Raw genomic sequence first — 56,572 nt, 5'->3', positions numbered from 1 at the left:
ACTTGGCACAACGCAGAATGTCGCGTCCGGCACGACGCTGAAGCCCTATCCGACCGAGATCGTCGCGGTGAAGGACCATCTCGCGGAGCTGATCGAGCGCTATGCCGAGACCGCCAAGACTGTTCGCACCGGGATCGACACTGCGGCTGAGGCCGGCGATGCCGACACGGCCGATATCCTGACCGGGTATTCTCGGGCGCTCGACAAGGCACTCTGGTTCCTGGAGTCGAGCGCGGCCTGAGGCATCCGCATTGTCGAAAGCGTTGACGGGACGCCCACGCATGGGCTCTTAAGACCAATAACCTTTTGGCCTGACCTCCGGCCGGGGCTTTCCCCCGGCCATTTTGCGTTCGAGCGAAGCAATGATGGACAAGACATTCGAGCCCGCCACCGTTGAGGCGCGCATCAGCAAGGCCTGGGAAGAGGCTGAGGCCTTTCGGGCGGGGCGGGGCGCGGAGCCCGGTGCAGAGCCCTATTGCATCGTCATCCCGCCGCCGAACGTCACCGGTTCGTTGCATATGGGCCATGCGCTCAACAACACGCTGCAGGACGTGCTCTGCCGCTTTGAGCGCATGCGCGGCAAGGACGTGCTCTGGCAGCCGGGCACCGACCATGCCGGCATCGCGACCCAGATGGTGGTCGAGCGCAAGCTTGCCGCCGAGAACAAGACCGATCGCCGGACGATGGGCCGAGAGGCCTTCCTCGAGGAGGTCTGGCGCTGGAAAGCCGAGTCCGGCGGCACCATCGTCAACCAGCTGAAGCGGCTCGGCGCCTCCTGCGACTGGTCGCGCGAACGCTTCACCATGGACGAGGGGCTGAGCGCGGCCGTGCTCAAGGTCTTCGTCTCACTCCACAAGCAGGGGCTGATCTACCGCGCCAAGCGGCTGGTGAACTGGGATCCGAAATTCCAGACGGCCATTTCGGATCTCGAGGTCCTGCAGGTCGAGAAGACCGGCTCGTACAAATGGCAGCGCGGCGGAGAGGAGGAGTTCGACTCCGCGAAGCTCGACAAGGCGCTGAACCGCGATCCGAGCGGGCATCTCTATTATTTCAACTATCCGCTCGAAGGCGCGGTCTACGATCCCGGAGATGCCTCGACATTCATCACCGTTGCGACGACCCGGCCGGAGACGATGCTGGGCGATACCGGTGTCGCCGTGCATCCCGAGAACGAGCGGCTGAAGGGCCTGATCGGCAGAAATGCGATTCTGCCGCTGGTTGCCCGTGTCATCCCGATCTTTGGCGACGACTATGCTGACCCCGAGAAGGGCACCGGCGCGGTCAAGATCACGCCGGCGCATGACTTCAACGATTTCGAGGTCGGCAAGCGCCACAAGCTCGCCGTCGTCAATATCCTCGACGGCGAAGCCCGCATGCTTCTCGAAGGGAACGAGGATTTCCTGGCTGGTGCCAAGCCTGAGCCGGCGGTGCAGGCATTGCACGGTCTCGACCGCTTCGCTGCCCGCCGCCTCGTCGTTGCGCTGATGGCCGAGCGCGGCTTGCTGGCGAAGATCGAGCCGCATGCGCATACGGTGCCGCATGGCGACCGCTCGGATGTCGTGATCGAGCCCTGGCTGACCGATCAGTGGTATGTCGACGTCAAGCCGCTGGCGGAACGCGCGCTCAAGGCCGTGAAGGACGGGCGCACGAAGATCACCCCCGACAGCTGGACCAGAACCTATAATGACTGGCTCGAGAACATCGAGCCCTGGTGCGTCTCGCGCCAGTTGTGGTGGGGACACCAGATTCCGGCCTGGTACGGGCCGGATGGCGAGTGCTTCGTCGCCGAATCCGAGACCGCCGCGCAGGCTCTGGCGGTCGGCCATTATGGCGGCCCGGTTACGCTGACGCGCGACGAGGACGTGCTCGATACCTGGTTCTCTTCAGCGCTCTGGCCGTTCTCGACGCTTGGCTGGCCGGAGGAGACGCCGGAGCTCAAGCGCTACTACCCGACGGCCACGCTCGTCACCGCCTTCGACATCATCTTCTTCTGGGTCGCCCGGATGATGATGATGGGGCTCAATTTCATGGATGAGGTGCCGTTCCGCGACGTTTATATCCACGCCATCGTTCGCGACGAGAAGGGCGCGAAGATGTCGAAGTCGAAGGGCAACGTCATCGATCCGCTGACGCTCGTCGACAAGTACGGTGCCGACGCCCTGCGCTTCACGCTCTCGGCGATGGCGGCGCAGGGGCGCGACATCAAGCTCGCGACCTCGCGCGTCGAGGGGTATCGCAACTTCGCGACCAAGATCTGGAATGCCTCGCGCTTTGCCGAGATGAATGGCTGCCAGCGCGTCGAGGGGTTTGATCCCGCCAAGGTCAAGCAGCAGCTCAATCGCTGGATCCTCAGCGAGGCGGCGCGGGCTGCCGACGAGATCGCGGTCGGCATTGCCAGCTTCAAGTTCAACGAAGCGGCAGGCGCCGCCTATCGCTTCGTCTGGAACGAGTTCTGCGACTGGTATCTCGAGCTGGCGAAGCCCGTACTGCAGGGGGATGGCGCGGCCGCCGAGGAGCGGGCAGAGGCACAGGCCACCGTTGCCCATGTCATCGACCTGATCTGCCAGCTTCTCCACCCCTTCATGCCCTTCCTCACCGAGGAACTCTGGGCTGTGAAGGCGGGCGAGGGGGCTCCGCGCAAGCTCGCCAAGGGCGATGCCGCGCTGGTCTGCCTGACGCGCTGGCCCGAGCTTGCCGGCCTCAAGAACGAGGCGGCCGAGGCCGAGATCGGCTTCGTCGTCGATCTGATCTCCGACATCCGCTCGGTCCGCTCCGAGACCAATGTGCCGGCCGGCGCGCAAGCGCCTCTGGTCCTGGTCAAGGCGAGCGCCGCAACCAAGGCGACGATCGAAGCCTGGGCACCGATGATCGAGCGGCTCGCGCGTGTCTCTGCGATCACCTTCGCCGAGATCGCCCCGCCGCAATCCGCCCAGATCATCGTGCGTGGCGAAGTCGCGGCTCTGCCGCTCGCCGGCATCATCGATCTCGACGCGGAGCGGGCGCGCCTGACCAAGGAACTCGCCAAGCTCGACCAGGACATTCTCGCGGTCGAGCGCAAGCTCGGCAATTCAGATTTCGTCGCTCGTGCGCCGGAAGAGGTCGTTGAGGAAAACCGCGAGCGCAAGGCGCAGGCCGAGGCGCGCAAGGTCAAGATCGGCGAAGCGCTGGTGCGGCTGCAATAGTCCGGTAGCGCGTCACTCCTGCGTTATGCAAAGACTGGTAGGGTTCCAAACACGCTTGCTGGGGCCCTGCCATGTTTCGCCGCAATGTCTTTGGTCGGTTTATTGTCGATGACTTTCTGACCGATGCGGGCACACCCTCGCGCCGGCGCTTCCTGCAGGGGCTTGCAGCTTCGGGTCTGCTGCTCACCGGCGGCGGTATGCTCGACCAGCGGGTCTGGGCCAATCCGGTCTTCGCCGCCTATCCTTTCGGGCTCGGTATCGCCTCGGGCGATCCGTCTGCCGATGGCTTCGTGATCTGGACAAAGCTCGCGCCCCTGCCGCTTGCGCGCAATGGCGGCATGCCCATGAAGGCTGTCGAGGTCACCTACGAGATCGGCTCCGAGGCGAATATGCGCCAGGTCGTGCAGCGCGGCTCGGCCCTGGCCCGGCCCGAGCTTGGCCACGCCGTCCATGTCGAGGTCTCCGGGCTGGAACCGAACCGCGACTATTTCTACCGCTTCACCTGCGGCGGCGAGCGCACCATGACGGGCCGCGCCCGCACCTTCCCGGCGGCAAATGCGTCGATCGAGCGAGCTCATTTCGGTGTGCTCGGCTGCCAGCGCTACGAGGACGGCTATTTCACCGCCTTTCGCCATGTGGCGGATGAGCACTTCGATTTCATCTATCACTATGGCGACTACATCTACGAGTACCGCATGGTACGGCCGAACGAGCGGCCGCTACCTGTCGCGCGCGTCATGCCCGGAGATCCCGACGAGATCTATTCGCTCGCCGATTACCGGCATCGTTATGCGATCTACAAATCCGATCCCGACCTGCAACTGGCCCATGCCTCGGCACCGTGGCTCGTCTCGTTCGACGATCATGAGGTCGACAATAATTTTGCCGGCTTGGTCTCGGAGCAGAATATTCCGCCGGAGATATTCGCGCTGCGTCGCGCTGCCGGCTTCCAGGCCTGGTATGAGCATATGCCATTGCGCCGGGCGTCGATCCCGAATGGCCCGTCGATCCAGGCCTATCGGCGCTTCCTTTATGGCGATCTGGCCCAGATCGATGTGCTCGACACCCGCCAGTCGCGCTCCGACCAGCCTTGCGGGGATGGCTCGCACGCGGCCTGCACTGACGCCCTGAAGCCGGATAACACCATGCTTGGCGAGAAACAGGAGGCTTGGCTCGCCGAAGGCCTGCGCAGTTCGGGAGCACGATGGAACGTGCTGGCGCAGCAGGTCATGGTGATGCGCCACGACCGCGATCCCGATCCGAAGAAGACCAGCTACAGCATGGACAAATGGGACGGTGCAGTGGCGGCACGCCAGCGACTGTTCGATACGCTGGACAGCGCCCGCACGGCCAACGCAGTGGTGCTGACCGGAGACATCCACCAGAACTGGGCGGGCGAGCTCAAGGCCAATTTCGACGATCCCAAGTCCAGGACCCTTGGTGTCGAGTTCGTCGCGACCTCGATCACCTCCGGCGGCGACGGAGCCGATATGACCAAGGCGGGGCAGGTGGTCCTGCAGAAGAACCCGCATATCGGCTTTTTCAACAATCAGCGCGGCTATATGCGCCATATCATGTCGCAAGGCGGCTGGCAGGCCGACTACCGTGTGCTGGACCGAGTTACCACCGCCGGAGGTGCGGTCTCGACGCGCGCCAGCTTCGTCGTCGAGGCGGGAAAGCCCGGGATGTCGCCGAAATGAGCCGATCTGCGCTGCCCGCATCAGGACATGAATCGGTCGCCAAATTGACCTTGAACTAAGAGACCTCTGGCATATTCCCGGGGACACGATTAGATGCGCGCGGGGTGCAAGTCTGCCATGCGCCGTTCGATCCACTGCACGAGACACTGAACCGACGCATGCTCAAGCGAGCTTATGACTGGTGCGTTTCCTACGCATCCCACCCCGCCGCGCCGTGGTTGCTCTTCGCCCTCACCTTCGTCGAGAGCTCGATCAGCCCGTTGCCTCCGATCCCGCTGCTGCTGCCGATGTGCATCGCGCGGCCGGACCGGGCCTGGTTCTATGCTGGAATCTGCTCGCTTGGCGCGGTCACGGGGGGCTATCTCGGCTATGCGATCGGCGCCTTCCTGTATGAATCCGTCGGCGTCTGGCTGATCAGCATCTACGGGCTTCAGGAGAAGGCCGCCCATCTGATCTCGAGCTCGCAGGATTTCTGGTTCTGGGTGCTCGTCACCAAGGGGCTGACGCCGATCCCGTTCAAGATCGTCACGATCATGTCGGGCTTCCTGCATTTCGACATCTGGAAGTTCACCATTGGCATGGTGATCTCGCGCGTCACCTTCTTCGCCATGATCGCGCTCGCCCTGCGCTTCTACGGCGACAACATCCGTATTTTCATCGAGAAGCACCTGCCGCTCAGCGTGACGATTCTGCTGGTGGTGGTCGTTGGCGGGTTCTTCGTCCTGCCCATGGTTCTCTGAGCTGCGGCTCCTCGAATTGTGACATCGTGGCAACACCGCCGAGGCATCGCATGCGCGCTGTCCTGAGCTGGAATAGATGCCGCGATGCCGCCACAAAGCGCGCCCAGCAAAGAGGGACGTTAAGTCACTGAGATTTTGATGATTTAAAGTCGGGTTTGTCCGGTTGGAAGAATATGTCCTTCCCGAGCCTGCAAAGACACTGAACGTTGCGCCTGGCGCGGGCTGCGTGGCACATCTGCCGCGCGCTGCAAGCGCAGGGTGGAACGAGGACAGGTAGAATGGACGCGCGCGTTTTCGATAAGTCGAAGCTACCCAGCCGGCATGTCAGCGTCGGGCCGGCGCGCGCTCCGCATCGTTCCTACTACTACGCGATGGGGATGACCTCGAAGCAGATCGCGCAGCCCTTCGTCGGCGTGGCGTCCTGCTGGAATGAGGCGGCTCCCTGCAACATCTCGCTGATGCGCCAGGCCCAGGCCGTGAAGAAGGGCGTCGCTTCGGCCGCGGGCACGCCGCGCGAGTTCTGCACCATCACGGTCACCGACGGCATCGCCATGGGCCACCAAGGCATGAAATCGTCGCTGGCGTCGCGCGAGTGCATCGCCGACTCGGTCGAGCTCACCATGCGCGGCCATTGCTATGACGCACTGGTCGGCCTTGCCGGCTGCGACAAGTCCCTTCCGGGCATGATGATGGCGATGGTTCGCCTCAATGTACCGTCGATCTTCATCTATGGCGGCTCGATCCTGCCCGGCACCTTCAAGGGCAAGCCGGTCACCGTCCAAGACGTATTCGAAGCTGTCGGCAAACACTCCGTCGGCGCCATGTCGGACGAGGACCTGAAGGAACTGGAGGAGGCGGCCTGCCCGTCCGCGGGCTCCTGCGGCGCCCAGTTCACCGCCAACACCATGGCGACGGTTGCCGAGGCGATCGGCCTTGCGCTGCCCTATTCCTGCGGCGCACCTGCGCCCTACGATGTACGCGACACCTTCTGCTACACCGCCGGCGAGATGGTGATGGAGCTGATCTCCAGGAACATTCGCCCGCGCGACATCGTCACCCGCAAGGCGCTGGAGAACGCGGCCATGGTCGTGGCAGCCTCTGGCGGCTCGACCAATGGCGCGCTGCATCTGCCGGCGATCGCGCATGAATGCGGCATCGATTTCGATCTCTTCGCTGTCGCCGAGATCTTCAAGAAGACCCCCTACATCGCCGACCTGAAGCCAGGTGGGAAATACGTCGCCAAGGACATGTTCGAGGTCGGCGGCATCCCCTTGCTGATGAAGACCCTGCTCGACCATGGCTACCTGCATGGCGACTGCATGACCGTGACGGGCCGCACCATTGCCGAAAACCTCGCTTCGGTGAAATGGAATGACGAGCAGGACGTGATCCGTCCCGCCAACAAGCCGCTATCCGACAATGGCGGTGTCGTCGGTCTGCAGGGCAATCTCGCGCCGGAGGGCGCGATCGTGAAGATCGCGGGCATGCCGACCGAGAGCCTGGTCTTCACCGGGCCGGCCCGCTGCTTCGATTGCGAGGAGGACGCCTTCAAGGCCGTCACCAATCGCGAATACAAGGTCGGCGATGTGCTGGTCATCCGCTACGAGGGCCCCAGGGGCGGCCCCGGCATGCGCGAGATGCTGTCGACGACCGCGGCCCTTTACGGTCAGGGCATGGGCGACAAGGTCGCGCTGATCACGGACGGGCGATTCTCCGGCGCGACGCGTGGCTTCTGCGTCGGTCATGTCGGCCCCGAAGCCGCCGTTGGCGGGCCGATCGGCCTCATCCGGGATGGGGACATCATCGAGCTCGATGCCATCACAGGAAAGCTCGCGTGCCGCCTTTCTGATGCCGAACTTGAGGAGCGTCGTAAGGCCTGGAAACCGCGCAAGACCGACTACAATTCGGGTGCGCTGTGGAAATATGCACAGACGGTCGGTTCCGCCAAAGGTGGGGCCGTGACCCACCCAGGAGGGGCGGCAGAAACCCATTGCTATGCGGATATCTGAGACCATCATAGCTGGAACATTTCTGATCCTGGGCTGCCAGTCGGCAGCCTGGTCGCAGGATGTCATGGGCCGGGCGCCGATCCCGCCGCGCTCCATTCCGGGCGCTCCGCTGCCGGAGCCCGAGGGGCCGCCTCCCGCGGGCCTGCAGGCTTTACCCAATGGCCGCGTGCTGGCGCCCGCACCGAATGCCCCTGCTGCGCATGCTGCGCTGCCGCTCGCGCCTTTCGCCAGCGCGCGCGATGCGCTCAAAGCCTGGATGCGTGATTCGACGGCTGGAGATCAGGCCGGCGCCGTGCGCGCGCTCGAATATGCAGCAGCTCACGGTCACCTCACGGCCCAGTACAAGCTCGGCCGGATGTATGCCGGTGGCGAAGGCGTTCCAAGCAACGATCTCAAGGCTTTCGAGTACTTCTCGAAGATCGCGGATGAGAATGCCGATGCGATTCCGGGTACAGCTGACGGGCGCATCGTCGGCAGCGCCTTCGTCGCGCTCGGCAGTTATTTCACGGACGGTATCAAGGGCTCCTATGTGAAGCCCAATATCGACCGGGCCTTCGATATGTTCCACTACGCCGCATCCTATTTTGGCGATCCCGACGGGCAGTACAATCTCGCCCGGCTCTACATGAATGGGCAAGGCACCGGCCGCGACCAGCGGCAGGCGGCGCGCTGGATGAAGCTTGCCGCCGAGAAGGGGCATGTGCCGGCGCGTGCCGTTTTCGGCGACATGCTGGTTCGTGGCAGCGATGGTGTTCCGCGTCAGGTCTCACAGGGGCTGATGTGGCTTGCTCTGGCGCGCGATGCCGCCGATCCGACGCGTGAGACCTGGATCTTCGAGCGCTACGACGCGGCCTTCGCTGCAGCCTCCGTGAGTGACCGCAACGCGGCGTTATCGTTGTTTGAACGCCAGGTTGCAGGCCGCTCCAGCGGGCGCTGAGGGCGCCGCACGCCAGGCATCCGACCTCACGAGGCGGCGCTACGGAAAAGTCTCCGCGCGACGTGAGACGACGCTCGATGCCATCAACAGCCGCGTGAGCACGCGGTTGTTGATTACGCCGCCTTCAACTCCACGATGACCGGCACATGGTCCGACGGCTTGTCCCAGCCGCGGACATGCTTGGCGATCGAGACAGCTGCAAGCCTGTCTGCAGCGTGCGGCGAGAGCAGGAGATGGTCGATCCGGATGCCGTTGTTCCGCTGCCAGGCGCCTGCCTGATAGTCCCAGAAGGTGTAGAGTCCGCCGGAATCCGTGGTCGAGCGCAGCGCTTCGGTGAAGCCGAGATTGACGAGGCCACGGAAGGCAGCCCGCGTCTGCGGCAGGAATAGTGCATCATCGACCCAGGCTGCTGGTTCGCGCGCATCACGGGGCTCGGGGATGGCGTTGTAGTCGCCGGCCAGAACCAACGGCTCTTCATGGGCGAGCAGCATTTGCGCATGGGCAGTCAGGCGGCGCATCCAGCCGAGCTTATAGGAATATTTTTCGGTATTGGGCGGATTGCCGTTCGGCAGGTAGATCGAGGCGATGCGGACCACGCCGCCGGCATAGGGCAGCACACCTTCGAGATAGCGCGCCTGCTCGTCGGCATCGTCGCCGGGCAGGCCACGGCGGACGTCCTCGAGCCTGGCGCGGCTGAGAATCGCGACGCCGTTGAAGGTCTTCTGGCCATGGGTCTCGACCTGCCAGCCAGCGTCCTCGATCTCGCGCCGCGGGAAATCGCCGTTGACGCATTTCAGCTCCTGCAGGCACAGCGCGTCGGGCTCGGATTCCCTCAGGAAATCGAGCAAATGGCCGAGCCGCTGGCGGACCGAATTGACGTTCCAGGTGGCAATGCGCAACGGGCTGGCTCCGAGTCAGGTCGAGCGGAGAATAAGCGTCAGAGATCGCCCGCTGACAACCCTGCTGTGGGGCTGGTCATGTCAAACGACGTCAGCATGAATGCCCGAGCGGCACATCTCCCCATCAAAAAGCCTCCCCATGTCACCACGGAGAGGCTTGATATCGTGCCGCTGAATTCGCGTCAGCGCTCAGGGGCAGGCGCGAACCACGCCGCCCGCGCCGATATAGGTACCGGTCTCGGGGTCGTAGCTGCGGAACCGGCGCGCGCAATAGGCCACCGCATCGGCATCCGGAGAGGCGTAGACCGGCCCACCATAGACGGGTCCACCGTAGACCGGGGCCGGGGCAGCATAGACCGGGCCAGGCGCGAGCAGCGCGCCAGCTGCCAATGCGCCGAGGGCGCCCGCCGCAATCCCGGCACCGACAGCCGCACCGCGTCCGCCGCGATAATAGCCGCCACGGTAGCCGTAGCCTGGGCCGTAATATCTCCGATACTGCACGCTCTGAACCAGATCCTTGCCGGATTCGGCGACAGCCGCGGCTGAGCCAGTCGTCGCGCTCAGCGGCGCGGCACTCGCGGGGGCGGCGAGAACGGCGCCTCCTAGCAGCGCTGTGGCGATGGCGAGGGTCTTGATCATGACGAAACTTTCTCCTTTCCTCTCGAATGTGAGAGGAACGCGAGTGTTCCTCCAATCCGTGGCAATTTTATAGTGCAAGGCGACGGCATGAAAGCCGCGGCCGCCAAGATCCGCGAAATTTCATCCTTACGGCGCTTCGTCACCGCATTTCAGCATTTCGATGCAAAGCTCCGCTCAGGATTAGCGCTTGTCTCGCAGGCGCTCCCGCACCATCTAGCGACGGCGTGATGTTGCTTCGCAACACGATCCCTTCCCGCATCCGGAACCACTCCATGCCGCATCAGAATTCGACGCTGCCTCCTGCCGAGACAATGAAGCTCTTGCCGAGGATCATTTTCGGTTCGCGCTGGCTGCAGGTACCGCTCTATCTCGGCCTTATCGTCGCCCAATGCGTCTACGTCTTCCTGTTCCTGAAGGAACTGGTCCACCTCGTCACACACGCGACGGAGTTCGGCGAGCAGCAGATCATGCTGGTCGTGCTCGGGCTGATCGACGTAGTGATGATCTCCAACCTGCTGATCATGGTCATTGTCGGCGGCTACGAGACATTCGTTTCGCGCCTGAAGCTCCATGGTCACCCCGATCAGCCGGAATGGCTGAGCCATGTCAATGCGAGCGTCCTGAAGATCAAGCTTGCGATGGCGATCATCGGGATCTCGTCGATCCACCTGCTCAGGACCTTCATCGAGGCCGGGAACATCGGCAATACGGGGCGGGTGACGAACTACACCGAGACCGGGGTCATCCTGCAGACGGTGATCCACGTCGTCTTCATCTTCTCGGCCATGGGCATCGCCTGGGTCGACAAGATCACGCTGCCAGCCGGCAAGGGGCACTGAGCCACCGGTCAGGCCCTGAGACCGCGCGGCATCCCCTTGGTGCTGCGCGGCTGCGCCATGCCCGGCGCAGTCTCGATGCCGATCGTCGGCAATGCCAGCGTGCGCTGGCCGCGAAAATCGACATGGCAGACGAGGAGCCCGCGCTCCTCGATATAACCCAAAACACGGCGGGCACGGCCCGGCGAATGGCTGCCATAGACCTCGGCGAGCTCGGCATCTGTCGGGGCGGGTGCGCCCTCGATTGCGGTGCGGGCAATGTAGAGAAACAGGCTCTGGAGGTCGTCCGGCAGGGTGGCTGCGGCGTCGAGCGAGACCTGCCAGGCATGGGATGCCGTGATGTCCTCGCTCGCCCCTGCGCGCGCTACGGCGAGCCGTCGGCGGAAGTCGTCGAGACTGAGCGATGATTGACCGACGCGGCGCATGCGGCAGCGTACCGTAAAGTCCTGATAGACCACGGCAACCTGGCGGGTTCGCGTTTCCGGATCCTCCATCAGGTCGCGCAGGATCTCGGTCATGATCGCCTCGCGCTCTTCCGGCTCCATCGGAATCTCGGACTCCGGCTCGACGATGGGCGCAGGGCGATAGCTCTCGATCTGGCGGAGCACTTCATTCGCTGCCGGGCGCGGTCGCGGTGTGGGACGCGGGACCCAGGAGGTGACTGGAGGTTCGTTCTCGCCTGCCTCGAAGATCAGCTTGCTCGCATCCTCCGGGGCCTGCTCGGGCAGGGGCATCAGGCCAGGCGCACTGCCGCGATCGACCGAGGACACGGCGCCGATCCTGAGCGGCAAGGGGCGTTTCGACAATGCGGGGCCCAAAGCGACGAACTGGCCACGCTCGAGGTCGCGGAACATTTCGGCCTGGCGCCGGTCCATGCCGAGCAGGTCGGAGGCGCGCTGCATGTCGATATCGAGGAAGGTACGACCCATCAGGAAGTTCGAGGCCTCGGCCGCGACGTTCTTGGCAAGCTTGGCGAGGCGCTGCGTCGCGATCACCCCGGCGAGGCCGCGTTTGCGGCCGCGGCACATCAGATTGGTCATGGCGCCGAGCGAAAGGCGACGGGCCTCGTCTGACGCTTCGCCGGCCATCACCGGGGCGAAGAGTTGCGCTTCGTCGACGACGACCAGTATCGGGAACCACATGCTGCGATCGACATCGAACAGCCCGCCGAGGAAAGCGGCCGTCGCGCGCAGCTGCTCGTCGGCATCGAGATTTTCGAGATTGAGCACGATCGAGACGCGATGCTGGCGGACGCGCACGGCGATGCGCTGCAACTCGGCCTCGCCGCACGCGGCATCGACCACGACATGACCGAATTGGCCAGCCAGCGAGACGAAATCGCCCTCCGGGTCGATCACGGCCTGCTGGACCAGTGGTGCGCTCTGCTCCAGCAGCCGGCGCAGCAGATGCGACTTTCCGGAGCCGGAATTGCCTTGGACCAGCAGGCGCGTCGCCAACAATTCGGCGAGATCAAGCAGCGCGGGTTGTCCTCCCTGGGTCAAGCCCATGTCGATGCCCGTCGTCATGCTCTGGTCTTGCCGCTCCGTCTGCCGCCCTGTTCCCGGACCGGCGCTTCTAACACACTGAAACTGGCCGATGGCCGGATACGGGCCGGCCTTCCACAGCTATCGGTCCCGGCAAATCAGCGCGGGCAGCGCCGCGCGCGTTCTTCACGCTGGATGTCGGCGATCATGCGACGCTGCGTGTTCGACAGCGGCAGATCCTCGGCATTGTCGTGTTGGCACCCGGCATTGCCAAAGGCCGCAATGCCGCGCTGGGTGCGGAAGCAATAGCCCTGCGCCTTGTAGATCTCGTTGCGGGCGTACCACAGCTCATCGCAGGTTTGCTGGGCGAGAGCCGGCGCAGGCATTCCTGTCAAAGTCAGGAATGCCATGATCATCAATGTCTTGTGCGGCATGGCTTATCTCTTGAATCGAGTCGGCTCGATGCAAGATTGGGCCGTCGGACAAGCCCGGGCAAGCGGGTCTACTTCAACTCGCTCTTGCGCAGCATGGCGGCGCTCATGCTGACTCCGAAATGCTCGCTCATCTCGCCTGCACTCATATGGCGGATTGCCTCGATGTTTGGAATCAACAAGGCGGCGGCGTAGCGCCGGGCCTGATACTCCATCGCCCGGACTTTGGCCGAGAGGCGCTCGGCCTGTGAGCCGGAGGGAGCGCGATGCAAGATTCCTTCATGGCCGAGCAGGGCGTGCCCGACCTCGTGGGCGATCGTCATCAGCGACCGGCCTTCGCCGCGCAGGGCCGCGAGGAACACGGATTCCGGAATCCGCAGGCGTTTGGTCTCGGAATCCCATTGCGCCTCGGCGTCGGCGAGCTGGCCGTCCGGTACGCGTTCATAAGCAAAATTGGGATAGCGGGCCTTCAGCCGCGCCATCAGGATCATGAAATCAATGCCTTGCTCGTCGCGGAAGCCGAGTTCGCGGCGGTGACTCAAAGCGCGGGCATCGATCTGGGCATCGGTCAGGAATGCGGGCTTCATGACAGCCTCCCGTGACGGAGCGGGAGCAGCCTAGCGCGCTATTTGCCAATGCTCAATCCAGGATAATCAGGTCTGCGTAGCTAGCGCGGGGCCATCTCGAGGCAGGTCAGAACCTGGACATAGCTGGGCGGGCCGCCGAGTTGTGCGCTCTCGACGCAGGTGTGGCGGCTCGGCGACGGATAAGCCGACCAGCGTTGTTCCAACGTCGCGCGCGCCTGGTTCTCATCGTCCTGGCAGGCCTGGGGGGTACGCCCGACTCCCATGCTGGAGCGGCCGACGTCGCGGCACGTGTTGACGACATCGAAGCGCGGCGGCCCATCGGCAACGGGAACGAAGAGACCGGTTGATAAGGAAAGTGAGAGAAGGGCTGCGCTGATCATGGCGAACCTCCGCAGGGTCGCCCGCGCGTCCCGCGCGTTCAAACCGAGCCTGTTCCAACATAGCGCGTCGCCTCTACTGCCGCTAGCCAAGCGTAAACCGGTTTCGGCCCTTGGCCTTGCTCTCGTAGAGCTGCCCGTCGGCGCGCCTGTAGATCTGCTCCAGCGGTTCCAGGCCGTCGAAAAGGGCCGCGCCGACGCTGACTGTCAGGTGTGGCCGTGTCCGATGCGTCGTGCGGAATCCTGAGCCCGGAGACCGCGCGGACGAGATTTTCGAGCATGCGGCGTGCGGTATCCGGCCGGGCACCATAGAAGATCAGGCCAAACTCCTCACCTCCCAGACGCCCGACCATGTCCATCGGCCGCCCGCCCTGCGTTACAACCGCTGCCGGTGTGCGCGGGGACGGTTTCGGAAGCCTTGCGCTGGTGATGAGAATGCGAGGGAAGCGGGGAGGCGCCCCGCTGCTGCAACGCCACTCCTACTGGTGCTGGCTGGTCAGAATGGCCTCGACGATCTCCTGAACGTTCAAGGCTTCCGGCAGGGTTGCGAGATGATGCGGCTCGCCCTGGGTGAGGCGGACAACACCTTCGAGCTGGCGTCTGAGCGCGACGGGGCGTGCATCGGCCTGCGACAATGCGTCGGCGGCGCGCTCCCAGCTGCCATCGGGCAGGCGGCGTTCGGCGATCGACCAGTCACAGAGCCGGACCGCGCCCTTGTCGCCTTCCAGCAGCCAGATATTGTGGTCGTCCTTACCAGTGGTACCGACACTGCCCTTGAGCTCGACGGGGATGTCTCCAGCCAGCAGCTTGGCTTCGATCCTGCGCTCCGATTTGCCGGCCTCCGGGAACGCAACGCTTGCCGTGAGCTCATGCAGGGGGCCGACCAGCCTGCGGCTCAGGAAGAGGAAATGCGACACGACCTCGCGGGTGAAGCCGCCCTGTTGTGTTCTGTCGAGCCAGGCCGCGGCATCGGCCTGCCAGGGGCGCGGCCAGGTCGCGAAGGCGACTTCGATCGAGACGCGGGACACTGTGCCGACCGCGCCCTGCGCGACCCAGTCCATCAGTGTCGCCACGGCAAGCGAGGAAGCGAAGGGAAAATTGACCGCGCCTCTGCCTCCGGCTTCCGCAACAAAGGCGCGTGCATCGGCGACATCGACCGCCAGCGGTTTCTCGCAAAAGACGCTCTTGCCCGCGCTGATAGCGGCGCGGGCGTGCGCGAGATGGGAGGCTGGCGGCGAGGCGATATAGACGCAGTCGCTGGCGGCGACGATTGCAGCGGCATCGGCCAGTCGCGGAACCTGCGGGAAGGTTGCGGCCATGCGCTCCATTGCCGAGGGGGCCGGATCCCAGATGCCGCTGACCTTCACCAGTTCCGATGACTGGTCGAGAATGGCGCGCAGCAGCCGCTCGCCCATGATGCCTGCGCCAATGATCCCGATCGAGAGAGTGCCGTTCCGCATCACCTGAGAATCCCTGCTCTGAGCCGAGGATCGCGATAGCAGGATTCCGCAAGCCCCACGAGCGCGCGAGCGGCCGTAATCACTCTTCGCTACCAGGTGGCGCGCAGCCCGGCGGTGAACGCATGAGGGGTGGCGTCGGTATCGAGCCGGACGTCATAGTCGGCAAACAGCGTGGCATAGCGGCCGCTTGCTTCACTGGGCTCACGCGCCGCGGGCCGAATGCTGCTGGCGCATATCGCCAAACGGCTCGTTCCGAGAGCCCGGATCCTGGGCCGCAATCCAGTCAGAAAATGCTCGCATCGCAGCCGTCGGCTTCCTCGATTTGAGTTTGGTCAGCCAATAGCTTCCGAGCGAAATCGAGGCCGGGAACGGTCTCCGGATCGAACCGTTGCGCAATTGGCGCGAGAACATGAGGGCTGGGGCCAAGGCTACTCCGACCCCTTGTTCGGCGGCCTCCATCATCGCAAGCGACGAGTCGAATACGATGGCACCTGCAATGTTGGGCGGCACGTCTGCGCCAGTGGCAGCAAACCAGCGGCTCCACTCGTCCACGCGGTAGCTGCGCAACAGGGTGAGTGCGCCCAGATCCTGCGGCGTGTCGAGTGCGGCGGCCAGTTCGGGCGTACAGAGCGGCGTCAGGGGCGCCTCAAACAACTCCGTCGCATCGAGTCCATGCCAGGCACCATTGCCGAAGCGGACGGAGAAATCCAATCCTTCCGCCGCCAGATCGACGCGGTTGTTGTTGGTGGAGAGCCTCAGTTCGACGAACGGGTGAGCGCGCCTGAAGTCCTCCAGTCGGGGCAGCAGCCAGCCGACCGCGAAGGTGCCAACCGCCCCCACCACGAGCAACTCGCGGACCTTGCCCGACCCAACCCTGTCGAGCGTCGTGGCCAGGCGATCGAAGGCATCACTCACGACAGGGAGGAGGGCTTCGCCTTCCGCGGTGATCCTGAGGCCGCGCGGGAGCCTGCGGAACAGCTGCACGCCCAACCTCTGCTCGAGAGATCGAACCTGCTGGCTCACGGCGGCTTGCGTCACGGCGAGTTCGATTCCGGCGCGCGTGAAGCTGAGATGCCTGGCCGACGCTTCGAACGCCCGCAACGCGTTGAGTGGCAGAAAAGGTCGAACCATCGATGCCCAAATTTATCTTATGGCTGATCCGACTTATCATCGTTTGTAGGGAGTTCGAAGGGGGCATAAACGGCGCTCATTCCGAGCTGGAAGGAGATGCCCATGCCCAAACGACTCTATGCAGGTCTGGCAGCCAGCGTTCTCGCCGGCACGCTGGGCAGCCTGTCCAGCGCCCACGGCGCAGGCCCCGACCAGGATGCCCGGGTGCGCCAGGCTGTCGACGAATCGGTGAAGCCGGTGATGGAGCAGCACGGGATCCCCGGCCTGGCCGTCGCCGTGACGATCGACGGAAAGCGCTATTTCATCGAGTACGGCCTGGCCTCGAAGGAACCCAGGGTTTCCGTCACGCGTGACACGCTCTTCGAGCTCGGGTCGATCAGCAAGACCTTTACAGCGACGCTTGCAACCTATGCCGAGGTCGAGGGCAAGCTGTCTCTGAGCGACAGCGTCAGCCAACACATGCCCGAGTTGAGGGGCAGTGCCCTGGACGATGTGCGACTGCTGGATCTCGGCACGCATACGGCCGGCGGCTTTCCGCTTCAGGTCCCCGATGACGTCAAGGATCAGAAGCAGCTCATGGCTTACTACCGCGCGTGGAAGCCGCGGTTCACTCCCGGCACATATCGCAATTACGCCAACCCAAGTATTGGCCTTCTCGGCGTGGTCACCGCGAAGGCCATGGGAGCAAGCTTCGAGACGCTGATGGAGCGGCGATTGTTCCCGGATCTCGGGCTACGCCGAACCTATATCACTGTCCCTGCGGCGGAGATGAAGAGCTACGCCTGGGGATACAGCCGGGACGACAAGCCGACCCGGGTCTCCCCGGGCCTGCTCGCGACCGAAGCCTACGGGATCAAATCCAACGCGGTCGACATGATCCGCTTCCTGGAGGTGAACATGGGCATCGGCACTGTACCGGGAAAGGTCGCTGTCGCTGCAAGTGCGACCCATACCGGGTACTTCCGCGCGGGCGAGCTCATCCAGGATCTGATCTGGGAGCAATATCCCTATCCGGTCGAGCTGGACAGGATCGTTGCCGGCAACTCGGCCAAGATGATCATGAACGGCACCCCGGCGGTTGCAATCGAGCCGCCGATGGCGCCGCGGAGCGACGTGATCCTCAACAAGACCGGTTCGACCAACGGCTTTGGCGGCTATGTCGCCTATGTCCCGGCGAAGAAGATCGGGATCGTCATGCTCGCGAACAAGAACTACCCCAACGATGCACGGGTGAAGGCCGCCCATCAGGTGTTGTCGCGGCTTGCCGAGTAGCGGCGGATCCGATTCCGCCTGACGAAGGACGATCGGAGCAGGCCGCCTGGCATGTGACACGCGCCCTGCTGCCACGGCTTCGGTTGGGCGCGACACCGTCACGTGCGAATCCGGCTCCGAGCGGCCGCGTCAGACCAGCCGCACGGCCTTGCCCGGATTCATAAGGTTCGAGGGGTCGAACTGGCGCTTGACGCCCCGCATCAGTTCCAGGTCGATTGGTGGCTTGTAGATTTCGATGAGGTCGCGCTTCAGCTCGCCCAGGCCGTGCTCGGCGCTAATGCTGCCGTCAAAGGTATCGACGAGATCATAGAGTGCCGTCTCGACCTGCTTGTGCAGGCTCTGGCGTTCGGTGGCATCGGCACCGGGCGGTGCCAACAGATTGAAATGCAGATTGCCGTCGCCGATATGGCCGAAGACGATCGGGCGCAGGCGTGCGTCGATCGCATACAGCGCGGCCAGGCAGCGATCGACAAAGACCGGGATGGCGCTGATTGGTGTGGAAACGTCGTGGCTGAAGCTGGGGCCTGCGCGCTTCTGCGCTTCGGTGATGTTCTCGCGCAGTGCCCAGAGCTGCTCAGCCTGTGCCAGGGAACGGGCAATGACGGCGTCGTCGACGATCTCCTGTTCGAAACCTTCGGAGAGAACTCCCTCCAGGATTGCCTCGAGAGGAATTTCTGGCGTCGCCGCATCGAGCTGGAGCAGCACATAGACGCCACCGCGCAATGTCGGCTGGGGGACATGCGGAGCGTGGGTTTCGACGAGGGCGCGGCAGTCTTCGGTAAAGCACTCGCAGCCGGACAACACATCGGCGGCGCGGGCCCGGGCGAGTTGGAACAGGCGCAGGGCAGCCGCGAAATCCCGGACGCTGGCCAGCGCGGTCGCGCGCGCCTGCGGCGCTGCGTGCAGTTTCAGCACGGCGGCGGTGACGATGCCGAGGGTTCCTTCCGAACCGATGAAGAGATGCTTCAGATCGTAGCCGGTGTTGTCCTTGCGCAGCGCACGCAGGCCGTTCCACACCCGCCCGTCGGAGAGCACCACTTCCAGCCCAAGCACCTGGTCGCGCATGTTGCCGTAGCGCAGAACCGCCGTTCCGCCAGCATTGGTGGCAATCGTGCCGCCGATCTGGCAACTGCCCTCGGCCGCGAGGCTGACGGGAAAGAACAGGCCGGCATCGTGGGCACGCTGCTGCAAGGTCTGCAGAACCACGCCTGATTCCACGATGGCGACGGCGTTGACCGTGTCGATCTCGCGGATACGGTTCATGCGCCCGAGCTGGACCACGATCGCCTGTCCGCTGTCATCGGGAATGCCGCCGAAGACGAGGCCGGTATTCCCACCCTGCGGGACCAGCGGAACCCGGTGGCGCTGGCTCCAGGCTGCAATCTCTGAGACTTGCTGGACGTTGGCCGGTCGGACCACGGCGCAGGCAAGACCGTGCCTCCGGCCGCGCCAGTCCTCGCAGAACGGCGCGATGGCGTCAGCGTCGGTCAGGACATGGCCGGCTCCAACGATCTGCTCGAGCTCGTTCAGGGGGGGCGTGGACATTGCGTTCTCCTGGAAAGCCGCGGGCGTGAACGTGAACACCAAACCGCCGCCCGTATGAAGCAGGCGGCGGTTCAATCATGTTCGCCGCGCCTAGTCGATCCTCGTCCCGGATTCCTTGTCCAGTTGGGCCAGCCTGCCAGCTCGCAGGAGACTGGGAACGAGGGCTTTCACATGACCAGTCATGCCACCGGATCTTGGATCCGTCGCCGGACGAGGGACACGAGGCGGATTTCCCTTCCCGGGCCTGGGATTGATGGCGGCCTTCGGCCGATGTCCACTATTGGTGCAGGTCGGCTTGGACTATAAGAATCCGATCTGAACGGAGGGATTTCGCATGCATAGGCGGACTTTCGTTTTGTCGCTGCTGAGCGTCGCTATCGGGGCCGACGGTGCCAGGTCCGCGCCGGACGAACGGGCCGCGCCTGTGGTTGTCGAACCGGGCGCAGTTCGTGCTCCGCCCGCTGCCACGGAAGTCCAGGCGCCGATTTTGGTGGAGACTCCAAGCGACTGGGTCCGGCATCGCCCCCGGCACCGCCGGGTCTGCCGTACCGTTCGCGACCGCTGGGGGCGGCGAGTCCGTCGCTGCCGTTGGGTTTGGGTCTAGGGCAACAGGGCTACCATGATTGCCGGTGAAGGCCGGACGGGCTGCAACCCGTCCGGCTTGACTTGTCAGGGCTCCTGCAACTGACCGAGTTCGTGCAGGAGCGCCGCGCCGGTGCGAAGTCCGCTGTAGAAGCAGTCGAGTGTCAGGTTTTCATTCGGCGCATGGTTCGCCTCGTCGGGGTTCGCGTAGGGGGTGACGAAGGCGGGAATGCCGAGGATCTTGGTGAAGACATAGCCCGGCAGGCTGCCGAACCCCGCGGGGATCAGCAGCGGCTCCTCGCCTTGGGCCTTGACGAAGGCCTGGCGCAACGGCGCCGTAAAGGGTGATGCGATGGGCGTCTTCGAGGGCTGCATGCCCCTATCCTGGGCGATGAACTCGACTTCCGGCGCATGCTTGGCCACATGGTCCGCGACCTTGCGCAAAATGTCCTCCGGGTCCTGTGCCTCGACCAGGCGGATGTCGCATTTCACGAAGGCTTCGTTCGGCAGCACGGTCTTGGTGCCAGGCCCGCCATAGCCTCCGTGGAAGCCGTTGATGGTCAGAGTCGGGCGAAAGCAGAGGCGTTCGTAGAAGGGCCGCTCGGCCGGCGCGTCCAGGCGGTTCAGCCCAAGGCTCTGTTTCACTGCCTCGGCGGCGCGGGGAAGGCGCTCGATTGCGGCAAGCTCCTCCATAGTCGGCGGTTCAATATCGTCGTGAAGGCCCGCGATGGTGATTTCGCCCTCAGCATTCTTCATGGTGCCGAGCAGGTGCACGAGCGTCCAGATCGGATTGGGCACCACGCCACCGAAATTGCCGGAATGGACATCCCGATTGGCGTGGCGACAGCGCAGATCGAAGGAGATCACGCCGCGTGAACCGAACTTGATTGCGGCCGCACCGCTGGCATGACGGGGACCATCGGCCGTGACGGCGAGATCGGCCTTCAGCTTGTCCTTGTTGACCCGCACGAAGTCGGCGATGTGCGGGCTGCCGATCTCTTCCTCGCCTTCCAGCAGCAGAATGACATTGCAGGGAAGCGTGCCGTGCACCTTGAGATGCGATTCGATCGCCATCATCTGCGCGAAATGCTGGCCCTTGTTGTCGCCGACCCCGCGCGCATAGAGCCGGCCGTCACGGATCGTCGGCTCGAAGGGCGGCGAAAGCCATTTGTCGAGCGGATCAGGCGGTTGCACGTCGTAATGGCCGTAGAGCAGCACGGTGGGCTTGCCTGGCGCCTTTTCCCAGCGCCCGATGACCATGGGGTGCCCTTCGGTGGGCACCAGTTCGGTCTCGAGCCCGATATCCGTCAGCATCTTGACCAGCAGTTCGCCGACTTCGGCGATGCCGATATTCTCCGCGCTGATGCTCGGGTGGCGCAGATAATCGATCAGACGATCAAGAAAAGGGGCGCGGTTCGCCTCGATATGCTCGAAAACCGCGGCCAACGAGTCGGAGGAAGCCATAAGTCTTGCACCTGCCAGAGATAGAGGAGCCAAAGTCGCCCCGGTTCTGGTTACGATGTCCGCGGCAAATCCGTCCATGCGTGACATGAATACGCGCCATCTCCGGATGCCGGTGCCGCCGCTGTTGTCGCCAACAGCACCGTGGCCGAGCCAATGGCATCCAGTGGATCAGGTAATCAGTTGATTTTGAAAGGCAAAGTCGAGGCAGCCCTGGATGTGCTGTTCCAGAATGACCTGAGCCTCCGCCGCGTCCCGCCTCAGCGCGCAATCGAGCAGCGCCTTGTGCTCTTCGGCTGCGACAGAGCCGCGGAAGATCACGAACACCATCTGGTACCGAAGGTAGCGGTCATAGACGCCGGAATGGACATTCAGCAGGGCCTTTGAGCCGCAGGCCGAGACCAGGGCCTGGTGGAACTCCCAGTCATAGCGCTTCCACCGCTCCGCCTGCGTGCGGTCCCCCGCGAGCAGGCTCGCCTCCATCCGCGCCAGCTTGTGATGGGCGGCGACGACGCGGCCTTCCCATTCCATGTCGCCGGAATGGAATGACTGCGCCAGTGCGCTCTTCTCGATCAGCAGCCGAAGTGCCGCGATCTCCTTCAGATCCTCGGCCGAGCACGAAGCAACCTGGAAGCCGCGCTGCCCCTCCGCCGTGACCAGGCCTTCCGGGGTGAGCCGGCTGAAGATTTCGCGCAAGGTGCCGATGCCGACGCCATAGGCTGTCCGCAGTTTCTCCAAAGGCAGGCGTTGGCCGGGGCGGAGACGCCCAAAAACGATGTCCGAGCGGATGCGCTCGTAGGCTTGTTCGCCGGTCGAGATGGGCGCGACCTCGTCGCCTGCAAAATCCGTCACGATGTCCGCCATTACCCTGCGCGCACCTGTTTCGAGAGGGCCGTCCTACGACGCGTGCAGCCTCCGCGCCAGAACCAATGAGTGACGGTTGAAATCAATATCATCGGATGATCATTATATTATCAGTTGATGACAGCTTCGCTAGATGTAATGTGCTCGTGAGGTCGCCAGAGAGGCGCCTAAAGAACGGCAGAGCCGCAACGGCCATCCCGGGGAGGAACGAGAATGATCAAGTCGAAATTGAACCGCCGTCAGGTTCTGTTGGCCGGCGCGGTCGGCCTTGCGGCGCCGAGCCTGCTGCTGCGGCCTGCGCTGGCGGTGACGCCGGCGGAGATCAAGGCGAAGGGCAAGCTGGTGGTGGGCATCCAGGGCGACAATCCGCCCTGGGGCTTCGTCACCAGCGCCGGCAAGCAGGATGGGCTGGATGCCGATATCGCCGCGCTCTTCGGCCAGGAGCTCGGCGTCCCCGTCGAGTTCGTCCCGCTCGAGGTCAACAACCGTATTCCCGCCCTGACCACGGGGCGCGTCGATGTGCTGTTTGCGACCATGGCGATGCTGCCGGAGCGGGCCAAGGTCGTGCAGTTCAGCAAGCCCTATGTCGCCAACACGATCGTGCTGATCGGGCCGAAATCGGCGGTGATCAAGACCAATGAAGACATGGCGAAGTTCTCGATCGGCGTGGCCAAGGGCGCAGCCCAGGACACCCAGGTGACCAAGAACGCGCCGGCCAGCACGACGATCCGGCGCTATGACGGCGATGCCCCCAGCATCCAGGCGCTGGTCTCAGGCCAGGTCCAGGCGCTCGGCGGCAACATCTTCTACATCCAGCGCATCGAGCAGGCCCGGCCGGGTGAATTCGAGAACAAGCTCGAATTCCAGAACCTCTACAACGGTGCCTGCACCCGGCAGGGCGAGAAGGAGATCAATGCCGCGATCAACGCCTTCATCGACAAGATCAGGGCCAATGGCGAGCTCCAGAAGATCTACGACAAGTGGATGAAGGTCCCCGTCCACAAGTTCCCCGACAGCCTCGAAGGCATCTCCTTCACCGCAAGCTGAGCGCGCTGCTCGCCAGTGCCTTCAGATTTTGCCTGTGGGCCGGCCGCGTTGAACCCGGCCCGCACGCTCCCTGCCACGCTTGTGTGGCGGGGTGCCAAGGATATCGACATGAGCAATCGCATCTACGTCCTCAATGGCCCCAATCTCAATCTGCTCGGCCAGCGCGAACCCGCGATCTACGGAACGACCACGCTCAAGGAGGTTCGACTGCGCTGTATCGAGAAGGCCGGGCCTCTGGGGTTCGAGATCGACTTCCGCCAGACGAACTTCGAGGGCGAGTTGGTGGAGAACGTGCACCAGGCCCGCATCGAGGCGTGCGGGATCATCATCAATCCGGCCGGCTACACCTTCACCTCAGTCGCGCTGCTCGACGCCCTCAAGATGTTCGATGGGCCCAAGATCGAGCTGCACATTTCCAACGTGCATGCCCGCGAGAGCATCTACCACAATTCGCTGATCTCCCGGACTGCGACCGGCATCCTGATCGGCTTCGGCGCGGCCGGGTACGAACTTGCGATCCAGGCCATGGCCGGTCTCGTCGGGCGCAACTGATCCCGGTGCGCCATGCGGTCAGCGGCAGAGCATGCGAAGCACGGTCTCGATAGCGCTGAGCCGTCGGCGCGCGCGGGCTTCCGGCGCGCCCATGTCGTGCCCGAAGACCTGCAGGATGCTGGCCCGGTTGGAGACATTGTAAAAGCTCAGCGCGCTGATCGTCAGATGGATGTCGATCGGGTCGAGGCCCTCCCGGAAGACCCCCTCGCGCAGCCCGCGCTGATAGACCTCGCCGATCATGTCGATGACCGAGAGGTTGAGATCGGCAATCTTGGCAGAGCTCTGAAGATGCCGGGCATGGTGGATGTTCTCGACCATGACGAGGCGGACGAAATCCGGATTATCGGCGTGATAGTCGAAGGTGAACCCCGTCAGCGACACGATCGCATCACGCGGGGGCAGGGCAGCCAGATCGAGGCTGCGCTCGAAATTGCGGATCCGGGCATAGGCCTCCTCGAGCACGGCCCGGTAGAGACCCTCCTTGTCACCGAAATAGTAGTAGATCATCCGCTTGCTGGTGGAGGTCTTCGCCGCGATCTCGTCGACCCTCGCTCCACTCAGTCCGTTCTCGACGAATTCGTCACGCGCGACCGCCAGGATATTGCGGCGGACGCCGTCGGGGTCCTGGGTCCAGCTTGCGGATTTGCGGGCGCCAGCCGGCCGCGCTGGCGCGGCCGGCTTCTCATTCGTCTTGCGGCTTCCAAGCATGGACCGACCCCGGTGCCGACTGTGCGGCAGTAAATGAACCGTTCAGTTCAATTGACTTGACCAATTGAACCGCTTCGTACATTTAACATCAGGAGGCGATCGCGCAAGTCAAACGATCGCTCACACTCAAGGCGCCCACATCGCTCACACTCAAGGCGCCCACCCAGAGGCGCTACCGCCAAAGACGGGACTCGGATCGACACGTAGAAGGTCGGCCGCTCAGGGAAACGCCATGAACTACAAGCTTGACTTCACGCCTGTACTGGATGGGCTGCCGAGCCTTCTGACAGCCTGTCTGGGAACGCTGTTCCTGTCGCTCTGCGGGATGGCGCTGGCCATCGTCATCGGCATCGGTGGCGTCGTGCTGCGCGACTCGCGGATCAAGCAGCTGCGTTGGCTGGTGATGGCTTTCGTCGAGCTGATCCGGAACACGCCCTTCCTGGTGCAGATCTATTTCATCTACTTTGCGCTGCCGCTCCTGGGTGTGCGGCTCGACCCGACACCGACAGCGATCATCGCATTGGGCATCAATGGCGGCGCCTATGCCATCGAGATCATCCGTGGCGGCGTTCAGTCGATCAGCAAGGGTCAGATCGAAGCCGGCCTCGCGCTTGGCCTGCACAAGGCGCAGGTCTTCCGGCTGATCGTGCTGAGGCCGGCGCTGCGTGCGATCTTTCCCTCGCTGACCAGCCAGTTCGTGCTGCTGACGCTGACGACCAGCGTCGCCTCCGCGATTTCCGCCTATGAGCTGACCTCCGTCGCGCAGCGGATCGAGTCGGACAGCTTCCGGAGCTTCGAGGTCTACGGGACGGTGACGCTGTTCTACCTCGTCATATCCTGGCTGATGATGCGCTTCTTCGGGCTCATCTCCGGCCGGTATTTCAGCTACCCGGTCAAGTGAGGAGATCGTCATGGGTGCAAACGAATTCCTCTTCCTCCTCATTGGGCTGAAATGGACCATCGCCCTCTCGGTAATCGGCTTCGTAGGGGGCGGCGTCTTCGGGCTCGGCGTCGCGCTGGCGCGAACGTCCGGCATTCCGCTGCTGGAGCGTGTCACGTCAGGCTATATCGCCATCTTCCAGGGCACCCCGCTGCTGATGCAGCTCTTCGTGGTCTATTACGGATTGGCGTTGATTGGGCTGAAACTCGACTCCTGGGTCGCCGTCTCGATCGGCTTCACGCTGCACGCCAGCGCCTATCTCGGCGAAATCTGGCGTGGCTCGATTGAAGCCGTGCCGAAGGGACAGACCGAGGCGGCCAAGGCGCTGAGCCTGAATTATGTCTCCAGGATGAAGGATGTGATCCTGCCGCAGGCGATCCGGATTTCGCTGCCGGCAACCATCGGCTTCCTGGTGCAGCTGATCAAGGGAACGTCGTTGGCCGCCATTGTCGGTTTCACCGAGCTGGCGCGGGCCGGCAACATCATCTCGAACCAGATTTTCCAGCCTCTGCTCGTCTTCGGGATCGTGGGGGCTCTCTACTTCGTCATGTGCTGGCCGCTCTCGCTCGTCGGCGCGCGGCTGGAACGCCAGTTTGCCGCGGCCACACGCTGACGAAGCCGGCAACACCATCAAGGCATCAAGCCAAAGCAGCCCGGCACGTTCAACCAGGCAAGATCAACCAAGCAAGATCAACCAAGGGAGCGAGACATGACATCTTCGAACACGGGATTGCCCAACCGCCGTCAGGTTCTGTTGGCCGGCGCGGTTGGCCTTGCGGCGCCGAGCCTGCTGCTGCGGCCTGCGCTGGCGGTGACGCCGGCGGAGATCAAGGCGAAGGGCAAGCTGGTGGTGGGCATCCAGGGCGACAATCCGCCCTGGGGCTTTGTCACCAGCGCCGGCAAGCAGGATGGGCTGGATGCCGATATCGCCGCGCTCTTCGGCCAGGAGCTCGGCGTCCCCGTCGAGTTCGTCCCGCTCGAGGTCAACAACCGCATTCCCGCCCTGACCACGGGGCGCGTCGATGTGCTGTTTGCGACCATGGCGATGCTGCCGGAGCGGGCCAAGGTCGTGCAGTTCAGCAAGCCCTATGTCGCCAACACGATCGTGCTGATCGGGCCGAAATCGGCGGTGATCAAGACCAATGAGGACATGGCGAAGTTCTCGATCGGCGTGGCCAAGGGCGCAGCCCAGGACACCCAGGTGACCAAGAACGCGCCGGCCAGCACGACGATCCGGCGCTATGACGGCGATGCCCCCAGCATCCAGGCGCTGGTCTCAGGCCAGGTCCAGGCGCTCGGCGGCAACATCTTCTACATCCAGCGCATCGAGCAGGCCCGGCCGGGTGAATTCGAGAACAAGCTCGAATTCCAGAACCTCTACAACGGTGCCTGCACCCGGCAGGGCGAGAAGGAGATCAATGCCGCGATCAACGCCTTCATCGACAAGATCAGGGCCAATGGCGAGCTCCAGAAGATCTACGACAAGTGGATGAAGGTCCCCGTCCACAAGTTCCCCGACAGCCTCGAAGGCATCTCCTTCACCGCAAGCTGAACGCGCCAGGACCAATCGGAGCAGAGGCCATGAACAGCCAGTCCGCGACTGCACCCGCTCAAGGGGCTGAAGCCATGATCAAAATGGCTGGCGTCGAGAAATGGTATGGCGAGTTCAAGGCCCTGACCGACATCAACCTGTCGGTCCGCCAGGGCGAGAAGATCGTCCTGTGCGGGCCGTCAGGATCGGGGAAATCGACCCTGATCCGTTGCATCAACCATCTCGAACCCTACCAGAAGGGCGAGATCCGCGTCGGCGGGACGGTGCTCAGCGATGATTCCAGGATCATCGATGCCATTCGCCGCGAAGTCGGGATGGTGTTTCAGCACTTCAACCTGTTTCCGCATCTGACGGTGCTGGAAAACTGCATGCTGGCGCCGATGCGGTCGCTTCGCGCCAGCAAGGCACAGGCCGAAGCCACGGCGAGACGCCTGCTCGGCCGGGTCAAGATCGCCGAGCAGGCGGAAAAATATCCGGCCCAGCTCTCCGGCGGCCAGCAGCAGCGCGTCGCGATCGCGCGGGCCCTGTGCATGCAGCCCAAGGTCATGCTGTTCGACGAGCCGACCTCGGCGCTCGACCCGGAAATGGTCAAGGAGGTGCTCGACACCATGACCGGGCTCGCCGAGGAGGGCATGACGATGATCTGCGTCACCCACGAGATGGGGTTTGCGCGCCAGGTGGCCGACCGCGTGATCTTCATGGCGAGCGGAGCGATCGTCGAAGAGGCGCCGCCGGCCGAGTTCTTCACCAAGCCACGTCACGAGCGTACCCGGCAGTTCCTCGGTGAGATCCTGCGCAAGCACTGAGGAGGAGGCCGGCATGGGCGATCTGCGATCAAAACCACTGCGTCTTGGCGTCCTCGGTGTGGCGAATATCGCGCGCAGCTTTGCGAGCGGTGTCGCGCCGTCGAAGACCGTCACGGTCGCTGCCGTTGCCAGCCGCGATGCCGGGAAGGCCGAACGCTTTGCGAAGGAATGCGGCATTCCGTGCTTCCATGGCTCCTATGAAGCCTTGCTGGCCGATCCGGAGATCGACGCGATCTACAACCCGCTGCCGAACTCACTCCATGCGGAATGGTCGATCCGGGCCATGGAAGCCGGCAAGCACGTGCTCTGCGAGAAGCCGCTGGCGATGAACGCGACTGAGGCCCGCGCCATGGTCGCTGCTGCGCGGCAGCACGGGCGCCATCTCGTCGAGGCCTATCCCTACCGCGCACAAGCCCAGACGCTGAAACTGCGCGAACTGCTCAGCGCGGGCGCGATCGGCAGGGTTCAGCTTATCCGGGCAAGCTTTGGCGTCGCCTTCTCCGACCCGGCGAATATTCGGCTGAGACCCGAGGTCGGCGGCGGCGCTCTGCTCGATGCGGGCAGCTATGCCGTCAGCCTGGCGCTTCTTGCCGCAGGTGAACGGCCCGAACGCATCAGTGCGACGGCGCGCTGGAGCGAAACCGGCGTCGATCGCAGCGTTGCGGCCACGCTGGAGTTTCCGAGCGGAGCGCTTGCGCAGATCTCATGCAGCTTCGCCACAGCCTATCATCGCCACGCCTTGATCGCGGGTGAGGCCGGGACGATCGAGACGACCTATCTCAACCATCCGCCACTTGGCGGGCCGCCGGTGCTGACGATCCGGCGTGGCACGACCATCCAGTCCGCACCCGAGACCATCGAGGTTGTGCCGGGCAATGGTTTCCTGGCGGAAGCGGAGTCGTTTGAGCAACTGGTGCGGCAAGGGCCCGAGCACTGGACCGGCGCGACCCTGGCGGAATCCATCGATATCGCGGTGACGCTGGATGCGATCCTGGCGAGCGCGCGCTCGGGCACGGCCGTCAGCGTCGCTGCCGAGATCAACACGTAGGAAAGCCAGTTCGTCATGATCTGCGGCACGACGAAACTCATCGCCCATCTCGGTTATCCGACCGAGAGCTTCAAGGCGCCGATGATCTACAACCCATATTTCGAGCGAGAAGGGATCGACGCCATCGTGGTGCCGATGGGCTGCAAGGCGGATGACTATCCGGCTTTCCTCCGGCTCTTCTTCAGGCTCTCCAATGCTCACGGCGCCCTCGTCACCATGCCGCACAAGGTGACGACAACCACGCTGGTCGACGAGGTCCAAACCACGGCCGCGATTGCCGGAGCCTGCAATGCAGTCAGGCTGGATGCCGATGGCCGGCTGGTCGGTGACATGTTCGACGGGGAGGGCTTCGTGCGAGGCGTACGCGGCAAGGGCCGTGAGCTCGAAGGCGCGCGCGCGCTTGTCGTCGGCGCCGGCGGCGTCGGTTCGGCAATCGCGGCCTCGCTCGCCAAGGCAGGCGTCGCGGCACTCGGCCTGTTCGATAGCCATGCGCCTCTGGCGAACGGTCTCGCTGATAGGCTTCGCAAGCACTATCCGCAGCTGGTCGTTACGGTCGGCTCGAATGATCCAGCTGGGTTCGAGATCCTGGTCAATGCGACGCCGCTCGGCATGAAGGCAGGCGATCCCTTGCCGATGGACGTCGCGCGCATCGCGCCTTCGGCCTTTGTCGGGGAGGTGGTGATGAAGCAGGAGATCACCCCCTTCCTGGCCGCCGTTCGCGCCCGTGGCTGCGCATTCCAGATCGGCGTCGACATGCTGTTCGAGCAGATCCCGGCCTATCTCGAGTTCTTCGGATTCCCCACGACGACATCGGAGGATCTGCGCTCGGTTGCACGGCTCGGCTACGAGGAGACGCGCTCATGATCCCTTCCATCGCCACTGTCTGCGTCTCCGGTACGCTCCAGGAGAAGCTCGAAGCCATTGCAGCCGCCGGCTTTCGTGCCGTCGAGATCTTTGAGAACGACCTGATCGCCTTTCCGGGCTCGCCGGCAGAGGTGCGCCGGATCTGCAGCGATCTCGGGCTCGCGATCGTGACCTGCCAGCCGTTCCGCGATTTCGAGGGCATGCCTGATGCGCGGCGGGCGCGGACGTTCGACCGGGCGGAGCGGAAATTCGACCTCCTGCAGGAGCTCGGGACCGACCTGCTCTTCGTCTGCTCGAGTGTCTCGCCCGAGGGCTTGAGCGGCATCGACCGGCTCGCCGGCGATTTCGCCGAGCTTGGCGAGCGGGCTGCCAAACGAGATTTGCGCGTCGGCTATGAAGCGCTGGCCTGGGGACGTCATGTCTTCGACTATCGCGACGCCTGGGAGATCGTGCGCCGGGCCGGCCGCGGCAATGTCGGCATCATCCTGGACAGCTTCCACATCCTCTCGCGCGGGCTCGATCCCGCCAGCATCGGCACCATCCCGCGCGACCGGATCTTCATGGTGCAGATGGCGGATGCCCCCAAACTGCAGATGGATCATCTCTCCTGGAGCCGCCACTGGCGCTGTCTGCCGGGGCAGGGCGATCTCGATCTGGCGGCCTTCATGAGGGCGCTCGTGTCGACCGGCTATGATGGTGTTTTGTCGCTCGAGATCTTCAACGACCGGTTCCGGGCGGGTTCCGCCCGCTCGGTGGCGCTCGACGGCCATCGTTCGCTGCTCTGGCTGCTTGACGAGACAGCGCGGGAACTCGGCCGGCCGGTGCCCGGCGCGGTCGCAATGCCGGCGCCGGAGCCTGTCGAAGCGGTCGAGTTCATCGAGTTCGCCATCGCCGAGGCCGAGCGCACTGGCTTCCAGCGCCTTCTGAGTGCGCTCGGATTCAGCCGTGTCGGTGCGCATCGCTCCAAGGATGTCGATCTCTGGAGCCAGGGCGATATCCGCATCGTGCTCAACAGCGACAGCGACGGTTTCGCCCATAGCTACCAGATCATGCATGGGACCTCGGTCTGCGCGATCGCGCTGAGGGTCGCAGATGCCAGCGCGGCCACCAAGCGCGCGACCGCCCTGCTCGATGTGCCTCATGCCGGTGCGGTCGGGCCGGGCGAACTCGACATCCCGGCGGTGCGCGGACTTGGCGGCAGCCTGCTCTATTTCCTGGATCAGTCTTCCGCCCTGGGGCGCTGGTCGGAGGTGGATTTCGAGCCCACCGGCGCGGATGGTGCAAGCGCCGGACTGGTCGGTGTCGATCATATCTCGCAAAGCATGCAGTATGAGGAGATGCTGACCTGGCTGCTGTTCTACTCGTCGCTGTTCAAGACGACGAAGACGCCGAGCCAGGCGGTGATCGATCCCGGCGGCGTCGTCCAGAGCCAGGTCATCGAGAGTGGACTCGATGGCGAGGCGGGTCATGGCCTGAGGCTCATTCTCAATGGCTCGCAAAGCCACCGGACGCTGTCGGCCCGCTTCATCACCGATTTCTTCGGCTCCGGCGTGCAGCATATCGCCTTCGCCACGAACGACATCCGGGCGACCATCGAGCGATTGGTGGCCAATGGCGTCGCCATGCTGCCGATCCCGGAGAACTATTACGATGACCTCGAAGCACGGTCCGATCTGCTTCCCGAGGAGATCGATGCGCTGAAGGCGCTCAACATTCTCTACGACCGCGATGCGGGCGGCGATTTCTGGCAGGCCTATACCGCGACACTCGATGGCGGATTGTTCTTCGAGATCGTCCAGCGCAATGGCTATGGTGGCTATGGCGCTGCCAATGCGGGCATCCGTCTGACCGCGCAGGCGCGCCTTTCCCGGCCGATCACCGTGCCCGCGCCCACGCATGCATGAAGGCGCTGCCATGACGACACCCTGTATCATCACCGTCGCGATCACCGGCTCGCTGCCGACCAAGCGCGACAATCCCGCCGTTCCGATCACGATCGCCGAGCAGGTCGAGTCGACGCAGGAGGCCTTTGAAGCGGGGGCGACGCTGGCGCATTGTCATGTCCGTACCGACGAGGGCACGCCGACCTCCGATCCTGAGCGTTTCGGCCGTCTGCTCGAGGGGCTGCGCAAGCACTGCCCAGGCATCATCGTGCAGTTCTCTACTGGCGGGCGCTCGGGAGCGGGCAGGGAACGCGGAGGCATGATTCCGCTCAAGCCCGAGATGTGCTCGCTCTCGACTGGCTCATGCAATTTTCCGACGCGGGTCTATGAGAACAGCCCGGATCTCGTCGACTGGCTGGCCGCCGAGATGCTGGCCCACGGCGTCAAGCCCGAGATCGAGGCCTTCGATCTCTCGATGATCTTCAAGGCTGCCGAGATGGGCGTCGCGGGCGCGATCAAGGGGCCCCTGCATGTCCAGTTCGTGATGGGCGTGAAGAACGCGATGCCGGTCGATCGCGCTGCGTTCGAGTTCTACATCGCGACATTGAAGCGGCTGGCGCCCGACGCGACCTGGACGGGCGCCGGAATCGGGCGGGACCAGATCACGCTGAACCGCTGGTCGCTCGAACTCGGCGGCCATTGCCGTACTGGGCTGGAGGACAATGTCCGCCTCGATCGCGACACGCTCGCGCCTTCCAATGCCGCCCTCGTGAAGCGCATCGCCGAGATGGCAGGCGGCTACAATCGCCACGTGGCCTCCGTCGCAGAGGCGCGGGGTCTATTGTCGCTGCCGATGGCGTGAGTTCAAGGTTCAGGCCGGGGCCCCGTGACCTCGGGCGGAGCCGCACCTGTTTGTCCCAGCGCAGCATTGCGGGCGCCGCAATGACCAATGGCTCGGACATCAACTCGCCATGCTCGGGCTGGCTCAGGCCATGCCGGAGCGCTGCCAGCAAGAAGCGGCGCCTGCTGGGCGCCGCCAGAACAATGAAACACGTGCGTTCAGTCAGCGTGTCGTCCGCTTCAGCACATCAACCAGGGCCGCCATCTCATCCCTTGCACCGATCGAGATACGCAGGGCGCCCTGTGTGCCGGGGACATCGAACATCATGACGTGGATGTTTGCCGCCTTCAGTGCCGAGAAGAGTTCGGCGGCTGGTGCGGGCGTGAGGACCGCCAGAAAGTTCGCCGCGCTGGGCAAGGCCACGAAGCCACAATCCTTCAACTGGTCCGCCAGCCAGTCACGGCCGTCCGCCGTCCTGTTGAGCAGGTCGGTGAGATAGGCAGGCTCCTTCAAAGCCGCTTCGGCTCCGGCCAGCGCCACGGCGTTGACGCTGAAATTGGTGCGGATCTTGCGATAGGAATCAGCCAGCGCCGGTGAGCCGACGATGCCGTATCCGACGCGGATTCCGGCAAGGCCGAAGGCCTTCGAGAAGGTGCGCGTCGAGATCCAGGGACCGTTACGGCGGTGCAGGATGGCAAGCACGTCGGGCCCGCCGGCATGATGGCCGAATTCGAAATAGGCCTCGTCGAAATGCAGCAGGACATGATCGGGGACGCCGGAGACGAGTTGCTCGACATCGGCCTCGTCGAGCATGCCGCCCGTCGGGTTGTGCGGCGAGGCGACGAAGACGAGGCGTGTCCGGTCGGTGATGGCACGCAAGGTGGCCTCGATGTCGACGAGGCCATCGCGCCGGTTCGGAACAGCGACGAGCTTTGCGCCGCGCATCGCTGCGCCCTTGGCATAGGCCGGGAACCCCGGATGAGGCGCCACCGCCTCGTCGCTCGCGTCGAGGGCAAGCTCGGCGCTGGCGAAAAGGAGTTCGTTCGAACCGGCCCCGAGCACGATCTGTGCTGGCGGCACGGCAAGGCGGGAAGCCAGCGCTTCGATCAGCGAGGCGCCGTCATGATCGGGGTAGCGGTTCACCTGGCCGGCGGCGGCACACATTGCCGCCACGACGCTCGGAGCGGGTGGCTCCGAGGACTCGTTGAGATGCAGGCTGACCGGCGGCGGTGCGTCCTCCGTGGGAGCGGGAGTACGCCGCGCGGGGACGTTTTGCAGGCGTGCGATACGCGGAACCGGGATGACGGTGGGGTTCGACACAGGTTTCTCCGTAGGGGGCGGCGAGGATGGTCAGCGCACCGGTGGCGAATATTGCAGGCCGCCCTTGCTCCAGAGATTGTTCAGCCCGCGCGCGATCCCCAGCCGCGAGCCTGCGCCGACATTGCGGTCGTGGGATTCGCCGTAATTGCCGACCTGCTTGACGATCTGCATCGCCCAGTCGTTCTTCAGGCCCATCGGCTCGCCGAACTTGCCCTCGCTGCCAAGCAGGCGCCGCACCTCGGGAGAGCCGGAGGCGGCGAGCTGGTCGGCATTGGCCGAGCTGACGCCGAGCTCTTCCGCAGCAACCATCGCAAAATAGGACCAGCGGACGATGCTGTTCCAGGCCTCGTCGCCCTGCCGCACGACCGGTCCGAGCGGCTCCTTCGAGATCAGTTCGGGCAGGATCACGAATTCTGCCGGGTTGACCAGCTTCAGCCTGTAGGCAGACAGAGCCGAGACGTCGTTGCTGAAGACGTCGCAGCGTCCCGACTCGAAGGCCTTGGCAGCCTGATCGCCGGATTCAAAGCTGACGGACTCGTATTTCATGCCGTTGGCGCGAAAGAAGTCGGCGATGTTCAGTTCCGTGGTCGTACCGGTCGGTACGCAGACCGAGGCGCCACCGAGCTCCTTGGCGGAGCCCGCATTGAGCGACTTGCGGATCATGAAGCCCTGGCCGTCATAGTAGTTGATCCCGGCGAAGCGCAGGCCGAGCTGCGTGTCGCGCGAGAGCGTCCAGGTCGCTTGACGCGAGAGCACGTCGATTTCGCCGCTCTGCAGCGAGACGAACCTGTCCTTCGGGCTGAGGGGGATGAACTTGACCTTGCTCGCATCGCCCAATGTGGCGGCGGCGACGGCCCGGCACAGGTCGACATCGAAACCGGTCCAGCGACCGGCCTCGTCCGGGACGGAGAAGCCCGCCACACCTGGGCTGACGCCGCAGAGCACCTGACCGCGCTCGCGGACCTTTTCGAGTGTGCCGGCCTGGGCGGAAACCGCCAGCGCCAGTGTGAAGCCCAAGGCCGTGGTCAAGCGAGCGTGCATGTGATGGTCCTCCCCATTTGTCTGTGGTGGTGGGCGATCCATCGGCTGACCACAATGGAGCACATCGCTCGTTTCATTGCTTGAAACGAGCGATGTGGAGCGAGCCATTTCACGCTGTGAAATGCGCAGAGATCGCCATGCCGTGCCGGCACCGGATGCGATGATGGCGCATCCCAACCGCTCGATCCTGTGCCGGCTTCATGCAGAACACGCCCCACCATTCCTTTCGGCGCCGCTTGCTCGCTCGCGAGTCGTTGATCGGCAGCTTCATCAAGACGCCGACCGGCCACGCCATCGAGATCCTCGGAGGTGTCGGCTTCGACTTCGTCGTCATCGACCAGGAGCATGCTCCCTTCGATCGGGGCTCGACCGATGTGGCGCTTCTCGCAGCCCGGGCCGCCGGTGTCGCCGGTGTCGTGCGTGTTCCGGTGCTTTCGCATGACGCGATCCTCTCGGTCCTGGACTGCGGCGCGGTTGGCGTCCTGGCACCGCATGTCTCGAATGTCGCCCAGGCGCGGACCCTTGCTGCCGCCTGTCGCTATCGGGGCGGTGCGCGCGGTTTTTCGGGTGTGACCCGGGCGGGCGGCTACGGCGCCGTGAAGATGTGGAGCCATGTCGACGCGGCCGATGCCGCTACGGCTGCAATCGCGATGATCGAGGATCCTGCAGCACTCGACGAGATCGACGCGATCCTCGCCGTCGATGGACTCGACGCCGTCTTCATCGGCCGCGGCGACCTCACCGTCGCCTTCGGTGCGCCGACGCGGGATGCGCCTGTAGTCCGCGATGCGGTGGACAGGATTATCGCCGCGGCGAAACGGGCGGACAAGCCGGTCTGCGTCATGACCGACGGCGCCGATGAGGCCGCCGATTTCGCTGCGCGCGGTGCAAGCGCCTTCATCGTCTCGTCGGACCAGGGCTTCCTGAGGAAGGCTGCTGGCCAGGCGTTCAGCGAGATGTCGGCCATGAAGAGCCGCGCTTCGCAGGCTGCCGCTGGCTGAACTGGAGAGATTTTCGATGTTCCACCCCACCGACCTCCGCGCCAAACTGGCGACCGGGGCGCCTGTCAAGGCTTCTCCCGTTTCCGCCTATGCCGGCGCGGATTATGCGCGCTTCTATGCACAGGAGCCGCAGGAAGCGGGCCCCGATGCCCGTACCTGGGTTGCCCGCGGGCAGAATTTCATTGTCGCTTATTCCGAGGTGCGCGCGGGTGCGACGCTGGCGCGTATCGGCCAGCCGGACGAGTATTGCGTGATCCTGCCGGACGCTGCCATGGGCGCAACCGTGTCGGCCCGCGGGGAGATCCTCGTCGCGCCGGGCGCATCCATCCTGTTCGTACCGCCGGGAGATTCAGAGGTCACGGCAGCCAGCGATGGCCGCGTCATCCGGATCTTCTCCTCTGCCGCAACCGATCTGGCGGCGGCCTGCACCAATGCCTCGTCCTATGCCGAGCCGCACGCCAATGTCGCGCTCCTGGAGCCTTGGCCCGAGCCGCGCGGTGGCTGGAAGCTGAGGCGCTACAGCCTCGAAGGCGAGGGCGGTGAGAGCCGCTTCGGCCGGATTTTTCGCTGCACGACGTTGATGGTGAACATGCTCGATCCGCGGATCGGGCTCCGCGACATCACCAAGCTCTCGCCGCATCACCACGACGATTTCGAGCAGGGCTCGCTCGTCATCGACGGCGCCTACATCCACGATATCCGCTGGCCCTGGACGCCGGATATGAGGATTTGGCGCGAGGACGAGCACGAGTTGATGGCGGCACCGTCGCTGACGGTCATCCCGCCGCCTTCGATCCACACGTCCCGGTCGGTTCTGCCCGGCCTCAATCAGATGATCGACATCTTCTCCCCGCCACGCATGGATTTCTCGGAAAAGCCCGGATGGGTGATCAACGCCGCAGATTATCCGATGCCCGGCGAAATTCCCTGAGGACTTCAGCATGCTTCTGGACAAGGCCCCCCAACTCGACCGTGCCCGGCAGGTCGCGGATCTGCTCGTCGGTGCGGTCGATCTGCACTGTCACAGCGGCCCCGCCGCGATGCCACGCATCCTCGACCACCACGAGGCGATGCTCGACGCCGCCTCCGCGAAGTTCCGCGCCCTCGTCTACAAGGACCATTTCTATCTCGGCACGTCCCATGCGGTGATGCTGGAGAAGCTCTTTCCCGATAACGGCTTGAAGCTGTTCTCCGGCGTAGCGCTGAACAATGCCTCGGGCGGCTTCAATCCGCATGCCGTCGACCACTGCATCAAGATCGGCGGCAAGATCGTCTGGTTGCCGACGCTCTCGGCCGCGAACCACATTGCGGTGCTGGCATCCGGCGCCGTGAAGACCTTCCCCAAGACCGCCGGGAAGATGCTGGATGCACTGCCGCTTACCGCGCTCGATGCGAGCGGCAAGGTGACGGACGCGGTCAAGCAGATCCTCGACCTGATCGCCGAGGGGGACATCGTTCTCGCGGGCGGGCATCTCCATGCCTCTGAACTCCACCTCGTGTTCGAGGAGGCGCGCACACGCGGCGTTCGCAAGATGATCGTCAACCACCCGACCTATATCGTGGGCTGTACTGATGCCGACATCCGCCAGCTCGTTTCGCTCGGTGCCTATATGGAGCACTCGATCTGCATGTTCGTCGAAGGGCGCTCGAAGAAATACGAGATGTCCGACCTCGCTCATCTGATCGAGGTCGCCGGTGTCGAGCGCACCTTGCTGTGCTCCGATCTCGGCCTGCTCGGTTCGCCGCGCCCGGTCGATGGCTACCGCGAGATCGTCGGTGGGCTGCTCGACCTGCAGTTCGGCGAGAAGGAGATCAGGGCGATGATCGGCGGACGTGCGGCGACATTGCTGAATCTCGACGTCGTTTCACCGAGCGCCTGATCTTGAGAACGAAGAAACCCCGGGTGAGCGGTTGCGCTCACCCGGGGTTTTTCTTTGCGATGAAGGCCTGGATCATCGGACCGGATATCGTATCCGGTCCGATGATCTAAGCTTCTGTGATGGCATCGGCTTTCCCGAAAACCGCAATCCCCTTGTCGGGCCGATTCTTAGTCGAGGGCGATGGCGGCCGTGCGGATGACCTCGCTCCATTTGGCGATTTCCTGTGCCTGCGACTTGCGGACGACGTCCGGTCCGCCGCCGAGCGAGCGCACGCCGATCGGATTGAGCTTCGCACGGCCCTCGGGGCTCAGCACATAGTCGTTCACGATCGTGCCGATCCGGCGCGAGATCGGCTCGGGAAGGCCCTTGGGGCCGACGATCGCATACCAGGAGGAGGCGTTGACGCCCGTCAGCCCTGCTTCCGACAGGGTCGGCACGTCGGGCAGCTGCGGCGCGCGCTCTTCGGCGGTGACCGCGAGAGCGCGGACGGCTCCGGATTTCACGTGTGGAATATAGGGCGGAAGGAAATCGACCGCGACATTGACGATCCCGGCGAGGAGATCGGTCGCCAGCGGAGCCGAACCGCGATAGGGCACATGGGTCATCTGGAAACCGCCCTTGCGCTGGATCAGTTCGCCGGCGATGTGCCCCATCAGGCCAAAACCCGGGCTTCCGAAGGTGAGTTTGCCCGGATTGGCTTTGCCGTAGGCGATCAGCTCAGACAGTGTCTTGACCGGCAGGGAGGGGTGCGTCGCCACGACAACCTGCACGTCGCCGATCATGGCGATCGGCTCGAAATCGACAAGCGGGTCGAAGCTGAGCGTCTTGTAGAGCAGCTTGTTGGTGACGAGCGGCCCGGACGACGAGACAAACAGCGTATGCCCGTCCGGGGTGGCGCGCACGACGTTGGCCGCGGCGAGGTTGCCGCCGGCACCAGGTTTGTTCTCGACGACGAAACCTTGCCCCAATTCTGCGCGGAGCCTCTCTGCCAGCAGGCGTGCCACGACATCGGTGGCCGCGCCGGCCGGGAAGGGGACGATGATGGTCACCGGCCGTGCGGGCCAGCTCTGACCGAGCGCGCCCCGCGTGCTCGCCAGAGCACCGAGGCCGACGAGCGACGCCGCGAACGCGCGGCGAGAATACAATGACATGGTGGCTGTTCCTCCGGAGCGGCAACCGATCGTTCGGCGCGGTTGTGCCCTGGAACTATGCGCGGCTTCCTGGCGACGGAGTTTGGGAAGGCGGCCTATTTCTCATCCTGAAACGCGACGCCCATTGATTGCGAGAGCGCCTTGAGCTGGGTCTCGATGCTGGCCGCCGCCTTCTTCAGGGGATGGATGATCCGTGCGCGGTCGTCGGGCGTCGCCACGACGGACCGGAAGAAGGTGACGCCGAAGGTCGCAAGCACGCGCTCGCCCAGCATGATGGGAACGGCAATGGTCGCGGAAGAGCGTGGCTCCACGGCAGGATCGCGCTCGGTGTAGCCGCGCCAGCGTGCCTGGGCGATCAGCCGTTCCAACTCCTCGTCGCCGAGGCCGCTGTTCTCGGGATCCGGGGAAGCCAGCATCGCAGAGCGCACGATCGTGCGCTCCTCTTCCGGACAGAACGCGAGATAGGCCCGGCCGAGCGCGCGTCCTCCCAGGCTCAGCCGATGGCCGAGCGTGGCGTGAAACGGCGAAATCGGGCTGTCGGGTATGGTGCTGAAACGCACGATCACGGCGTCGTAGTCGAGGACGCAGACGGCGCAGGGCCATTTGATTTGCCGGGTAAGGGCCGTCGCCCACGGGCGGGCGGCTTCGATCACCATCGGCGCACCGTGGAAGCCGGCGCTCAGCCGGTTCACGCCGGAAGTCACCTGATACCCGCGCACGCGGCTATCGCGCATGACATAGCCGGTGGCGATGAGCGTTTCGAGGAGCCGCACGATCGTCGGTTTGGGCAAGCCCGTTCGCCGATGGAGATCGCCGACCGTCGCCAATCCGCTGCGGTTGATTTCGGCGAGAAGGTCGAGCGCCTTGACGACGGACTGGACGGGAGTGAACGAGGGCAAGAGGCGGTCCCAGCCAGGCGGATTGTTATGCGTGATGCTGGTGCATCCGCCTGCTCGAGGTCGAGGAGACCCGCTGCCTGAAGCGATGTCAAACGCTGGTGTCAGCCGTCAAGCGTGAGGACGACCTTGCCCACCTGTTCGCCGGCGTCCATCAGCGCATGGGCGTCCCGCACATCGCGCCAGTCGAAGGTTGCGCAGATGTGGTTGCGGATGCGCCCGCTCTCGAGCAACGGCCAGACATGGGCGACAAGCTCCGACGCGATGCGTCCCTTATAGGCTGCAGGGCGCGGGCGCAGGGTCGAACCCGTCAGGGTCAGGCGACGCCGGACGATGTTGCGGACATTGACCTCCGCCATCTCGCCGAGATGGCTGGCGATCAGCACGACGCGGCCGTCGGGCGCAAGCAGCTGCAGCTGCTTTTCGGTGTAGGGGCCGGCCTGCGCGTCGAGCGCGACGTCGACCTGCTCTGCGCCGATTGCCGCAACAATCTCGGCTGCCCAGTCGTCGCGATAGCTCACTGCGTGATCGGCGCCGATCTCCCGGCAGATGTCGCGTTTCGCGGTTGTTCCCGCGGTCGCGAGCACGCGGGCCCGCCGCAAGGTCTTGGCGATCTGGATCGCTGCCATGCCGACGCCGCTGGTACCGCCTTGTACAAGCAGCGTTTCAGCTTCCGCGAGCCGTCCAAGCCAGATCACATTGTTCCAGGCGGTGAAGAAGGCTTCGGGCAGCGCTGCAGCTTCAGTGAAGCTTGCTCCCTTCGGCATCGGCATGCACTGAACGGCGGGCACGGCGCAGAGCTCGGCATATCCGCCACCATTGGCGAGCGCGCAGACCGCGTCACCTGTCCTCGGCCATTCCACGTTCGCGCCGACGGCCTCGACGATGCCTGCGACATCCAGGCCGGGGAGATCGGTTGCGCCGGGCGGTGGCGGATAGAGACCGCGCCGCTGCTGCACGTCAGGGCGGTTCACGGCCGCAGCCCGGACCCGGATGAGGACGTCACCGGGGCCAAGCGCTGGAGACGCGCGCTCGCAAAAGGCCAGCACCTCCGGCCCGCCGGGCCGGGTGATCTCGATCGCTTGCATCAGTAGTTCTCGTCGACTGGGGAGAGGGGAGCCCGCAGCGCCTGCAGGATCTCCGGCAAGCGCGCCTGGGCGGAGGTCATCAGGCGCTCATAGATGGAGTTGCCATGGGCATCGATCGCGACCGTCACCGGTCCGAAACCTCCCAGCCTGATGCGGTTCAGCCGGAACTGCATGATCAGGTCGTTCCAGGCGCAGTCGACAACCTCTTCGACGCCGTCGCTGAGCAGCGCCGACGCGCCACCGACGAAGGAGAAATACACGCAACCAACCTCGCGCATGGCGTCCGCGCTTTCGCGCGACAATCCGCCCTTGCCGCCGACGGAGGTCAGGCCGAGCTCACGGATCAAGGAGGGCATCAGGCCGTTGAAGCGGCTCGAGGTCGTCGGATTGACATAATGGAGGCGCCCCGGCCTGCCATCCGCTTCGTCATAGCTGACGCCCATGTGGAAGAAGGCGCCGCCCCGCATCGGGGTCGGCATCTCGCGACCGGCCGCCACCTCGGACACCATGCGCTTCTGCGTGGGCATGCCGACTGTCGCCACCGCTTCGCCATCGAGCAGGAAAAGATCGCCCAGCGTCAGAGCCCGAGCCGCGGCAGGTGTCAGCGGCAGCTTCAGGCGGGGCAGGTCGAAGGCGCTCATTCGATCCGCTCCACAACGCCCGAATTGTGGATCTTCGCGCGTGTCCGCCGGTTGATCCAGCAATTGAACGAGACTGCGACAGGGGTGAAGCCGTGGCCTGACGCGTACTCCACGTGCACGCCGAAGGTCGTGGTCGAGCCGCCGACGCCCATTGGCCCGAAGCCGGTCTGGTTGACCGCCCTCGTCAGGCGCTCCTCCATATCCGCGACCATCGGCTCCGGATTGTGCTCGCCGAATGGCCGCAGGGTCGCGTCCTTGGAGAGCTTGGCGGCATGGTCGAAGGTGCCGCCAATGCCGACGCCGATCACCACGGGAGGACAGTGCTGACCGCCGGCACGCATGACCATCTCGAGGATGCAGCGTTCGATCTCATCGAGGCTCGGGCTGACCAGCGTCTCGATCGCGGCCCAGCGGCCTCCGCCGAGCGCCTTCGGCGCGCAGGTGATGTCCATGTAGTCGACATCGCCAAGCAGGTCATAGGAGACCAGCGGCATGTCCTTGCCCTTGTAGCTGCGCTCATTCGTCAGCGGATGGGTGACGAAGCGCAGGATCGGCGGTTGGATCGTCTGGACCAGGTGCTCGAAGCCGTCGACGATGGCCCGGCGGATGTCGCCTTGCATGCGGACACCCGACCCGATCTTCACGGCATAACTCGGAACCCCGGCATCCGAGCACAGGAAACGCCCCGTTCGCTCCGCCGTTTCTGCGCTCTCGAGCATGAAGGCCAGCGTCTGGCGCGCATGGGGCACGGTTTCGGTTTCGACCGCATTGCGCAGGGCGCTCTTCGATGTCTCGGGGATCCGGCGCAGCGACCAGTCATAGAGATTGGCCGTGACCTCCTTCACCAGATCATATGTGATAGCCATGCGCCGCTGCCCAATTCACTTGGGCCCAACCTAGCGGGCCGGGACAGGGCGGTGGCTCAAAGCGATGGCGTTTCGCAGCGTGAAATGAGCGGGCTGTGCATACTTTGCTATCCAACCCCTCCTAGGATCGCTCGGGTTTCACAAGTCACAGGCCTGATGATGTCGCAGATTCCAAGCGCCGTTCCGATGCGCGTTGCCGATCTTGTCGCGGAGGTTGCGGCTGTCTTTGCGGGCGCTGGACTCTCTCCGGCCGGCGCGAGCCGTATCGCCGAAGCCTTGGTCGAAGCGGAGCAGCAGGGCCTGAGCTCGCATGGGCTGATGCATGTACCGCTCTATATCGAGCGCCTGCGCAAAGGCTCCGTCTCGCCGCATGACGAGGCCGTGTCCGTGAGCGACCATGGCGCCGTGGCGGTTCTCGACGGAGGCCATATGCTCGGTCATCTCGCCGCCGAGCAGGCCATGGCTCTTGCCATCGCAAAGGCCCGGAATTTCGGCATCGGCGCGGTCGCCGTACGTCATGGGTTCCATTTCGGTGCTGCCGGCCGCTATGCCGCCCAGGCTGCCGAGGCCGGCATGATCGGGATTGCGATGTCGAATACGCGGCCGTTGATGCCGGCTCCCGGCGGGGCCGAGCCGGCCGTCGGCAACAACCCGATCGCCATTGCCATTCCGACGGCAGACGAGCCTGCGGTGGTCGTCGATGTCGCCATGAGCGAAGGCGCTCTCGGCCGCATCCGCCATTACCAGCAGCGCGGCGAGCCGATTCCGGCGAACTGGGCCGTGACGTCGGAAGGGCTTCCGACCACCGACCCCGCCGAGGCGATCAGAGGGCTGCTGCTGCCCACCGGCGGCCCCAAGGGGTTTGCCCTCGCACTCGCGGTCGACATGCTGTGCGGGCTCCTCTCCGGTGGTGCCGTGGGAGCCGAGGTGAAGGCGCTCTACGGCGATGCAGCACAACCGAATGACTGCTCGCTCCTGTTCCTCACCCTGAATCCGGAGGCTTTCGGCGCTGAAGCTCTTCCGCACCGTGCCGCTGTCGAGCGGGAGCGCATCCGCAACGGGCGCCGCGCGCCCGGCGCTGCCGCCATCCGCGTACCCGGCCAGGCGAAATGGGAGAACGCCAAGCTTCGACAGGAGATCGTTGCGGTCGACAGTCGGACGCTTGCGGCGTTGAGAGCAAGCGCCATCGGACACTGACCAGTGCTCCGTCCGACCCCTGACCAGAATGAGCGGCGTTCGGGCGGGCCGCCGATGCGGCGCCGCGATGTCCGCCTATCGGCGGGCGGGAGATTCGCCGCACTCAGCCATGATCGGCCGCAAGCGGCGAATGGCCAGACGAGCGCTTGCGCCGATGCAGATTCAGTCGAACATGCACTGAAGATCAGGCTGGGATCCTTGGCGCCCATCTGAATGGAAGCGGGGATCCCCCCGCTTCCATTCAGATGGGAGCGGGAGGAGTGTCGTTAGACCAGCTTCAGCTGGTCGAGCGGCAGAGCCGTTAAGTGCGGTACCAGCTCGCAAGGTTCCAGGTCGTGACTTCCCAACCTGAAATATCCGGCACGAGATTGTTCGCCGACGCACCGACGACCGTGCGCGACAGGATCGGCAGGAGGATGTTGGCCTCGCAGAAGATCTCGTTGACCTTGATCAGAAGAGCGGCCCGCTTCACAGGGTCGAACTCTTTCTGCGCTGCCTTATAGGCCTCGTCCGCTTCCTTGCTGCCATAGCGGGAGACGTTGCGGCCGAGCCACTTGTTCTCCTTGTTGGCGATCTCCCAGGACACGAGCTGGTTCAGGAAGCGCTCCGGATCGGGCTGCGGCTGCGTCGTGGTGTACATCTCCATGTCGCAGTAGAGCTTGGTGTAGGTATCGGGATTGGAGACGTCCGAGGAGAAGAACACGGACGCGGTCACCGATTTCAGCTCGAGATCGATGCCGGCACGCTGGCAGGCCTGCTTGATGATGGCCTGTGTCTTCTGGCGCGGCGCGTTAATCGAGGTCTGGAAGACGTATTTGAGCTTCTTGCCATCCTTCTCGCGGATGCCGTCTGCGCCCTTCTTCCAGCCGGCGTCGTCGAGGATCTTGTTCGCCTTGTCGACGCTGAATTCGTATGTCAGCTTCGGCGACTTGAACTGCTTCGGCTCGTTGACGAAGCTCGCCGTCGCGGTGCCGCCGCGGCCATAGATGAACTTCTGGATCGAGTCGCGGTCGATCAGCAGGTTGATCGCCTGGCGCACGGCCGGATCGCTCAGCGTCGGGTGCTTGGTCTTGACGCTCGAACGCTCGCCATCGACCTCGGTCCACGGATCCGTGGTGTTGAGGATGATGAACTCCACGTCCCCACCGGGGACCGCCACCACGCGCCCGCGCCCACCGGTTTCCATGCGCTTGAGGATCTCGTCCTCGACCTGCATGTTCCAGGCATAGTCGTATTCGCCGGTCTGCAGCACGGCACGCGCCGCCGAGACCGCGTCGCCGCCGCCCTTGACCTCGAGCGTGTCGAACTGCGGCTTGTTCTTGACGTGATACTCGGTGTTGCGTTCGCCCGTGAGCAGGTCGCCCGGCTTGAACTCGACGAACTTGTAGGGGCCGGTGCCGACGGGCTTCAGGTTGGCCGGCGCCTCACGCGACTTGGCGCCCTTGTACTCGCCGAAATGATGCTTCGGGATGATCATGCCGGCGACGCCGACAAAGGCATCGGCCCAGAACGGCGTCGGATCCTTGAAGATGATCTTGACGGTGTGATCGTCTATCTTCTCGACCTTGATGTCCTTGTAGGCGCCGGTCGTATACGCGGCGGTCGCCGGATCAGCGGCATATTCCCAGGTGAAGACGACGTCGTCAGCGGTGAACGGCTTGCCGTCATGCCATTTGACGCCCTGCTTCAGCTTCCAGATGACTTGTTTGCCGTCGGCAGAAAGGCCGCCATTGGCTTTGGTCGGAATTTCGGCAGCGAGTTGGGGGACGAGATTGCCGTCCTTGTCCCAGCCGGCGAGCGGCTCGAAGAAAACGCGCGAGGCGATCTGGTCCTTGGTGCCGCTGGCGAAATGCGGGTTCAGCAGGGTCGGCGCCTGCCAGAGCAGGATCTTCAGCGGCCCGCCGCCGCCGGCTTTGGTCGGCTTGTAGTCGTCGGCCGGCTGCGCCATCGCGACGCCGTTCCAGGCCAGCATCTGGGTCGCGATCGGTGCGCTCAGTCCCAGCGCCACCATCTTCTGCACGAAGGAGCGCCGCGACAGGCCGCCTTCCTTCACATCCGCGATCAATCCTCGCAGGTCGTGTTCGTTCATAAATACCCTCCGCCGACAGGCCATTGACAATGTTCCGGGGGTCTTGCGCCCCCTGCTTTTCCCTCAAGCAGCCGCCAGCAAGGCATGGGCCAACGAAAGCGTCAACTGGGCGCTGCGGTATGGTCGGTGCTGCATCTGTCGATCGTGCGGGCGCTCATGCAATGTGTCGTATCGGCGATGAGCGCGACCAGGCCAGGAAGGCGGTCGCAGCCGCGTCGATTGCCTGTTGCACGTCGGCAAGACTGGCCTGCGCGTAGCTGGCGACGATGTCATTGGTATTCGACGGATTGATGTTGGCGATAACCTCACTTGCGTGACGCCACTCTCCGCCAATGTAGTTCGGCTGGACCATTGCAGGGACGCGTGTGGCGGCGCGCCGGCACATGAGTGGGGGCGCTGCGCGAGGGGAAGACGATCGAGACGGATCAATCGTTGATGATGGCGCGCAGGAAGCGGCGGGTGCGTTCCTCTGCCGGGTTTTCGAAGAAGGCGCGGGCAGGGGCTTCCTCGACGATCTGTCCGGCGTCGAGCAGCATCGCCCGGCTGGCGACGCTCTTGGCGAAGCCGATCTCGTGGGTCACCACGACCATCGTCATGTTGTGCTCCTGGTGCACCTTGCGGATGACCTGGAGAACCTCCTCGCGCATCTCGGGATCGAGCGCCGATGTCGGCTCATCGAACAGCATCAGGGTGGGGTTCATCGCCAGCGCCCTGGCGATCGCCACGCGTTGACGCTGCCCGCCGGAGAGCTGGAACGGATAGACCTTCGCCTTCTCCGCCATGCCGACCTGTTCGAGCAGCTTTCTGCCCTGATCTGTCGCGATGCGAGGCGTCGTCCCGAGAATCTTCATCGGCGCAATGGTGATGTTCTCGAGCGCCGTCATGTGCGGGAATAGATTGAAGTTCTGGAAGACGAAGCCCGTCGACAAGCGAATTCTCTGCAACGTATCGGGATTGGCCGTCTCGACATTGCGCCCGCCCACGGAAATGTCGCCGCGATTGATCGTCTCGAGACCGTTGATGCAGCGCAGGAGCGTGCTCTTGCCGCAGCCGCTGGGGCCGCAGAGCACCAGCACTTCGCCCTGTGCGACGTCGAGGGAGATGCCGTTGAGCACGCTGACGGCGCCATAGGATTTGTGGACGTCGCGAATACGGATGAAGGCCTGAGCCGGGGCCGCCGTCGTCCTGGTCATCAGATCGGTTGCCATTTTTGAAGCCTTTCGAGCATCCGCATGAGCAGGGCGTATCCCCAGATAAGCGCCACATACAGAACGGCTGCGCCAGTATAGAATTCAAGCGGGCGGAAGAATTGTACGGTCAGTTCTTGAGCCCGGAACATGACCTCCGGCACCGCGATCAGGACTGTCACGGTCACGTTCTTGATGACTGTGATGTGGACATTGGTCAGGGACGGCAAAGTGGCAAAGAAAGCCTGAGGCAGCGTGATGTAACGCATCACTTTCCAGCGCGAGAACCCGAGGGATTGTGCAGCCTGGGTTTGCGTGGCTGGGATCGCTTCAAGGCCGCCGCGAAACGCTTCGCAGGCGAGCGCAGCCCCGTTCAGGGACAGCGCGATGATCGAGCTCACGGTCGGAGAGAACGAAACCCCTGTCAGGATCGGCATGACATAGTGGATCCAGATCAGCAGAACCACGACGGGAAGCGTGCGGAACAGGTCCACGAACACAACCGAGGCGCCGCGCAGCAGCCAGCGCCGCGACATGCTCATCGCCGCCAGCACGACGCCGAGAATGGTCGTGATGATGATGCTGGGAAAACTCGTCCACCACGCGTGCCAGAGGCCGCCCGCGAGGTAGGGCCCGTATTCGGTCAGGACACCGAACTGAAATGTGTAATTCATGACCTCATCCGACCAGCATTTTTACCCGAGCAAGGACGATCCATCGGGGCAGGGGGCGGATACGCGACCGGAATCTGACCCCTGCCTGGTTCGAGGGCTAGCGTGGCCCGGCAGCCAGTTCAGGCGGCAGGTTCCATTTCTCTGCGAGGGTGCGGTACCACCCCCGCAGTTTCATGGAGCGGACATAGGTATCGAGGAAGACCAGAAGGTCGAGATCGGCATATCGGACAGCGTGGTTCATGCTGGTCCATTCCGTCTGATCGCTGGCGAACTTGATGTTGCGCAGCTCGGTCGGGCGCTCCTGAGCGCGCAGCTCATTCGAAACGGAATCGCCGATATAGGCCGTCGACCGCCCTTGCATGACCTCGAGCACCGCCGCTCCCGTATCGGAGAGGGGCGTGACCTTCGCCTTCTTGAAGGTGCGCTGGGCATATTGCTGGGCAGCGGTGCCCGAGACCACGGAAAGGACATTGCCCTCCTTGTCCAGGTCCGCGAAGGTCCGCACCGGGCTGTCCGCGCGAACCATGGCGGTGGACGAGAGATAGCCGAAGGCCTCTCCAAACGCGACAGCGGTCGCGCGCTCGGGCGTCGCTCCGAGCCCGCTCATGATGACGTCCCATTTGCCGGCCTGGAGTCCGGCCACGAGGCCGCTCCAGGTCGTGTTGACGAGTTCGACCTTGATGCCGGTCATCGCCTCGAGATTGCGAATGTCGTCGACGATGAGGCCTTCATACTGACTCGTCTTCGGGTTCAGCAGAACGAACTTGTTCCAGGGCGCGACTCCGACAACCAGTTTCTTCTCGGATATGATCCGATCGAGCGTGGGACCGGCGGAGGCTCCGGAAGCGGTCAGTGCGACGACCGCCGCGACAGCGGCCGACGCAAGTGTGTTGGCGATGGTTCTCAGCATGCTCTTCCCCTTTTGTGTGGCGCTGTGAAACAGCTCGGCTCTCGTGAGGTGATCGACCGCGTCAATGGACCGCGTCGCGGGCGAGGACGGTCTCAAACCCGACGATCGGTGCTGTGGCGTTGGGATCGATGACGACGTCGATGACAGAGGGACCATCGGCTGCAAGGCCCCGGGCCAGGGCCGCGGCGATCGCCTCCGGAGCCGTGACGCGCTCGCCACGGCACTTCAGGGCCCGACCGACTTCCGAATAGTCGATGTCGAGGAAGTCGCATTCGAGATAGCTGCCCATCACCTTCTGCTCCCAGTGCCGCTGGAAGCCGAGGGTGCCGTTGTTGAAGACGACGACGAGGATATCGACGCCGTAGCGGGCCGCTGTCTCGAGTTCGTTAATGACGTAGCCAAAGGCGCCGTCGCCGCTCACGCAGACGACCTTGAGCGAAGGATCGGCCATCTTGGCGCCGATCGCGGCGGGCAGGCTCCAACCAATTCCGCCGGTCCCACGCGGCGAAAGGATGAAACGCCCCGAGCCTGGCACGTCGATATGGCTCATGGCCCAGCCGGTGATGTAGCTGGCGTCCGTGACGACGAGGGTCTTTTCATCGACCTGTGCCGAGATTTCGGCCAGGAGGCGTTCGGGCCGGATCGGAGTCTGGGTCGACTCTGCGACCGGCCGGAACTCGGCCCTCCAGTTCTCCGTCAGCTGGTCGATCCGCGCCCTGGCCTTCGGGTTGGTTCGTGCCAGGCCGCGATCGGCGCAATAGGCCATGAGGTCGCGCAGCGTATCACGCACATCGCCGACCATGGCGATGTCGGTCGCGAAATTGCGACCGATCTCGGCCGGGTCGATATCGAGATGGATCAGCTTGGTTTCAGGCTTGGGCAGAGACCATTCGCTGTAGCAGATCTGGCCGGTGCGCGAACCGAGCACGAAGACGACGTCGGCCTCGGCGAACAGCGTGTTGGAGATCTGCCCGCGACCATAGCGCCCGCCCGTCGTGGAACCGAGCGGGCCCGCAGCGAGCGGGTGCGTATCGGCAATGGCTCCGCGCCCGGTCATGGTTGTCGCGACCGGAATGTCGAACAGCTCCGCCAGCATCCGGATTTCTTCTTCGGCGCCGGAAATGATCGATCCACCGCCCGCGATCAGGAGCGGCCGCTGGGCCGTCGCGAGCAGCTCTGCCGCCTTCTCGATGGATTCGCGGCTCGCCCGGGCCCGGTTGGCTGGAAAATGCGTGTAGGCTTGGTCAGCCCAGGTCTGGGCTTCGGCTTCGGCTGCCATGACATCGCCGGGGCAGAGCAGGACCACCGGGCCCGGCCGCCCCGATGTCGCGATCCGGAAGGCCTTGCGTACCGCATCGGCCGCCTGCTCCGGAGCATCGATCCGCGTCACGTCCTTCACATAGGGCGCAAGAGCGACCGCATGATCGAGCGCGCTGCTGGCGTTCTTGTTCTTGAGGCGCAGCGGGTGGTCCTGGACAAGTGCGATCACCGGTACGGAGGAGCGCTGCGCCTCCAGCAGCCCGGTGATCAGATTGGTCGCGCCCGGTCCGAAGGTGGCAGCGCATACGCCTGGCCGGCCGGTCACCTGGGCATAGCCATGGGCCATGATCGCCGCATGCTTCTCGTCGCGGACCGTTACGATCCGCGTGAATGAACGGTCGACGGCGTGGAACACATGGATCGGATCCTCCATGCCGAACAGGCAGGTCACCCCGTAGCTCTTCAGGGTTTCGTAAAGTAGCGCGCCGCCGGTGCCCCGCATGGGTGTCTCCTCTTGACAGTCGACAAAGTGTTGCTTATTACGCAACATGTTGATTATTTATCGTACGCAGGACATCCGCGCGGCGTCAAGCCGCCAAGCGAGCGCTCATGAAATCGATCGAGAAGGCCGTTAGTGCGCTGCAATTGCTCGTGAACTCAGGAGGCGAGTTGCGGGTAGGCGAAACCAGCCGCCACTTGAAAGTCACGCGCAGCAGCGCCTCGCGCCTGCTGGCCTCCCTGGCGAGCGGAGGGCTGATCGAGCAGGATCCCGCGACACAGCGCTACAGGGCGGGCATCCTGGCTGTGCAGCTGGCTGCGAGCTTTCACCGGAACTTCGATCTGGTGGAGCAGGCGCAGAAGGAAATGGACGAACTCGCCCGCACGACCGAGCACACGGTATGGCTGGGGGTCCTGTCCGGCACCGAGGTCGTCGTCCTCAAGACGGCGCGCGGCTCGCAGCCGATCCAGTTCACGGTCGAGCCCGGCCATAGGCTGCCCGCCCACGCCGCCGCCATGGGCAAGGCGCTCCTTGCCGTCAAACCGGACGCGGAGATACGGAGCCTCTTTGCTGCGTCGCTCGACCCGGTGACGAAGCAGACCCTGGTTTCGATCGACGACCTGCTGCGCGAGATCGCGATGTCGCGATTGCGCGGCTATGCGATCTCAAATCAGGAGCTTTTCGACGGCGTGAAGGCCATCTCCGTTGCCTTCGAGGACCCGCATAAGGGCATGAACATCGCCATCAGCGTTTCCTACCCGCTGTTTGCCCTTGAAGGCGGCAGCGACCAGTCGGTTGTCGATGCGCTGCTCCTGTTCGCTCATCACTTCGGTTCCCGGATCGGGGACAAGCGCTGGACGAAGTAGGGCGGGCTGGCGTTGAAGGAGCTGTGCGTAAGGCCTGTCGACGTGGTGCCTGCACGAATCCGCCAACCCGGGGGACTCTTCTCCCCGAGGGGCTGTCTATCGTTGCTTTGATCGGCTTTCGTTTTCGCGCCCCTGCGTGATCAGCCGCGAACTCCTCTGGTCGCGCGTGTGACCCCACAGCCAACTCAATGCCACGCTCACCCGATTGCGGACGCCGATCAGGAAATAGATATGAGCGAGGCCCCATAGCCACCAGGCCAGCGCGCCGCGGAGCTTGAAGGATCCGAAGTCGATCACCGCAAGCCGCTTCCCGATCGTCGCCAGACTGCCCGCATGCTTGTAGCGAAAGGCGGGTAGCGCGCGCTCCCCGCGAAGCCTGAGGCGGATTGCCGTTGCGACGTGTTTTCCCTGTTGCTTGGCTGCGGGCGCGATGCCGGGAACGGGGCTTCCATCGGGCGCAAACACGCTCGCCGTGTCGCCAATGACAAAGATTTCGGGCCTGCCAGGTACGGTGAGATCGGCCTCGACCTTGACCCGTCCGGCCCTGTCCGCGGGAGCACCCAGCCAGTCGGCTGCGGGGGAGGCCTGCACGCCGGCAGCCCAGATGATCGTCGCCGCGGCAAGCCTCGTGTCGCCGTAGATCACCCCTTCGGCCGTGCATTGCGACACCGCCTGTCCGAGGAAGATCTCGACCCCGAGCCCTTCGAGGGCACGATGGGCATAGGCGGACAGGTCGGGCGCGAAGCCGCCAAGCACGCGCGCAGCGGCTTCGATCAGCACCACGCGTGTCCTGCGGGTATCGATGTTGCGGAAATCTTCGGGAAGGGTGGAGCGCGCGAGTTCGGCAATCGTGCCCGCCAGTTCAACGCCCGTGGGGCCGGCTCCGATGATGACGAAGGTAAGCAGTGCCGCCTGTCTCAGCGCATCCGTTTCCCGTTCTGCCTTTTCGAAGGCGAGGAGAATGCGACGCCTGATCGTCGTGGCGTCCTCAAGGGTCTTCAGGCCGGGCGCGAAGGGCTCCCAGTCATCATGCCCGAAATAGGCATGCCGCGCGCCGGTCGCCACGATCAGGCTGTCATAGGCAAGTGTGGATCCGTCATCGAGAGCAACGCGGCGGGCCTCGGGATCGATGTCATTGACGCTGCCCAGCAGCGTCGTGATTTCCGGGCGCTTGCGCAGGAGATGCCGGATGGGCCAGGCGATCTCCGAGGTCGCGAGCGAGGCGGTGGCCACCTGGTAGAGAAGTGGCTGAAACAGGTGGTGATTGCGACGATCAACGATGGTGATCCGAACCGGTGCGCCGGCGAGGCGATGGACCGCCTCGAGCCCGCCGAACCCGGCGCCGACCACGACCACATGATGGCGGTCGGAGAATTCATCTAGCGTCGCCACAGGAGAATACTCGAAATGTCCGGCCAGTTTAGGGGGCTTTAGGGCGCGGCGACAAGACTGGCGCTTGCAGCTTGGCATCGAGCCCCACGATCCGAAATTGGCCCGGATCGAAGCTGGCTGAGTTCAGGTTCCGCAGAAGGTCGCGAGCACACGCTCATGAGCCGCCGGCGGCCGGGCGTAATCCTCCCGCCCTGGCTGCTCGTCATAGGGATTTGCCAGAACCGCCAGCAATTCCTCGAAGGGAGCGAGATCCTGCTGCTCCACGGCCGCGTCGATTGCGGCCTCGACACGATGGTTGCGTGGGATGAACAGCGGGTTGGCGGCGCGCATCGCCTTCACCCGCTCCGCGGGCGATATGGCTTCGCGCGTCAGCCGTTGCCGCCACCCGCTTTCCCAGTTGTCGAACTCGGCAGGGTTGCCGAACAGGTCGCGGCAGGCACTCCCTTCCGCGACCGAGGCTCCATCAACGCTCAGCCGCCGGAACACCAACGTGAAATCGGCCTGGCCACGCTGCATCGCGTCGAGCAAGGCCTTGATCAGCACGACATCATCCGGCTCATTGGCGAAGAGCCCGAGCTTGCGGCGGAAACCACCGATCAATGCGGTCTGGAACAGCTCATCGAAGCGGTCCAGCGCCTCCTGCGCCAGCTTTACCGCGTGGTCCTGGTCATCGGCCAGCAGCGGGAGCAGCGCTTCGGCGAACCGCGTCAGGTTCCAGCGCGCGACGGGAGGCTGATTGCCGTAGGCGTAACGCCCGCGCTCGTCGATGGCGCTGAACACCGTGTCCGGGTCGTAGGCATCCATGAAAGCGCATGGCCCATAGTCCAGCGTTTCGCCCGCAACCGACATGTTGTCGGTGTTCATCACGCCGTGGATGAAGCCGATCTGCATCCAGCGAGCGACAAGTGCTGCCTGTACGGCAATGACAGCCTCCAGCAGGGCCAGATACGGTGCTGCAGCGGCGCTGATATCAGGATAGTGCCGGGCAATGACGTGGTCGGCGAGGAGGCGCAGTCCCTCGACATCCCTGCGGGCCGCGAAGAACTGGAATGTCCCGATCCTGATATGGCTGGTGGCGACCCGGGTCAGCACCGCTCCGGGGAGCAATGTCTCGCGCCGGACCGTTTCACCCGTCAACACTGCGGCGAGCGCCCGCGTCGTCGGCACGCCCAAGGCAGCCATGGCCTCGCTGACGATGTACTCCCGCAGCACGGGCCCCAGCGCTGCCCGCCCATCGCCTCGACGCGAGAATGGTGTGAGGCCTGCACCCTTGAGCTGGATGTCGCGACGGTTGCCATTGCGATCGATCACCTCACCGAGCAGGACAGCGCGTCCGTCGCCGAGCTGCGGGCTGAACCCGCCGAACTGGTGGCCGGCATACGCCGTGGCAATCGGCTCGGCCCCTTCGGCAACACGGTTGCCCGCAAGCATCGCCGTGCCGTCGGGACCTGCCAGCCAGATGGGATCAAGACCGAGTTGCTCCGCGAGCGCCGTATTCAACCGGAGGAGACGCGGCGAGCGGACCGCGCTGGGATTGACCCTCACGAAGAAGCGCTCGGGGAAGCGGACGTAGGAATTGTCGAAGGGGATGGCGGTCATGGGACGTAGATAAGCCTCGGCAGCAACACCGCAACTCTGGCCCTGACCCTGTGCTCAGAACCGAGCAGGTTTTCGGGATCCGGTTGGTGCGGACCGGCGCCCTCCCACGTGGGGCTAAATGCGCCGGATCGGAGCGCCGAGCTGGATGAAATCCTTCTCTCGACAGGTCAGGATGAGGATCTGCAGGGAACCGGCAGCCTTGTTCAAGACGAGGTGCATCCGGTCGAGGCGCTCTTCGTCGGTGTTCACCAGGGCGTCGTCGAGGATGACGATCGACGGCTGGCCAAAACCGCGCAGGATGTCGGCCAGAGCCAGGCGCGTGATTACCGCTGTCTGCTCTCTGGCGCCCATGCTGAGCTGTCTGAAGGGCTCTTCGACGCCGGCGCGGACGAAGTGCTCGATCTCGAGCGTGTCTTCGTTGAGCACGATCTGGCTATCGGGATGGAGCAGGCGCAGATACGGGGCTACCCGTTCGCGCACAGGGCCGAGCCAGCGGTCCTTGGACTCGCGTTGCGCCTCCGCCAATGTCTCGTACAGAAGCCGGGCGCCATCGGCCTGAGCCTTTGTCGTGGCGAGCTGCTTTTGCTTGAGCGCGATCTGACCTTCGATCTCGGACAGCTGCTCACCCAATCCATCACGGCCAAGCGCTCGAAGTTCGACCTCGAGATCGCGAGCTTCGCGGGCCGCCTTCTCAAGATCGGTGCGGATATTCTCAGCCGCGTTCCGGGCTCTGGAGAGGGCCAGCGAGGCAGCTTCGGGGTTTGCCTGTTCCAGCGCACGAATGGCAGCCCGCTCAGCCTCCTTGGCGGTGGTGTGGGCCGATTGGGCGGCGTCACAGCTCGCCTGCAGCTCGATATCCGAGAGCTTCGAGCGAGCCTCGATGAGGTCGCGCCCCTTCTCGTTGGCGCTCGTGATTGCGGCGTTCAGGCGCTCGTTCCAGATCGCGGCGTCAAGCGTGGCCTTCTCATGCTGGGCGCGGTGCCGCGCCGCGGCGTCCTCGGCGACCTTCTCGTCCTGGATGGCGATCCGTTGGGCCTCGACGGCCCGGGTGCGGCTCTCATCTGACGCTTCGCTTGCGTCGATGTCCCGCGCTGCAAACTGGGTGGCGATCGCGCGCTGGTTCCGGGTCTCCTGTCGAAGGGCTTCGAGCCCCTTGGGGGCGGTGGCGCTGATCAGTTTCCTCTGCAGCTCTGCTTCGGCAATCGCTGCGGCCTTGTGCAGCATTTGCGATCTTGCCGCCTCGAAGCTGGCGCAGCCGGTCTTTCGCAGCTCGCTCTGGAACGCGCGCTCCGCTTCACTGAAGGCTCGCGCGAGATCATCGACGCCGCCGCCTGGATGGACAACCAACTGCCCGAATCCTTCGAGCTCGATTGTGGCGTCCCTTGCCAGGAGCAGGGGCGTACCCAGAGAAATTGGTTTGCCCTCGGAAGAGACGCCCTGTTCGGCGTTCGGCTTGAACTCGATCCGGACACTCGCCGCCTCAAGCCGGGCCCTGGCTTTCGCCAGCTGCTCGCCGGTGCGTTCCAGCGTGTCGATCTCGGCCTTCGTGACGGTGATGGCCGCAGCAGCGGCCAATGCGGTCATACGCTTGCCGTCAGCCTCCTCGGCACTCCTGAGATCGAGTTCCAGGCGGGCGAGGAGATGCAGCGCGCGGCTGTGATCGATGGCCTGCTGGACCGCGGCGAGAGCCTCGTCCGCAGCGCTCCGCGCAGCCCGGGCTTGCGCCAGCGTCGCAGTGGTCGTGGCGGTCGCCCGCTCGAGCCAGCTTACGACGCCCTTGGCATCCTCGGCATCGTGAGTAGCCTGGGCTAGCGACGCCCGCGCGGCATCCGACGATTTCACGAGCGCTTGCCGCGATGCGAGCCGTTCCGTGGCTGCCTCGGTCTCGGCCTTGCAGCGTGTGGCGTCACGGCCGGCGTCAGCAACGATCGTCTCGAGCTTCTGAGCCTGTACCATCGCTTCCTGCGCAGATGCGAGGGCGGACAAGGCTTTGTCGAGAGACGCGTCCTTCTGATAGCGCGCGACGATCTCGCGCTTCCTGGCGAGTTCGCCGACCTTGCTGTCATGCGCAGCGAGGCGAACCGAAATCTCTTCGCGACGAGCGGAGAGGGCTTCGACATCGTCGAGCAGTGCCTTGTAGTCACCGCGCGGCTTGTAGCGTTTGTCCCAGTAGGTGCTGCGCCGGGCTTCGGCTGCCGCAACGAGGGCTCTCCCGCGCTCTCCGCCGATGACCTGACCGACTTCGGATTCGAGTGCCGAAGAGAGCGAGTCCCGGCCGGCGCCGACGCCGAGCGCCTGATGGGAGAGGCCCTGCTCGACCCAGAGAAGCCCGAAGATGCCCTGGTGATCCTGCGGCTTGGATCCGCCGCGGCCGGGCGGCGTAAACCCGAACAACTCCGCCAGGCGATCATCGGCTGCGTCACCGATGTGACGCTCGTTGGCACCGATCAGCTCGGCCTCGGGCTTCTGGCAGAAGGCCTTGCGAAGCGACCAGGTCTGCCCATTGAGCTCGAAGTCGACTTTGACCTGAGGACGGACATTCTGGTTGTAGGGCAGCATCGCCTGCGCGGCTTCGCCACCGACGCGGTGACGTTCGAAGAAGGCGGCCCGCAGGGCTGCGAGAATGGTCGACTTGCCG

Annotated in this window: 52 protein-coding genes and 1 pseudogene (2 of these 53 only partly in view); 23 read left to right on the top strand and 30 right to left on the bottom strand. The window is 64.4% G+C overall.

Features of this window, described 5'->3' with window-relative positions; all coding sequences use genetic code 11:
• The 6 genes from dps to FG93_RS14070 all read left to right on the top strand — a co-directional run.
• A protein-coding gene (gene dps, locus FG93_RS14095) for a DNA starvation/stationary phase protection protein Dps (protein WP_043235328.1) crosses the window boundary here: on the top strand, positions 1–241 show its 3' portion. 239 nt of this gene lie to the left of the window's left edge; 241 of the gene's 480 nt are visible here — the last part of the coding sequence; its start codon lies off the left edge, out of view; it ends in the stop codon at positions 239–241.
• A 121-nt stretch (positions 242–362) separates the two neighbouring features.
• A complete protein-coding gene (locus FG93_RS14090; RefSeq protein WP_043235327.1) occupies positions 363–3,182 on the top strand; it encodes a valine--tRNA ligase in 2,820 nt (939 codons plus the stop codon).
• Between the two features lie 71 nt (positions 3,183–3,253).
• A complete protein-coding gene (locus tag FG93_RS14085) occupies positions 3,254–4,882 on the top strand; it encodes an alkaline phosphatase (RefSeq protein WP_081881541.1) in 1,629 nt (542 codons plus the stop codon).
• Between the two features lie 158 nt (positions 4,883–5,040).
• Entirely contained in the window at positions 5,041–5,622 is a 582-nt protein-coding gene (locus tag FG93_RS14080) for a YqaA family protein (RefSeq protein WP_043235589.1), read from the top strand.
• A gap of 278 nt (positions 5,623–5,900) precedes the next feature.
• Positions 5,901–7,631 (top strand): dihydroxy-acid dehydratase, encoded by a 1,731-nt coding sequence (gene ilvD / locus FG93_RS14075; RefSeq protein ID WP_043235325.1) that lies wholly within the window; start codon positions 5,901–5,903, stop codon positions 7,629–7,631.
• Positions 7,618–8,568 carry a tetratricopeptide repeat protein gene (locus tag FG93_RS14070; protein ID WP_244448616.1) on the top strand — a complete coding sequence of 317 codons (951 nt, stop codon included), beginning with the start codon at positions 7,618–7,620 and terminating at the stop codon, positions 8,566–8,568. The genes ilvD and FG93_RS14070 overlap by 14 nt, the downstream gene beginning before the upstream one ends.
• A 113-nt stretch (positions 8,569–8,681) precedes the next feature.
• On the opposite strand, the gene xth is transcribed toward FG93_RS14070, so the two are convergent.
• Both xth and FG93_RS14060 read right to left on the bottom strand, forming a co-directional pair.
• Positions 8,682–9,467, bottom strand: a complete 786-nt coding sequence (gene xth, locus FG93_RS14065) for an exodeoxyribonuclease III (RefSeq protein ID WP_043235323.1) — start codon at positions 9,465–9,467, stop codon at positions 8,682–8,684.
• Between the two features lie 189 nt (positions 9,468–9,656).
• Positions 9,657–10,106 (bottom strand): BA14K family protein, encoded by a 450-nt coding sequence (locus tag FG93_RS14060; protein ID WP_043235322.1) that lies wholly within the window; start codon positions 10,104–10,106, stop codon positions 9,657–9,659.
• 272 nt (positions 10,107–10,378) lie between these two features.
• Here FG93_RS14060 and FG93_RS14055 point away from each other — a divergent pair, with 272 nt between their 5' ends.
• On the top strand, positions 10,379–10,945 hold the full coding sequence (locus tag FG93_RS14055; RefSeq protein ID WP_052513752.1) for a TIGR00645 family protein: 567 nt from the start codon (positions 10,379–10,381) through the stop codon (positions 10,943–10,945).
• An 8-nt stretch (positions 10,946–10,953) separates the two neighbouring features.
• On the opposite strand, the gene FG93_RS14050 is transcribed toward FG93_RS14055, so the two are convergent.
• The 8 genes and pseudogenes from FG93_RS14050 to FG93_RS14020 form a co-directional block, all read right to left on the bottom strand.
• Positions 10,954–12,468 (bottom strand): ATP-binding protein, encoded by a 1,515-nt coding sequence (locus FG93_RS14050; protein ID WP_043235320.1) that lies wholly within the window; start codon positions 12,466–12,468, stop codon positions 10,954–10,956.
• A 116-nt stretch (positions 12,469–12,584) separates the two neighbouring features.
• Positions 12,585–12,860, bottom strand: coding sequence for a YARHG domain-containing protein (locus FG93_RS14045; RefSeq protein WP_244448615.1), 276 nt, complete (start codon positions 12,858–12,860; stop codon positions 12,585–12,587).
• Between the two features lie 68 nt (positions 12,861–12,928).
• Positions 12,929–13,444 carry an ImmA/IrrE family metallo-endopeptidase gene (locus FG93_RS14040; protein ID WP_043235318.1) on the bottom strand — a complete coding sequence of 172 codons (516 nt, stop codon included), beginning with the start codon at positions 13,442–13,444 and terminating at the stop codon, positions 12,929–12,931.
• An 80-nt stretch (positions 13,445–13,524) separates the two neighbouring features.
• A complete protein-coding gene (locus tag FG93_RS14035; RefSeq protein WP_043235316.1) occupies positions 13,525–13,824 on the bottom strand; it encodes a hypothetical protein in 300 nt (99 codons plus the stop codon).
• Between the two features lie 82 nt (positions 13,825–13,906).
• On the bottom strand, positions 13,907–14,131 hold the full coding sequence (locus FG93_RS34035; protein ID WP_369347058.1) for a diguanylate cyclase: 225 nt from the start codon (positions 14,129–14,131) through the stop codon (positions 13,907–13,909).
• Positions 14,064–14,252: pseudogene (locus FG93_RS34030) on the bottom strand (hypothetical protein); the annotation flags it as partial. The gene FG93_RS34035 and the pseudogene FG93_RS34030, both read right to left, overlap by 68 nt.
• Before the next feature lie 48 nt (positions 14,253–14,300).
• Positions 14,301–15,281 (bottom strand): Gfo/Idh/MocA family protein, encoded by a 981-nt coding sequence (locus tag FG93_RS14025; RefSeq protein WP_043235312.1) that lies wholly within the window; start codon positions 15,279–15,281, stop codon positions 14,301–14,303.
• Positions 15,282–15,482: 201 nt separating this feature from the next.
• Entirely contained in the window at positions 15,483–16,412 is a 930-nt protein-coding gene (locus FG93_RS14020) for a LysR family transcriptional regulator (RefSeq protein ID WP_052513751.1), read from the bottom strand.
• A 102-nt stretch (positions 16,413–16,514) separates the two neighbouring features.
• Here FG93_RS14020 and ampC point away from each other — a divergent pair, with 102 nt between their 5' ends.
• Positions 16,515–17,684, top strand: a complete 1,170-nt coding sequence (ampC, locus tag FG93_RS14015) for a class C beta-lactamase (RefSeq protein ID WP_043235310.1) — start codon at positions 16,515–16,517, stop codon at positions 17,682–17,684.
• Positions 17,685–17,813: 129 nt separating this feature from the next.
• On the opposite strand, the gene FG93_RS14010 is transcribed toward ampC, so the two are convergent.
• From FG93_RS14010 to FG93_RS14000, 3 genes are all read right to left on the bottom strand, one after another.
• The gene (locus FG93_RS14010) at positions 17,814–19,229 is read right to left on the bottom strand and encodes an FAD-binding oxidoreductase (protein WP_043235582.1); all 1,416 of its coding nucleotides are present in this window, start codon (positions 19,227–19,229) and stop codon (positions 17,814–17,816) included.
• A 669-nt stretch (positions 19,230–19,898) separates the two neighbouring features.
• Entirely contained in the window at positions 19,899–21,275 is a 1,377-nt protein-coding gene (locus tag FG93_RS14005; RefSeq protein WP_043235308.1) for a M20/M25/M40 family metallo-hydrolase, read from the bottom strand.
• A 168-nt stretch (positions 21,276–21,443) separates the two neighbouring features.
• Complete coding sequence (locus tag FG93_RS14000) at positions 21,444–22,124, bottom strand: GntR family transcriptional regulator (RefSeq protein WP_244448614.1); 681 nt, start codon at positions 22,122–22,124, stop codon at positions 21,444–21,446.
• A gap of 225 nt (positions 22,125–22,349) precedes the next feature.
• On the opposite strand from FG93_RS14000, the gene FG93_RS13995 reads away from it, so the two are divergent.
• Both FG93_RS13995 and FG93_RS13990 read left to right on the top strand, forming a co-directional pair.
• Positions 22,350–23,183 (top strand): transporter substrate-binding domain-containing protein, encoded by an 834-nt coding sequence (locus tag FG93_RS13995; RefSeq protein ID WP_043235303.1) that lies wholly within the window; start codon positions 22,350–22,352, stop codon positions 23,181–23,183.
• 108 nt (positions 23,184–23,291) lie between these two features.
• Positions 23,292–23,735 (top strand): type II 3-dehydroquinate dehydratase, encoded by a 444-nt coding sequence (locus FG93_RS13990; RefSeq protein WP_043235580.1) that lies wholly within the window; start codon positions 23,292–23,294, stop codon positions 23,733–23,735.
• 18 nt (positions 23,736–23,753) lie between these two features.
• Here FG93_RS13990 and FG93_RS13985 read toward each other — a convergent pair whose 3' ends face one another.
• A complete protein-coding gene (locus FG93_RS13985) occupies positions 23,754–24,443 on the bottom strand; it encodes a TetR/AcrR family transcriptional regulator (protein ID WP_043235302.1) in 690 nt (229 codons plus the stop codon).
• 232 nt (positions 24,444–24,675) lie between these two features.
• Between FG93_RS13985 and FG93_RS13980 the strand changes: the two genes are divergently transcribed.
• From FG93_RS13980 to FG93_RS13945, 8 genes are all read left to right on the top strand, one after another.
• The gene (locus FG93_RS13980) at positions 24,676–25,344 is read left to right on the top strand and encodes an amino acid ABC transporter permease (RefSeq protein ID WP_043235299.1); all 669 of its coding nucleotides are present in this window, start codon (positions 24,676–24,678) and stop codon (positions 25,342–25,344) included.
• A gap of 10 nt (positions 25,345–25,354) precedes the next feature.
• Positions 25,355–25,996 carry an amino acid ABC transporter permease gene (locus tag FG93_RS13975; RefSeq protein ID WP_043235297.1) on the top strand — a complete coding sequence of 214 codons (642 nt, stop codon included), beginning with the start codon at positions 25,355–25,357 and terminating at the stop codon, positions 25,994–25,996.
• Positions 25,997–26,092: 96 nt separating this feature from the next.
• The gene (locus FG93_RS13970; RefSeq protein ID WP_043235296.1) at positions 26,093–26,935 is read left to right on the top strand and encodes a transporter substrate-binding domain-containing protein; all 843 of its coding nucleotides are present in this window, start codon (positions 26,093–26,095) and stop codon (positions 26,933–26,935) included.
• Positions 26,936–27,009: 74 nt separating this feature from the next.
• Positions 27,010–27,741 carry an amino acid ABC transporter ATP-binding protein gene (locus FG93_RS13965; protein WP_043235294.1) on the top strand — a complete coding sequence of 244 codons (732 nt, stop codon included), beginning with the start codon at positions 27,010–27,012 and terminating at the stop codon, positions 27,739–27,741.
• Between the two features lie 13 nt (positions 27,742–27,754).
• The gene (locus FG93_RS13960) at positions 27,755–28,789 is read left to right on the top strand and encodes a Gfo/Idh/MocA family protein (protein ID WP_043235291.1); all 1,035 of its coding nucleotides are present in this window, start codon (positions 27,755–27,757) and stop codon (positions 28,787–28,789) included.
• A 15-nt stretch (positions 28,790–28,804) separates the two neighbouring features.
• Positions 28,805–29,653, top strand: coding sequence for a shikimate dehydrogenase (locus FG93_RS13955; RefSeq protein WP_043235289.1), 849 nt, complete (start codon positions 28,805–28,807; stop codon positions 29,651–29,653).
• Positions 29,650–31,557, top strand: a complete 1,908-nt coding sequence (locus tag FG93_RS13950) for a bifunctional sugar phosphate isomerase/epimerase/4-hydroxyphenylpyruvate dioxygenase family protein (RefSeq protein WP_043235286.1) — start codon at positions 29,650–29,652, stop codon at positions 31,555–31,557. Before FG93_RS13955 ends, FG93_RS13950 begins: the two co-directional genes overlap by 4 nt.
• A gap of 10 nt (positions 31,558–31,567) precedes the next feature.
• Entirely contained in the window at positions 31,568–32,398 is an 831-nt protein-coding gene (locus tag FG93_RS13945; RefSeq protein ID WP_043235578.1) for a 3-keto-5-aminohexanoate cleavage protein, read from the top strand.
• A 201-nt stretch (positions 32,399–32,599) separates the two neighbouring features.
• On the opposite strand, the gene FG93_RS13940 is transcribed toward FG93_RS13945, so the two are convergent.
• Positions 32,600–33,697 carry a histidinol-phosphate transaminase gene (locus FG93_RS13940; RefSeq protein WP_152579435.1) on the bottom strand — a complete coding sequence of 366 codons (1,098 nt, stop codon included), beginning with the start codon at positions 33,695–33,697 and terminating at the stop codon, positions 32,600–32,602.
• A gap of 30 nt (positions 33,698–33,727) precedes the next feature.
• The gene (locus tag FG93_RS13935; RefSeq protein ID WP_043235284.1) at positions 33,728–34,738 is read right to left on the bottom strand and encodes an amino acid ABC transporter substrate-binding protein; all 1,011 of its coding nucleotides are present in this window, start codon (positions 34,736–34,738) and stop codon (positions 33,728–33,730) included.
• A 200-nt stretch (positions 34,739–34,938) separates the two neighbouring features.
• On the opposite strand from FG93_RS13935, the gene FG93_RS13930 reads away from it, so the two are divergent.
• The 3 genes from FG93_RS13930 to FG93_RS13920 are packed head-to-tail and all read left to right on the top strand — an operon-like array spanning position 34,939 to position 37,619.
• A complete protein-coding gene (locus tag FG93_RS13930; RefSeq protein ID WP_043235283.1) occupies positions 34,939–35,739 on the top strand; it encodes an HpcH/HpaI aldolase/citrate lyase family protein in 801 nt (266 codons plus the stop codon).
• Positions 35,740–35,755: 16 nt separating this feature from the next.
• The gene (locus tag FG93_RS13925) at positions 35,756–36,670 is read left to right on the top strand and encodes a hypothetical protein (RefSeq protein WP_043235280.1); all 915 of its coding nucleotides are present in this window, start codon (positions 35,756–35,758) and stop codon (positions 36,668–36,670) included.
• A 10-nt stretch (positions 36,671–36,680) separates the two neighbouring features.
• Positions 36,681–37,619, top strand: coding sequence for a DUF6282 family protein (locus FG93_RS13920; RefSeq protein WP_043235278.1), 939 nt, complete (start codon positions 36,681–36,683; stop codon positions 37,617–37,619).
• Between the two features lie 167 nt (positions 37,620–37,786).
• Here FG93_RS13920 and FG93_RS13915 read toward each other — a convergent pair whose 3' ends face one another.
• The 5 genes from FG93_RS13915 to FG93_RS13895 form a co-directional block, all read right to left on the bottom strand.
• Positions 37,787–38,770 (bottom strand): tripartite tricarboxylate transporter substrate binding protein, encoded by a 984-nt coding sequence (locus FG93_RS13915; protein ID WP_043235275.1) that lies wholly within the window; start codon positions 38,768–38,770, stop codon positions 37,787–37,789.
• A 95-nt stretch (positions 38,771–38,865) separates the two neighbouring features.
• Positions 38,866–39,669 carry a DNA-binding transcriptional regulator gene (locus FG93_RS13910; RefSeq protein WP_043235273.1) on the bottom strand — a complete coding sequence of 268 codons (804 nt, stop codon included), beginning with the start codon at positions 39,667–39,669 and terminating at the stop codon, positions 38,866–38,868.
• A 101-nt stretch (positions 39,670–39,770) separates the two neighbouring features.
• Positions 39,771–40,754 (bottom strand): NAD(P)H-quinone oxidoreductase, encoded by a 984-nt coding sequence (locus FG93_RS13905; RefSeq protein WP_043235270.1) that lies wholly within the window; start codon positions 40,752–40,754, stop codon positions 39,771–39,773.
• Positions 40,754–41,395 (bottom strand): fumarate hydratase C-terminal domain-containing protein, encoded by a 642-nt coding sequence (locus FG93_RS13900; protein WP_043235268.1) that lies wholly within the window; start codon positions 41,393–41,395, stop codon positions 40,754–40,756. Before FG93_RS13900 ends, FG93_RS13905 begins: the two co-directional genes overlap by 1 nt.
• Positions 41,392–42,261: a fumarate hydratase gene (locus FG93_RS13895; protein ID WP_052513748.1), complete on the bottom strand. Its 870-nt coding sequence runs from the start codon at positions 42,259–42,261 to the stop codon at positions 41,392–41,394. Before FG93_RS13895 ends, FG93_RS13900 begins: the two co-directional genes overlap by 4 nt.
• Before the next feature lie 156 nt (positions 42,262–42,417).
• On the opposite strand from FG93_RS13895, the gene FG93_RS13890 reads away from it, so the two are divergent.
• Positions 42,418–43,458 carry an Ldh family oxidoreductase gene (locus tag FG93_RS13890; protein WP_043235267.1) on the top strand — a complete coding sequence of 347 codons (1,041 nt, stop codon included), beginning with the start codon at positions 42,418–42,420 and terminating at the stop codon, positions 43,456–43,458.
• 301 nt (positions 43,459–43,759) lie between these two features.
• Here the strand turns inward: FG93_RS13890 and FG93_RS13885 are convergent, their stop codons facing one another.
• The 6 genes from FG93_RS13885 to FG93_RS13860 all read right to left on the bottom strand — a co-directional run bounded on the left by FG93_RS13885 (position 43,760) and on the right by FG93_RS13860 (position 50,080).
• A complete protein-coding gene (locus FG93_RS13885) occupies positions 43,760–45,547 on the bottom strand; it encodes a peptide ABC transporter substrate-binding protein (RefSeq protein WP_043235265.1) in 1,788 nt (595 codons plus the stop codon).
• 154 nt (positions 45,548–45,701) lie between these two features.
• The gene (locus FG93_RS13880) at positions 45,702–45,899 is read right to left on the bottom strand and encodes an aldehyde dehydrogenase family protein (RefSeq protein WP_043235263.1); all 198 of its coding nucleotides are present in this window, start codon (positions 45,897–45,899) and stop codon (positions 45,702–45,704) included.
• 73 nt (positions 45,900–45,972) lie between these two features.
• Positions 45,973–46,755 (bottom strand): amino acid ABC transporter ATP-binding protein, encoded by a 783-nt coding sequence (locus FG93_RS13875; RefSeq protein ID WP_244448613.1) that lies wholly within the window; start codon positions 46,753–46,755, stop codon positions 45,973–45,975.
• The gene (locus FG93_RS13870) at positions 46,740–47,408 is read right to left on the bottom strand and encodes an amino acid ABC transporter permease (RefSeq protein WP_043235261.1); all 669 of its coding nucleotides are present in this window, start codon (positions 47,406–47,408) and stop codon (positions 46,740–46,742) included. The genes FG93_RS13875 and FG93_RS13870 overlap by 16 nt, the downstream gene beginning before the upstream one ends.
• A 97-nt stretch (positions 47,409–47,505) precedes the next feature.
• A complete protein-coding gene (locus FG93_RS13865) occupies positions 47,506–48,318 on the bottom strand; it encodes a transporter substrate-binding domain-containing protein (RefSeq protein ID WP_043235258.1) in 813 nt (270 codons plus the stop codon).
• A gap of 61 nt (positions 48,319–48,379) precedes the next feature.
• Positions 48,380–50,080 carry a thiamine pyrophosphate-binding protein gene (locus FG93_RS13860; protein ID WP_052513747.1) on the bottom strand — a complete coding sequence of 567 codons (1,701 nt, stop codon included), beginning with the start codon at positions 50,078–50,080 and terminating at the stop codon, positions 48,380–48,382.
• A 107-nt stretch (positions 50,081–50,187) separates the two neighbouring features.
• Between FG93_RS13860 and FG93_RS13855 the strand changes: the two genes are divergently transcribed.
• Positions 50,188–50,943 (top strand): IclR family transcriptional regulator, encoded by a 756-nt coding sequence (locus tag FG93_RS13855; RefSeq protein WP_043235256.1) that lies wholly within the window; start codon positions 50,188–50,190, stop codon positions 50,941–50,943.
• Positions 50,944–51,039: 96 nt separating this feature from the next.
• On the opposite strand, the gene FG93_RS13850 is transcribed toward FG93_RS13855, so the two are convergent.
• From FG93_RS13850 to FG93_RS13840, 3 genes are all read right to left on the bottom strand, one after another.
• A complete protein-coding gene (locus tag FG93_RS13850; protein ID WP_043235254.1) occupies positions 51,040–52,335 on the bottom strand; it encodes an NAD(P)/FAD-dependent oxidoreductase in 1,296 nt (431 codons plus the stop codon).
• Positions 52,336–52,458: 123 nt separating this feature from the next.
• Positions 52,459–53,934 carry a YdiU family protein gene (locus FG93_RS13845; protein ID WP_043235251.1) on the bottom strand — a complete coding sequence of 492 codons (1,476 nt, stop codon included), beginning with the start codon at positions 53,932–53,934 and terminating at the stop codon, positions 52,459–52,461.
• 114 nt (positions 53,935–54,048) lie between these two features.
• Positions 54,049–56,572, bottom strand: partial view of an AAA family ATPase gene (locus FG93_RS13840; RefSeq protein WP_043235249.1) — the 3' portion only. It continues 104 nt past the right edge of the window; 2,524 of the gene's 2,628 nt are visible here — the last part of the coding sequence; its start codon lies beyond the right edge, outside the window; it ends in the stop codon at positions 54,049–54,051.

Origin of the sequence: Allobosea sp. LC85 (assembly GCF_000735605.1) — a bacterium.
GTDB lineage: Bacteria > Pseudomonadota > Alphaproteobacteria > Rhizobiales > Beijerinckiaceae > Allobosea.
This window is presented reverse-complemented; position numbering and strand designations above follow the sequence as displayed.

Excerpts from the sequence above, each read along its gene's own strand:
- FG93_RS13990 (WP_043235580.1), top strand. The coding sequence starts at position 23,292 with ATGAGCAATCGCATCTACGTCCTCAATGGCCCCAATCTCAATCTGCTC.
- FG93_RS13955 (WP_043235289.1), top strand. The coding sequence starts at position 28,805 with ATGATCTGCGGCACGACGAAACTCATCGCCCATCTCGGTTATCCGACC.
- FG93_RS34035 (WP_369347058.1), bottom strand. The coding sequence starts at position 14,131 with ATGGTGCCCGGCCGGATACCGCACGCCGCATGCTCGAAAATCTCGTCC.
- FG93_RS13970 (WP_043235296.1), top strand. The coding sequence starts at position 26,093 with ATGACATCTTCGAACACGGGATTGCCCAACCGCCGTCAGGTTCTGTTG.
- FG93_RS13865 (WP_043235258.1), bottom strand. The coding sequence starts at position 48,318 with ATGCTGAGAACCATCGCCAACACACTTGCGTCGGCCGCTGTCGCGGCG.
- FG93_RS14055 (WP_052513752.1), top strand. The coding sequence starts at position 10,379 with ATGCCGCATCAGAATTCGACGCTGCCTCCTGCCGAGACAATGAAGCTC.
- FG93_RS14050 (WP_043235320.1), bottom strand. The coding sequence starts at position 12,468 with ATGACGACGGGCATCGACATGGGCTTGACCCAGGGAGGACAACCCGCG.
- FG93_RS13855 (WP_043235256.1), top strand. The coding sequence starts at position 50,188 with ATGAAATCGATCGAGAAGGCCGTTAGTGCGCTGCAATTGCTCGTGAAC.
- FG93_RS14005 (WP_043235308.1), bottom strand. The coding sequence starts at position 21,275 with ATGGCTTCCTCCGACTCGTTGGCCGCGGTTTTCGAGCATATCGAGGCG.
- ilvD (WP_043235325.1), top strand. The coding sequence starts at position 5,901 with ATGGACGCGCGCGTTTTCGATAAGTCGAAGCTACCCAGCCGGCATGTC.
- FG93_RS13930 (WP_043235283.1), top strand. The coding sequence starts at position 34,939 with ATGCAGAACACGCCCCACCATTCCTTTCGGCGCCGCTTGCTCGCTCGC.
- FG93_RS13950 (WP_043235286.1), top strand. The coding sequence starts at position 29,650 with ATGATCCCTTCCATCGCCACTGTCTGCGTCTCCGGTACGCTCCAGGAG.
- ampC (WP_043235310.1), top strand. The coding sequence starts at position 16,515 with ATGCCCAAACGACTCTATGCAGGTCTGGCAGCCAGCGTTCTCGCCGGC.
- FG93_RS14085 (WP_081881541.1), top strand. The coding sequence starts at position 3,254 with ATGTTTCGCCGCAATGTCTTTGGTCGGTTTATTGTCGATGACTTTCTG.
- FG93_RS14090 (WP_043235327.1), top strand. The coding sequence starts at position 363 with ATGATGGACAAGACATTCGAGCCCGCCACCGTTGAGGCGCGCATCAGC.
- FG93_RS13860 (WP_052513747.1), bottom strand. The coding sequence starts at position 50,080 with ATGCGGGGCACCGGCGGCGCGCTACTTTACGAAACCCTGAAGAGCTAC.
- FG93_RS13880 (WP_043235263.1), bottom strand. The coding sequence starts at position 45,899 with ATGGTCCAGCCGAACTACATTGGCGGAGAGTGGCGTCACGCAAGTGAG.
- FG93_RS14020 (WP_052513751.1), bottom strand. The coding sequence starts at position 16,412 with ATGGTTCGACCTTTTCTGCCACTCAACGCGTTGCGGGCGTTCGAAGCG.
- FG93_RS13945 (WP_043235578.1), top strand. The coding sequence starts at position 31,568 with ATGACGACACCCTGTATCATCACCGTCGCGATCACCGGCTCGCTGCCG.
- FG93_RS13875 (WP_244448613.1), bottom strand. The coding sequence starts at position 46,755 with ATGGCAACCGATCTGATGACCAGGACGACGGCGGCCCCGGCTCAGGCC.
- FG93_RS14040 (WP_043235318.1), bottom strand. The coding sequence starts at position 13,444 with ATGAAGCCCGCATTCCTGACCGATGCCCAGATCGATGCCCGCGCTTTG.
- FG93_RS14060 (WP_043235322.1), bottom strand. The coding sequence starts at position 10,106 with ATGATCAAGACCCTCGCCATCGCCACAGCGCTGCTAGGAGGCGCCGTT.
- FG93_RS14035 (WP_043235316.1), bottom strand. The coding sequence starts at position 13,824 with ATGATCAGCGCAGCCCTTCTCTCACTTTCCTTATCAACCGGTCTCTTC.
- FG93_RS13900 (WP_043235268.1), bottom strand. The coding sequence starts at position 41,395 with ATGAGCGCCTTCGACCTGCCCCGCCTGAAGCTGCCGCTGACACCTGCC.
- FG93_RS14045 (WP_244448615.1), bottom strand. The coding sequence starts at position 12,860 with ATGCCGCACAAGACATTGATGATCATGGCATTCCTGACTTTGACAGGA.
- FG93_RS14080 (WP_043235589.1), top strand. The coding sequence starts at position 5,041 with ATGCTCAAGCGAGCTTATGACTGGTGCGTTTCCTACGCATCCCACCCC.
- FG93_RS14025 (WP_043235312.1), bottom strand. The coding sequence starts at position 15,281 with ATGCGGAACGGCACTCTCTCGATCGGGATCATTGGCGCAGGCATCATG.
- FG93_RS13995 (WP_043235303.1), top strand. The coding sequence starts at position 22,350 with ATGATCAAGTCGAAATTGAACCGCCGTCAGGTTCTGTTGGCCGGCGCG.
- FG93_RS13980 (WP_043235299.1), top strand. The coding sequence starts at position 24,676 with ATGAACTACAAGCTTGACTTCACGCCTGTACTGGATGGGCTGCCGAGC.
- FG93_RS13915 (WP_043235275.1), bottom strand. The coding sequence starts at position 38,770 with ATGTCATTGTATTCTCGCCGCGCGTTCGCGGCGTCGCTCGTCGGCCTC.
- FG93_RS13920 (WP_043235278.1), top strand. The coding sequence starts at position 36,681 with ATGCTTCTGGACAAGGCCCCCCAACTCGACCGTGCCCGGCAGGTCGCG.
- FG93_RS13895 (WP_052513748.1), bottom strand. The coding sequence starts at position 42,261 with ATGGCTATCACATATGATCTGGTGAAGGAGGTCACGGCCAATCTCTAT.
- FG93_RS13845 (WP_043235251.1), bottom strand. The coding sequence starts at position 53,934 with ATGACCGCCATCCCCTTCGACAATTCCTACGTCCGCTTCCCCGAGCGC.
- FG93_RS13870 (WP_043235261.1), bottom strand. The coding sequence starts at position 47,408 with ATGAATTACACATTTCAGTTCGGTGTCCTGACCGAATACGGGCCCTAC.
- FG93_RS13890 (WP_043235267.1), top strand. The coding sequence starts at position 42,418 with ATGATGTCGCAGATTCCAAGCGCCGTTCCGATGCGCGTTGCCGATCTT.
- FG93_RS13935 (WP_043235284.1), bottom strand. The coding sequence starts at position 34,738 with ATGCACGCTCGCTTGACCACGGCCTTGGGCTTCACACTGGCGCTGGCG.
- FG93_RS14010 (WP_043235582.1), bottom strand. The coding sequence starts at position 19,229 with ATGTCCACGCCCCCCCTGAACGAGCTCGAGCAGATCGTTGGAGCCGGC.
- FG93_RS13885 (WP_043235265.1), bottom strand. The coding sequence starts at position 45,547 with ATGAACGAACACGACCTGCGAGGATTGATCGCGGATGTGAAGGAAGGC.
- FG93_RS13975 (WP_043235297.1), top strand. The coding sequence starts at position 25,355 with ATGGGTGCAAACGAATTCCTCTTCCTCCTCATTGGGCTGAAATGGACC.
- FG93_RS13985 (WP_043235302.1), bottom strand. The coding sequence starts at position 24,443 with ATGCTTGGAAGCCGCAAGACGAATGAGAAGCCGGCCGCGCCAGCGCGG.
- FG93_RS13925 (WP_043235280.1), top strand. The coding sequence starts at position 35,756 with ATGTTCCACCCCACCGACCTCCGCGCCAAACTGGCGACCGGGGCGCCT.
- FG93_RS13905 (WP_043235270.1), bottom strand. The coding sequence starts at position 40,754 with ATGCAAGCGATCGAGATCACCCGGCCCGGCGGGCCGGAGGTGCTGGCC.
- FG93_RS13960 (WP_043235291.1), top strand. The coding sequence starts at position 27,755 with ATGGGCGATCTGCGATCAAAACCACTGCGTCTTGGCGTCCTCGGTGTG.
- FG93_RS13965 (WP_043235294.1), top strand. The coding sequence starts at position 27,010 with ATGATCAAAATGGCTGGCGTCGAGAAATGGTATGGCGAGTTCAAGGCC.
- FG93_RS14070 (WP_244448616.1), top strand. The coding sequence starts at position 7,618 with ATGCGGATATCTGAGACCATCATAGCTGGAACATTTCTGATCCTGGGC.